Origin of the sequence: Herbiconiux sp. 11R-BC, from assembly GCF_049472555.1 — a bacterium.
Taxonomy (GTDB): domain Bacteria; phylum Actinomycetota; class Actinomycetes; order Actinomycetales; family Microbacteriaceae; genus Herbiconiux.
This window is the reverse complement of the sequence record NZ_JBCEBO010000001.1, coordinates 226,898-283,584: the sequence shown is the minus strand read 5'-3', so window position 1 is coordinate 283,584 and position 56,687 is coordinate 226,898. Positions and strand designations below refer to the sequence as shown.

Below are 56,687 nucleotides of genomic sequence, written 5' to 3'. Positions count from 1 at the left end.
GCAGTCGATGAAGAGCGGTTCGGCGAAGCGGCCCACCGCGTCGATCGTCGAGCGCGGGATGAGCAGGCCGGACTGGATGGGCGCCTCGGCGAGCGCGAAGCCGTGGCTCTGGCCGGTGGCGGGGGAGGGGAGCCCCTCGACCGCAGCGGGGGCGACGAGGCCGACGCGCAGGCCCGCCGCGGCCGCCTCGCGGGCGGTGGTGACGAGGGCGGCGACGAAGTCGGGGGTGATCCGTGAGTCCTGGTCGAAGGTGATGACGGAGGCTGTGGAGCCTGCAGCGAGGACGCCCGTGTTGAGCGCCGCCGCGATGCCGCGGTTCGTCGGGTGGTGCACCACCGCGGCGCCGGCCGCGCCCGCTGCGGCGAGTACCGCATCCGAGGCGTCGTCGGGGCTGCCGCCGGCGCTGCTGCCGTCGTCGACCACGATCACCCGGGCCACCTGAGGGAGGAGGCTCCGCACGAGGTCGAGCATCCGCTCGCCCGGCCGGAACGCCGTCACCACGGCCACCACCTCGGCTGCGCCGGCCATCTCGGCTGCCACGGGCACGCCCCTCTCCGCCCTCGGACCCTCCTCGGGAGCGAACACTATGCTTGCACTCTATGACCTCGCCCACGATCGGCCGGCGCTCGTTCATCGGCGTGGGCGCAGCGTCACTGGTGTCGGCGGGGGTCGGCTTCGCGGTGCTGCTCATCGTTCCGAAGGTGCTCGACAGCGCGGCGGCGACGATCTTCATCGCCTTCTGGTCGTTCTTGTTCGTCTGGTACGGCATCCTCGGCGGGCTCTCGGCCGAGAGCACCCGCGCGGTGCACAACAGCGACCGGGCCCGCGAGGCCCGGGCCCGCGACAGCGGCACGGATGCGGCGGCGCGGGCGCCGCGGATGCTGCCGGTCGGTCTCGGCGTGGGGGTCACCCTCGGGGTGCTGCTGTGGGCGTCGAGTTTCTGGTGGGCGCCGCTCGTGCTGCACAATGCCGAGGGCTACGGCTGGCTCGCGGTGGCGCTGAGCTGCTCGGTGGCGCTCTACTCGGGGCACGCGACGATCGTCGGCATCCTCGGCGGCCGGCTGCAGTGGCCCACCTACGTGCGGTTGGTGATCGGGGACTCGCTGCTGCGCATCACGCTGATCGTCGTGGCGGCGATCGTGGCGGCCACCATCGCGGGCTTCGCCGTCGCGGCGAGCGTGGCCTGTGTCGCGTGGCTGATCGGCCTCCTGTTCTCGCCCACGCTGCGCTCGGCCGCCGTCGCCCGGGCCGACGTCGGGCTCGGGCCGTTCCTGCGGCGCATCGGGCACGCCTGTCTGGCGTCGGGCTCCAGCGCGATCCTCGTGGTGGGCTTCCCCGTCATCCTGTCGCTCACCTCCTCGGAGGCGGCCTACACGGCGGCAGCGCCGCTGCTCGTGGCCGTCACCTTCACCCGGGCACCGCTGCTCATTCCGCTGAACGCCTACCAGGGTGTGGCGATCGCCCACTTCCTCAACAACCGCGGCGCGGGGCTGCGCGCCCTCGTTCCGGTGGCGCGCCTGATCGTGCTGATCGCCGTCGTGGGCGCGGTGCTGGGCGCCCTGCTCGGGCCGTGGCTGCTCGTGCTCTACTACGGGCCCGACTACGTGATCAGCCCGTGGACGGTCGGCGGCCTGGTGATCGCAGCCGGGATGCTGGCGCTCCTCACCATCACCGGCGCGCTGTGCCTCGCTCTCGACCGTCACAACGCCTACTCGGGAGGCTGGATCGCGTCGACGGTGCTCGCCGTCCTCATCCTGCTGCTGCCGGTCGACATCGAGCTGCGGGCCGTGCTCGCCCTGCTGATCGGGCCCGTGGCAGGGCTCGCCATCCACTTCCGGGCGCTGCGGCGTGCCTCGGCCGGCGGCGTGCCCGGCGGTCCCTCCGTACCGCCCGGCGGCGGCGAGGGGGAGGGGGCGACGGCGTGAGCGAGCGCATCCGGGCCAGCGTCTGCATGGCCACCTACCGCGGGGCCGAGTTCGTGGCCGAGCAGATCGAGTCGATCGTGGCGCAGCTGGGCCCCGACGACGAGCTGGTGATCGTCGACGACTGCTCGCCCGACGACACCGTGGCGGTGATCATCCAGACCGTGGCGCGGTTGGGCGAGTCACGGGTGTTCCTCACGCGCACCGACCACAACGTCGGCTACGTGCGGGCCTTCGAGGCCGCCATCCGGCGATCGCGGGGGCGGTTCGTGTTCCTCTCCGATCAAGACGACGTCTGGACCCCGGGGCGGCACGAGGCCATGATCGCGGGGCTCGCTCGCGCGCTCGTGGTGGCGGGGAACCACTCCATCCTCGGACGCGACGGGGCACGGCTCTGGTACCCGCCGCTGCGCTCGTCGACGTCGCAGCGCCCGCTGCTCAACCTCTTCGCGATCCTCATCGGCTACCGGCCCTACTTCGGCTGCGCGATGGGATTCCGGCGTGAGGCGATCGCGGGCGGCATCCTGCCGATCCCGTCGTACGTCACCGAGTCGCATGACGTCTGGATCGCCATCACCGGAAACGTGCGGCGCAGCATCCGGCACCTCGAGCTCGACGTGGTGGAGCGCCGCCTGCACGAGTCGAACCAGACGCCGCTCGGCATCCGCTCGCTCGGCACCATCCTCCGCGCCCGCCGGATGTTCCTGCGCCTGATCGCCGAGGCCGTGCGCCGCGCCTCCCGCGCCCGCGCCGCCCGCCGCTGACTCCCTCCCTCCCACCCACCCACACCCGTCTGCCCGCCCCCACCCCTCACAAAAACAAGGAGTTCTGGGGCGACACCCCGGGTGCCGTTGTGAGTTCGGCGGCGTGTCGGCCCGGAAGTCCTTGTTTTTGGGAGGGCAGAGGGCAGAGGGCAGAGGGCAGAAGCGGAGGGCGGGGCCGAGGGCGGAAGGGCCGGGGTCAGCGGCCGAAGACGTGGGTGAGGAGGGCCCGGCGGCCGGCGGGGTCGCCGGCGCGGAGCGCGGCGGGGAGCTCGCTCAGGGCGTTGAGGCGGGAGGTGAGGTGGTGGCGGGCGGCCCGGGCGGCGCGCGGCCAGCCGAGGGCGCGCATCCGCTGGTCGACCTCGGCGAAGAGGGCACGCTCCTCGGCGAACTTCGCGCCGTCGGGGCCCGTGACGGCCGACACGCTCGTGGCGTGCCGGCGGTAGGCGAAGCACACCGTGTCGTCGAGCGCCATCGAGCCGCCCGCCTCGACGATGTCGATCATCAGCGCGAGGTCCTGCACCACCTCGAAACCCGGGCGGAAGCCGAAGCGCCGCAGCTCGACGGCCCGCCACGCCACCGAGGGGAAATAGGCCCAGTTGCCGCGCAGCAGGCTCGCCGCGAGCTCCTGGCCCGAGAGCACCCGCGTGCCGTGCCCGCGCGGGCGCAGCAGGTCCTTCACCCGGTCGGCCAGCGGCCAGTGCACGGCGCCCTCGGCGTCGATCACCTCGACGCCGGGCTGGATGATCGCCGACTCCGGATGCGCGAGCGCCAGTTCGCCGACCCGCTCCACGTAGCCCGGGAGCATCCGGTCGTCGCAGCCCATGAGCACGGCCCGCTCGTTCTCGACGAGCCGCACGCACTCGCGGAAGTTGCCGCCCACCCCGAGGTTCACCGCGTTCCTGCGGTACAGGATGCGCGGGTCGCCGAGCCCGGCCACCCAGCGCCCGGGCTCGGGGTCGGGGTACACGTCGTCGATCACGATGAGACGCCAGTCGGGGTCGCTCTGCGCGAGGACGCTCTCGACGGCTTCGCGGAAGTGATCGGGCCGCCCGTAGAACGGCATCATGATGTCGAGCGTCACGAGACGGAGGCGCCCACCCGGATCGTCCGCGCCGAGCGCGAGGGCAGCGCGTTCGCCGGGGCGTCGCCGTTGCCGAGATCGAGCGAGACCTCGTTCTGCTGGAGCTTGGTCGAGATGCTCACCAGCACCAGCAGCAGCCAGGAGGCGCCGACGAGCGCCGGGCTCTGTGCGAAGCTCTGCACGAGAACGGCGGCGACGAGCAGTGCGGGCGCGAGGGTGAGCGGCGGCGAGGCGATCGGCAGGCCGAGGGTGTCGAGCGGCTTGTCGACCGCGAACCACCAGCTGCGGTGCCAGGTGCTCACCACCACCGCGACGAGCAGCACGACGCCCACGATGCCGAGGTGCTCTCCCACGGAGACCCAGAGGTCGAAGGCCGCGGGCGATGCGGTGCCGGCGCCGACGGAGGCCACGAAGGCGAGGACGTCGGTGCGGAACGTGGCGAGCAGCACGCCGACGGCCACCGCCACCGCGGCGATCGCCACGAGCAGCGCCATGCGCCGGCCCGGGCCGAGCCGGCGGGCGAGGAGCAGCAATCCCAGCAAGGCCGCCATCGCCACGAGCGCGGCGATCGCCGTCACCGAACGGGTCAGCCCGAGCACCAGCGCGGCGATCACGAGCCAGGCGACGGCGGGGTTGCGGCGGCGGAGTCCCTGCGCGAGCTGCAGAGCGACGGATGCCGCGGCGAGCACGGCCGCGAAGGCCAGCACCGCGGGGTCGCCCGCGATGCCGAGCACCGGGCCGCCCCGGAAGAGGTCGGCGTTCGACCACACGCCCGCCTGCCCCCAGAACGGATGCACGGGCTGGCGCACGAAGACCGCCGCCACGAACTCGAACACCACCGAGAGGCCGAGCACCCAGCAGAGCGCCGTCGAGAGCGCCGCGAGCAGCTGGGGCCAGCCGAGCGCAGTGGTGAGGAAGAGGGCCCCGAGCGAGGCGGCGGCGAGCCCGAGTCCGACGACGGCGGCCGTCGCGGCCTGGCCCGACCAGGCGACCGAGAGCACGCCGACCACGCCGAGGAGCAGGAGCGTGCGGGGCAGTCGCCAGATCACGAGCTTCGACCAGAGCCTGCGCACGGTCATCAGGCCGGCCGTGGCGATGGTGAGGGCGGCGAGCACGCCGAACCGGCCGCCGGGGCCGAGCAGGTTCGGCCAGAAGTCGCCGGAGAACGCCGTGAACAGGATGAGCACGGCGAGCGATCGCGTAGCGGCGTCGGTCGGGAATCGCATAGCCAGAAGCCTACTTACTCGGGGTGCGGCTCGGTGGCGGGGCCGCGCATCCGGGCCCCGCGCATCCGGCCGTCACCTCTCGCGGTCTCAGACGAAGGCGGCGAACCCGGTGATCGAGCGCCCCACGATGAGCGTGTTCATCTCGCGCGTGCCCTCGTAGGAGTAGAGTGCCTCGGCGTCGGCGAAGTGCCGAGCCACGTCGTACTCGAGCACGATGCCGTTGCCGCCGAGGGCCTCGCGGCACCAGGCCACGGTCTCGCGCATGCGGGCCGTCGTGTAGGCCTTCGCGAGGGCGGAGTGGTCGTCTTTCTGGGTGCCCTCGTCGAGCATCTGCGACACCCGCACCACCATGCCGAGGCTCGCGGTGATGTTGCCGATCGATTTGACCAGCAGGTCCTGGATGAGCTGGTGCGAGGCGATGGGCTTGCCGAACTGCACGCGCTCCTTGGTGTAGCGCAGCGCGGCCTCGTAGGCGCCGACGGAGTTGCCCACCGCCGCCCACGCCACCTCGGCGCGGGTGAGGCGCAGCACCTTCGCGGTGTCGCGGAAGGAGTTCGCGTTCGCGAGCCGCAGGCTCTCGGGCACGCGCACGTCCTCGAGCGTGATGTCGGCGTTCTGCACGATGCGCAGCGACTGCTTGCCCTCGATCTTGGTGGCGGTGTAGCCCTCGGTCGAGGTCGGCACGATGAAGCCCTTGACCTGGCCGTCGGCGGTGTCCTTCGCCCAGATGACGGTGATGTCGCTGAAGGTGGCGTTGCCGATCCAGCGCTTGGAGCCGTTCAGCACCCATTCCTCGCCCTCGCGGGTGGCGGTGGTGCGCAGGCCCTGCGCCGAGTCGGAGCCGGAGAGGGGTTCGGTGAGGCCGAACGCGCCCACCACCTCGCCCGCGGCCATCTTGGGCAGCCATTCCGCGCGCTGCTCGGGCGAGCCGCACACGCTGATGGAGCCCATCGCGAGGCCGTTCTGCACGCCCACGAGGGTCGCGACCGAGGCGTCGACGCGGGCGAGCTCGAGCGCCACGAAGCCGCGGAACACGGCCGAGTTCTCGAACGGGCGCGTCTCGTCCCAGGCGAAGCCGAAGACGCCGGTGGCGGCGAGGCCCTTCATGATGCCCTCGGGCAGCGTCGCCTTCTCCCAGTGCTCGTTGACGACCGGCTTCACCTCGTTCTCGAGGTAGGCGCGCAGCTGCGCGAGCGATTCCTTCTCCTGGTCGCTGAGAAGGTTCGCGTAGCTGTAGAAATCGCTGGCGAGGGGCTCGAAGGTCATCGTGGTTGCTCCATTGCGTGGGTGTTCGGTTCTCGGCGTGGCGAGCCTAGCCGCGTGGCTCGGCGCGACCCGCGCCGGTTGGTAGTTTGGTCTAACGAGCCAGAGATGTGCGCTCCGCACATTTGTAGCTCGCTGATAATCGCGGCCGACGACGGTGTCGGTCACCGGATGCATGAGACAGGACCCATGTTCGTTCAGATCGTCAACACGCCCCGTGACTACGCCTGGGGGTCGACCACGGCCATCCCGCAGCTGCTCGGCACCGAGGAGACCGGTGAGCCCCAGGCCGAACTCTGGCTCGGCGCGCATCCGGGCAGCCCCAGCCGCATCGTCGATCCCTCGCAGACCGGCGGCGCCCCCGACCTCGCGGCGTGGATCGCGGCCGATCCGGCCCGCTCCGTGGGTGAGAAGGGCTCGCTGCCGTTCCTGCTGAAGGTGCTGGCGGCCGCGCATCCGCTCTCCCTGCAGGCGCACCCCACGCTCGAGCGCGCCCGCGAGGGCTTCGCCCGGGAGAACGCGGCGGGAGTGCCGCTCGACTCCCCGAGCCGCAACTACAAGGATGCGCTGCACAAGCCCGAGATCATCGTGGCGCTGCGAGACGGCTACGAGGCCCTGTGCGGCTTCCGCCCGCTCGCCGAGGTGCGCGAGATCGTCAACCTGCTCGTCACCATCGACGCCTCGCAGACCGCGCCGCGCTGGGAGCTCTACGGCCCCATCGTGCACCTGCTCGAGGACTCCGAGACCGAGGGCGAGACGGATGCGCAGGTGCTGAGCTCCGTCGTCGCCTGGCTGCTCGAGGGCGGCGAGGAGGTCTCGGCGCTCGTCGCGCACCTCGTGCGCACCACCGAGAAGGCGCTGCACCCGGCGCACGCGCACATGACCGACCCGTACACGCCCTCGCTCGAGACCGTGGTGCTGCTGAACGAGGAATACCCGGGCGACCCCGGGATCGTCATCTCGCTGCTGCTCAACCGGGTCACCCTCGACGCCGGGCAGGCGCTCTTCCTGCCGGCCGGCAACATCCACGCCTACCTGCGCGGTCTCGGGGTCGAGCTCATGTCGGCCTCAGACAACGTGCTGCGCGGCGGCCTCACCCCGAAGCACGTCGACGTGCCCGAGCTGCTCGAGGTGCTCGACTTCGACACCATGCCGGTGCCCTACCTCGTGCCCGCACGGCCGGTGCCGGGGCTCGCGGTCTACAAGCCCGCCGGCGTGCCCGACTTCGAGCTCGCGCGCATCGACGTGGGGGAGGATGCGGTGCTCCCGTCGTCGACGGCCGCCCCCACCGTGGCCTCGCGGGTCTCGTTGGCCCTGCAGGGTGCCGCGATCGTGCTGTGCATCGGCGGCCGGGTCACGGTCGCGGGCGCTGCGGGATCGTTCGAGCTCGCCCGCGGCGAGTCGGTCTTCGTCACCCCCGAGGAGGGCGAGCTCGCCTTCACGGGCGCCGGCACCGTCTTCCTGGCGGCCCCCGGCGCCCCCGCCCACGAACTCCCCTAGCCCCCTTCCCCCCTCCCCCCGCCCATCGCCAAAAGCAAGGAAAATCCCCAAAAGCAAGGAGATTTTCGGCAACACGCTGGCTGAGCCGGTCCGAGTGCGGCGTGTTCCCGAGAATCTCCTTGTTTTTCAGTGGCGGGACGTTGGGGCGGGAGTTATCCACACCCCAGATTGCCGGTTGTTTTTCCACCTGTTCGGGAGCCAGCCGCCGCGATGGTCGGTCATTCGCCAGCCTGGGGGAATGCATCCTCTGCAGCAGGCCTTCCATGAGACCGGCGGCTACCTTCGTCGTCGAGATCTGCTTCGGTTCGGCCTGAGCGACAGCCAGATCCGCGCTCATCGCGCGTCGGGTTCGCTGCGCCGTGTGCGGCAGGGATGGTACGCCGTCGCCGGGATTCATCCGGACGGTGAACGAGCGGTTCGCGTGGGAGGTCGTCTTACCGGGATGTCGGCTCTCGAGACCTATGGTGTGTGGGTTCCGCGGCGACCACCGTATCGACGGCGTGGGCCTCTCGAGGTGGCTGTTCCGGCGAACGCCTGTCATCTGCGCAACCCTCGGGACATGCGACGCACCCTGGGCGCGGCCGACTCGGCTGAAGTGGATGTCACCTGGTGCGACGAGGCTTACGCGGGCGAAGGCTCATGGTGGCGGGTGGGTGTCGCCGAGGCGCTGCGCCACTCGCTGACGCGATCCAGCCGCGAGGAGTCCGTCATTCTGAGCGACTCCTGCCTCCATCACAAGCTGCTCGACCTGCCTGCCGTGACCGAGGTTTTCGAAGGGGCACCACGTCGCTGCCGAGAGTGGATTGGGCTCGTCGACGGCCGTGCGCAGAGTGGAGGAGAATCCGCCGCCAGGATCCGACTCACGGATGCGGGCATCCCGTTCGAGCCGCAGGTCGAGATTCCGGGCGTCGGCTTCGTCGACGGACGGATCGGGCGGCGAACCTTGATCGAGTTCGACGGCCGCGAGCATCACGACGATGAAGCTTCGTTCGAGACCGACCACGAGCGAACCCTCGTCTCCCTGGTGTGGGGGCGGCCGACCGTTCGGCTCACGTCGTTGCAGGTCTTCACGCAATGGGATCTCTGCCTTGCCGCCGTGCGGGCGGCCCTCCTCGACGACTGACCCCGGCCAACTCCTTGTCCGAGACTCCTTCGTTGCCTCGCCAAAAACAAGGAAATTCGGGCCAACACGCCGAGGGACGCGCGGGAATCCCCAGCGTGGCGCGTGGCATTTCCTTGTTTTTGAAAGTCCTTGTTTTTGGGAGGGGTGAGGGGGCGAGGGCGGCGGTCAGGCCAGGGCCCGTACGGAGAAGGTGCGGCGGTAGGCCGCGGGGGTGGTGTTGAGGGACTTGGCGAAGTGGTGGCGCATCACCGAGGCCGTGCCGAAGCCGCTCTCGGCGGCCACGGCGTCGAGCCCCAGCGAGCTCTCCTCGAGCAGCTGCTGGGCGCGCAGGAGGCGCTGGCGGTTGAGCCAGGCGCCGGGCGTCGTGCCGAGGTCGGCCTTGAAGCGCCGGGCGAAGGTGCGCGGCGACATGAGGGCACGGCGGGAGAGCTCGTCGATCGTGAGGTCCTGCTCGAGGTTCTCGAGCATCCATTCGGTGACCTCGGCGAAGGAGTCGCTGCGGTGCACCGGGATGGGGGTGGCGATGTACTGCGACTGCCCGCCCGAGCGCTGCGGCGGCACCACCATGCGGCGCGCCACCACGTTCGCGCTCGCGGCGCCGAGCTCGGTGCGGATGAGGTGCAGGCAGGCGTCGATGCCCGCCGCGGTCCCGGCGCTCGTGATGATGCGGCCGTCTTCGACGAAGAGCACGTCGGGGTCGACCGTCACGTCGGGGAAGTCGCGGGCGAGGCGCTCGGCGTGCATCCAGTGCGTCGTGGCCGAGCGGCCCGAGAGCAGACCCGCCTTGGCGAGGGTGAAGGCCCCGCTGCAGACGCTGAGCACCCACGCCCCGCGCGCCTCCGCGTCCCGCAGCACCTCGACGACAGCCGGATGCACGGCCGCGTCGACATCGTGCGCCGGCACCGCGATCAGGTCGGCATCGGCCGCGACCTCGAGGCCCGTCGTGATGACCATGTCGTAGCCGAGGCTCGTGGGCACCGGGCCGGGCTCGGCGGTGGCTATGGTGAAGTCGAATTTCGGGCCGAGGTGCGCGCTCCGATCGATGCCGAAGGCCTCGCAGACGACGCCGAATTCGAAGGGCGCCACCCCGGGGATGGCGAGGAGCACGACTTTCTTCAGCATGATGGCAGGTTATCGATGAACAGGCCGAAAAGTCCATCCGGAAGCTGAGCGGCGCGCCGTGTCGTAACCCTCCAGGGGCGGTTGAGGGTTTACGATCTGCGACTTGACGTGAGCGAACTACATCGGTGTAATTAGGGAACGGGGTTTTTCGGCAGGTCGCAAACTGGTTCAGAGGGTGGAGCGTGATATGGCAATGTCAGAGTATCGCTCGGGCGTCCCGGACGACTGGTTCATCGATCCCGTCAACCTCGGTGTTCCCGGCGTCCGTCAGCCCGAGGCAGAAGAGAATCCGCTCGCTTGGCAGGCCGATTCGCTCTGCGCGCAGACCGACCCCGAGGCCTTCTTCCCGGAGAAGGGCGGCTCCACTCGCGACGCGAAGCGCATCTGCACCTCCTGCGAGGTGAAGGCCCAGTGCCTCGACTACGCTCTCGCGAACGACGAGCGCTTCGGAATCTGGGGCGGGCTCAGCGAGCGCGAGCGCCGCAAGCTGCGCAAACGCGCGGTCTGAGTTAGCCGCGCCGGCTCCGCCGCCCGTGCGCCATCGACTCTGCGGCGCACCTGCGAGATCGAGCGGCCGGCGCGTTTCATCGCGGATGGGTTGTCTCTTCCGCCCGCTCTCACACCGGATTCATAAGAAACCGGCACGCCGGTGAGGGCTCCCCGCTCCGCGCATCCGCCCGCTTAGAGTCATTGCGATGCACGCCCGAGTCACTGCCGTCCTCGTCTCCTCGAACGGAGCCGCCTACCTTCCGCGCACCCTCGAGGCGATCGCGGCGCAGACTCGGCTGCCCGAACAGCTCGTCGTGGTCGACAGCGCCTCCACCGACGACACGGCTGCGCTGCTCGCCGCCGCGCAGCCCACCCGCTTCATCCAGGCATCCGGTCGCCTGAGTTTCGGCACCGCGATCGCGCACGCGCTCGGCGTGGCGCCCCCGCCGGCTTCTGAGAACGAGTGGATCTGGCTGCTCGCCCACGACACCGCCCCCGAACCGGGAGCGCTGGCCGCATTGCTCGCGGCGGTCGAGGTCAACCCCTCGGTGGCCGCCGCCGGCCCGAAGCAGATGGAGTGGAACGACTCCGGCTACATCAGCGAGTTCGGCGAGACCATCACCCGCCTCGGCGCGAGTGTGCCCCTCGTGGAGACCGAGCTCGACCAGGCCCAGCACGACCGCATGAGCGACGTTCTCGGCATGGGCGCCGCGGGCCTGCTCGTGCGCCACACCGTCTGGAACGAGGTGGGCGGGTTCGACCCGGCTCTGCCGACGGCCGACAACGCGCTCGACTTCTCCATCCGCGTGCGCCTCGCCGGGCACCGCGTGCTGGCCGTGCCGGCGGCCCGCGTGGCGACGGACGGCGACGGCTACTCGGGGCCCGGCCGCTCCCTCCGCGGTTCGGCCCGCCGCAAGCGGCAGACCGCGCGCCGAGCCGCTCAGCTGCACCGCCGCCTGGTCTACGCGCCCGCGTTCGCGGTGCTGTTCCACTGGCTCTCGCTCGTGCCCCTCGCCGTCGCGCGCTCGCTGTTCCAGCTGGTGCGCAAGCAGCCGGGTGCCATCGGCGGAGAGTTCGCGGCCGCCTTCAAGACGGCTTTCGGCTCGAAGACCGCCGAGGCGCGACGGCGCCTGAAGGCCTCGCGCCGGGTGGGCTGGAAGGCCATCGCGCCGCTCCGGATGCCCGGCGACGAGATCCGCCGGCGCCGCTCCCTGCAGCGCGAGATCGCGCTCACCTACCTCCGCGGCTCGCGCGACCGCATCCAGTTCATCTCGAGCGGCGGAGTGGTGACCGTGCTCGTCGTCGCCCTCGTGGGATTCGTCGTCTTCCTGCCGGCGTTCGGCGCGGCGGCGATCACGGGCGGCGGGGCGCTGCCGCTCGAGTCGAGCGTGGGAGCGATGTGGGCGCAGATCGGCACCGGGTTCCGCGACATCGGCCTCGGCTTCGTGGGCGCCGCCGATCCCTTCGCCACGGTGCTGGCCCTGCTCGGCTCGATCACCTTCTGGTCGCCCTCGTTCGCCATCGTGTGCCTCTACCTGGTGGCGCTTCCCCTCGCCGCCCTCGGCGCCTGGTTCCTCGCGGCCCACCTCACCGAGCGTCCTCTGCTCCGGAGCCTCGCCGCGGTGCTCTGGGTTCTCGCGCCGCCCTTCCTGGGTGCGCTCGACGCCGGCGTGATCGCGGCCGTTCTCGGGCACATCCTGCTGCCCTGGCTCGTTCTTGCCGCTCTCTCGGCGCCCAAGTCGTGGTCGGCTTCGGCGATGGCGTCCATCCTCTTCGCTGCGGTCCTCGCCGTGGCCCCGTCGCTCTGGCCGGCCCTGATCGTGCTGTGGATCGTGGCCACGATCGCCTCGCGGCGCAACGTGGCGCGGCTCATCGGCATCCCGATCCCGGCCCTCGTGCTCTTCGGGCCGCTCGCGTGGAACCAGTTCGAGCGCGGAACGCCGCTCGCCATCCTCGCCGACCCCGGCCTGCCGGTGTGGCGTGCGCCGGTGTCGGTCACGCACCTCCTGCTGGGCCTGCCGGAGTCGGGACTGGCGGGCTGGGAGTCGATCGGCGCCTCGGTCGGCATCGCTCCCGGCGTCGTGGCCATCGTGCTCGCGGCGCTCGCCGTGCCACTCGGCCTCCTCGCGCTCGCCTCACTCTTCCTGCCCGGCAGCTACCGGGCGGTCTTCGCGGCCGTCGTGGCCATCCTCGGCTTCGGCACCGCCGTGCTCGCCACGCAGCTCGCGCTCGCCACCTCGGGGTCGCAGGCCGTGGCCATCTGGCCGGGCTCGGGCCTCAGCCTCTACTGGCTCGGGCTCTCCGGCGCCGCCCTCTTCGCGCTCGCCGCCGTGCCGCGCATCGCCGGGCTGCCGGCGGTCGTGGCCTCGGTCGCGATCGCCGTGATCGTGCTGCCGATGGGCCTCGGCGTGCTCTTCGGAACGGCCGAGGCCAAGCCCGGCACGGGTATCCAGCTGCCGGCCTACGTGACCGCGGAGTCGTCGACCACGCCGCGCGTGGGCACCCTGCTGCTCGCCCCGCAGGCCTCGGGCGCGCTCGCCGCACAGGTGGTGCACGGCGCCGGCCCGACGCTCAACGAGCAGTCGACGCTCGCGTCGACCAACACGCTGGTCGACGACAAGCGGGTGGAACTGGCCTCGATCGTGGGCAACGCGGCCGCCGTCAGCGGGCAGGATGCCGCGAGCCGGCTGACCGCCCTCGGCATCCAGTTCGTGGTGCTCGAGCCCACCGCTGCGGATCAGGCCGGGCCGGGCGCCGACGACATCACGGCGCGCACGGCGAACGCCCTCAACAGCAACCCGCAGTTCACCCTCATCGGCAACACCGACACCGGCCGGCTCTGGCAGGTGGCGGGAACGACGACCGCGGCGTCGCTGCCGGCGCCCTCGCCCACCAACACCGGCTGGGCCACCGGGGTGCTCGTGCTCATCGTGCAGGGCTTCGTGTTCGGTGTGGCGCTGCTGCTCGCACTGCCCGCGGGGCGCCTGCAGGTGCAGGGCAACCGCGCCGTGAGCGCCACGGCGCACGTCGCCGCTGCCGCCTCGGTCGAGGAGGCCCTCGCCGAGGACAAGACGAGCGAGTTCGACGACGACGTGGCCGTGGGCGAGGAGCCCGAGGCGCTCGAGGTGGTGGAGGAGCAGGATCTGCCCCCGGATGCTCCCGCTCCGGGCGCGCCCGCTCCCGCCGCTGAGGCATCGGCGGAAGGTGGCGAGGTCGAGGCTGCGGATGCGTCGGCACCGGATGCGCCCACGCCGGTCGCCGGGTCTGCTGCGGCCGGTGCTGTCGGTGCCGCTGCGGTCACGTACGTGGTGGCCGACGTCGTCGACGGCGAGGAGCCTGCGCCGCTGTCCGGCAGCGGGCCGGTCCTCGTCGCCGAGCCGGCCGACGAGCCGCTCTCCGCCGCCGAGCCGGCCGCGAAACCCCATTCCGCCTCCGAGTCGGTGGGTGCACAGGAGGCTGAGCCGCTCCCTGCTGCCGGGCACGTGGCCGCTCTGGCGCCGACGGCCGGGGCCGAGCCGGAGTTCGATGGTGAGCCGGTCCCTGCCGCCGGGCACGTGGCCGCCCCGGTGCCGGCCGCCGCGGCCGAGCGAGAGCCCGAGCCCGAGCCCGCCGTCACGGCCGCCCGAGAGCCGGCGGCTCTCGACTCCCTCGGGTCGCCGGGTGTCGATCCGCTGACCGAGACCGCGATCCCGGCCGCGGAGCCGGAGCCCGAAAGGGAGCCCGTGGCCCCGCTGCCCGCGGCACCGTTCCCTGCGGCTGCGGCTGCGGCGGCGGCGGCGGCGCTCGACGACTACGACCCGAACGACGAGACCGTGGTGAGCGTTCGCGACGCCCTCGAGCGCGAGGAGCGCGACCGCGGCGACGAGCAGCCCGCCGACGAACAGCCCGCCGACGAACAGCCCGCCGACGGGCGGCCCGGCACCGCGCATCCCGAACGCCCGCACCACGACGAGAACCCGGAGGCTCCCCGCGATGGCCGGTAACCGCAGAGTTCTCGCCACCGGCGCCCGTGTCGTCACGGGCCTCGTGGTGGCCGCCGTGGCCGTGGTCGCCGTCGGCGCCGCCGTCGTGCTCCCCTTGCCCGGCGTCACCGCGCAACCGGCCTCCTTCACCATCGACCCGGCTCCCGCCGAGCAGGTGCGTGCGTGCACCGGACCGCTCGTGCGTCTCTCCGACAGCACCGGCCAAGACGCCACCGCCATCTCGAGCGTCGGAACCGCGCAGCTGAAAGCGGCGGCCGCCCAGGCCTCGACCCCGCTCGACGTCAGCGGGCTCTCCTCGCCCGACGACCGCGCCGGTTCCTCCGACACCGCACCGGCCCGCGTCGGGCTCCCGGCGCAGGAGGCGGCCGCCGGCACCCTGTTCGCCGCGGCGCAGTCGCAGACGGTCGCTTCGGGCGACCTGGTGGGCTTCGCCTCCACGGCCTGCGGCGAGGCGGGCACCGACAGCTGGCTCGTGGCCGGCGCGACCACCGTCGGCCGCACGAGTTTCGTGCTGCTCTCGAACCCCGGCGACGTGCCCGCCGTCGTCGACCTGACCGTGTTCGGCGATCAGGGAACCATCACCTCACCCGGCTCGAAGAACATCGACGTGCCGGCCCGCTCGACGCGCATCCTGTCGCTCGCGGGCTTCGCGCCTGACCTCGCCTCGCCGGTCGTGCACGTCGTCACCACGGTCGGCGCGGTCTACGCCGCCGTGCAGCACAGCGTGGTGCGCGGCCTCGAGCCGGGCGGCGTCGAGATGGCGGGCCCCACCACGGCTCCCGCCGGCACGCAGACCATCCCGGGAGTTCAGGTCTCCGGCACCTCCTCGATCGCGCAGCGCCTCGGCACTCCCGACGCCGCCGACCTGCAGAGCATCGTGCGCATGTACGTTCCTGGCCCCGACCCGGCCTCGGTCACCGTGCGCGTCACCGAGGAGAAGACGGGCGGTTTCCAGACCTCCTACCAGGTGGGTCTCACCCCGGGCATCGTCACGGAGTTCCCGCTGCAGGACGTGCCCGACGGCGTCTACACCGTCGACATCCAGTCCGACCAGCCGCTCGTGGCCGGCGCCCGCACCTCCACCATCGCCAACGGCGCGGTCGACCTGGCCTGGTACCAGGCCGTCTCGCCGCTCGCGCCGTCGTTCTTCGTGGCTGCTGCATCCGGGCCGAACCCGCGCCTGCACCTCGTGAACAACACGGGGGCGGATGTGCCCATCACGCTCACCACGCCGGCCGGAGTGCAGACCTCGGTCACCATCGTCCCCGGCACGCGCTACGTACCGCTCGAGGCCGGCACCTCCTACACCGTGGCCGCGTCGGCCTCGCTGTCGGCGGCGGTCACCTACTTCGGCGACGGCTTCTCGTCGTCGTTCGCCGTGGTGCCGCCCGGGCCGGCTGCCGCACCGGTGGTCGTCTACCCCTGATCGCTCAGAGGTGCCGGTAGCGGTCGGGCGCGAGGTCCCACGGGTCTTTGCCGAGCAGCTCGGCCACGGCCCGGAACACGCACGACTCGATCGCGAGGCGCCGGTGCACCTCGTCGTCGCGGTGCAGCCGGGACATCCGCTCGATCGGCAGCCGGAACAGGATGACCCGGTTCTTCGTGACCGACCAACGGTCGACGTGGTCGGGCGAGCCGAAGCTGCCGAACGGCATCGTGGCCACCTCGAAGCTCACGTTGGCGAGCTCGTTGGGCCAGACGCTCCGCAGGTACTCGGCCGTCGACGCCACGGTCATGTCGAAGAGGTCGATGCGTGACCGGAGGAACGGCAGATGGGGCCCGGCCACCGAGGAACGCAGGTCGCGCCCATGGCGGTTGCGCGTGCGCGCCCGGATCGTCGCCGACCGCGGGGTTCTGCGTGAGCGGGCCATGGCTCCAGTCTACGGTCCGGCCCTGCGACACGGGGCGCGAGTGCGGCAGCCGGGCGGGCGCCCGAGGTTAGGCTGACAACGATGACGAACAGGGAATGCTCGCGGCCCTCATGCCGCGGTGAGGCGATCACGACCCTCACCTACGACTACGCGGACTCGCTCGTCGTCGTCGGTCCGCTGAGCCCCGTGGCCGAGCCCCACAGCTACGACCTGTGCGCCCGGCACACCGAGCGCCTCTCGGCGCCGCAGGGCTGGCAGATCATGCGCCACGTCGGCGCCCACTGAACCCGCTACCTCTGGGCCGGCTAACTCTGGGCCGGCCGTCACTGGGCCGGTTGCCGCCGACTCTGCGATGATGGAGTCATGACCACCGCATCCGTCACCGCCGTCTCCGTTCCGTTCAAAGTCGCGAACCTCGCCCTGGCGGAAGCCGGCCGGCACCAGATCCGCCTCGCCGAGAACGAGATGCCGGGGCTCATGGCCCTGCGCGAGGAGTTCGGCCCCACCCAGCCCCTCGCCGGCGCGCGCATCATGGGCTCGCTGCACATGACCGTGCAGACGGCGGTGCTCATCGAGACCCTCGTGACCCTCGGCGCGCAGGTGCGCTGGGTGAGCTGCAACATCTTCTCGACCCAGGACGAGGCGGCCGCCGCCATCGTGGTGGGCCCCACCGGCACCGTCGAGGCTCCGGCCGGCGTGCCCGTGTTCGCCTGGAAGGGGGAGACGCTCGAGGAGTACTGGTGGTGCACCGAGCGCGCCTTCGACTGGAGCGCCGAGGCCGCTGCGGCGGGCGAGACGTTCATCGGGCCGAACATGATCCTCGACGACGGCGGCGACGCCACCCTGCTCGTGCACAAGGGCCTCGAGTTCGAGGCCGCCGGTGCGGTTCCGGATGCCGCGGCGGGCGATTCCGAGGAATACCGGGTCATCCTGCAGCTGCTCCGCGACTCGCTCGCCGCGAGCTCCGACCGCTGGACGCGGATCGCCGCCGAGATCAAGGGCGTCTCCGAGGAGACCACCACCGGCGTGCACCGCCTCTACGAGCTGGCCGCCCAGGGCGAGCTGCTCTTCCCGGCCATCAACGTGAACGACTCCGTCACGAAGTCGAAGTTCGACAACAAGTACGGCATCCGGCACTCGCTGCCCGACGGCCTCAACCGCGCCACCGACGTGCTGATGGGCGGCAAGGTCGCCTTCGTCGTCGGCTACGGCGACGTCGGCAAGGGCGCCGCCGAAGCGCTCAAGGGCCAGGGCGCCCGCGTGATCGTCTCCGAGGTCGACCCGATCTGCGCGCTGCAGGCCGCCATGGACGGCTTCCAGGTCGCGCGTCTCGGCTCGGTCGTCGGCGAGGTCGACATCTTCGTCACCGGCACCGGCAACGTGAACGTCATCGGCGTCGAGGACATCCTGCAGATGAAGCACCTCGCGATCATCGCGAACGTCGGGCACTTCGACAACGAGATCGACATGGCAGGCCTCGCCAAGCTCGAGGGCGCCGAGAAGGTCGAGATCAAGCCGCAGGTGCACGAGTGGCGCCTGCCCACGGGCCGCAGTGTGCTCGTGCTCTCCGAGGGCCGCCTGATGAACCTTGGCAACGCCACCGGTCACCCCTCGTTCGTGATGAGCAACTCCTTCACCAACCAGGTGCTGGCGCAGATCGAGCTCTACCTCACGCCCGAGAAGTACCCCGTCGGCGTCTACGTGCTGCCGAAGCACCTCGACGAGAAGGTGGCGCGCCTGCACCTCGACGCCCTCGGCGTGGAGCTCACCACGCTGCGCCCCGAGCAGGCCGCCTACATCGGCGTCAGCGTCGACGGCCCCTACAAGGTCGACCACTACCGCTACTGATCTCCTCGCGAGTCGCCAGAAAACGCCCCAAGTCCGCGAGGATGGGGCGTTTTCTGGCGACTCGCGAGGAGTGACGCGCGGTCAGCGGTCGGGGAAGCCGTTCGGCAGGCCGTGCAGGATGGGGTCCATCCGGGCCAGCCGCTCGCGTTCGATGACGAGGGCGCGGTACTCGCGGTCGCGTCGCATCGCGGCGACGCCGAGCAGGAAGACGTGCGCGTGCACGTTCGGCAGCGGTGACACGAACGGCGCGGCTTCGCCGGCGAGCTCGAAGGCGAGGCGCTCGCGGGTGGCGGGCAGCATCCGGTCGGACTGCGTGAGGAACTGCACGATGCGGCGCTGGAGCCGGTCGGGCAGCTTCGCCACGTCGGCGGTGCGCGCCCAGATCAGCAGCTCCGGGGGCACGGCCACGGCGAAGGGCAGCGGATGCGGCACCCGCTCGTGCTGGCTGTAGGTGCCCGCCAGCAGGTCGCCGAGCCGCTTCGAGCGGCCGTTGAGCATCGAGGTGACGAGGGCCAGCGCGCCGAAGGTCGCGTAGATCTCGACGAAGCCGGTGAGCCCGCGGATGACGGCGTGCCGCAGCGAGATGGCTCCGCCGTCGTCGCGCACGATGCGCGCGCCGATCGCGAGCCTGCCGAGCGAGCGGCCACGCGACGCCGTCTCCACCACGATGGGGGCGAGCACGAGGCATCCCACGAGGGTGGCCGTGAAGATCGCCTGGGCCAGGGCCTGGTCGACGCCGGAGTCGGCGAGGGCCACCGACAGGCCGATGAAGGCCAGCACGAGTGTGCCGACATGCACCGCGAAGTCGATCGCCCCGCTCAACGCGCGCAGCAGGAATCCGGCGGGCCGCACGTCGAGCGCCACCGCCTCGCCGGTCAGCAGCTCGTCGTCGGCCACCACGGGCTCCGCGGCGGCGCCGGCCACACCGGCCACGCCGGAACCGGCCGATCCTGCCCCGAACGGCTGCGTCATGAATATCATCTAAGCAGATGGATCTCGACGCCTACTCAGAAGTTCATCGCGACGAATGGGATCGTCTCGATGCCCTCGGCCGACGCCGCCGCTTCACCGGCCGCGAGGCCGATGAGCTGATCGAGCGCTACCAGTCGGGCTCGACGCAGCTCTCGGCCATCAAGACCGTGGCGGGCTCCACCGCGCAGGGCGACCGCCTGTCGGTCTCGCTCTCGCGGGCACGCCTGCGGTTCACCGGGGCGGGCGCGAACGTGCTTCGCCAGCTGCCGCTGTACTTCGCGGTGCACCTTCCGGCCGCGCTCTACCGCATCCGCTGGATCACCCTCGGCGTCGCGGTCGCGACCCTTCTGATCGCCGCCCTCTACGCCGTGTGGATCGTGCAGAATCCCGCGGTGGTCGCCGCCCTCGGATCGGATGCGGCACTCAAGCAGTACGCCGAGCACGACTTCATCGACTACTACTCCACCAATCCCGCCGCCTCGTTCGCGGGCCAGGTCTGGACGAACAACGCCTGGATCGCCGCGCAGTGCCTGGCCTTCGGCATCCTCGGCGTCTACGTTCCCTACATCGTGCTGCAGAACGCCCAGAACCTCGGGGTGAGCGCCGGCGTGCTCATCCAGACCGGCAACGGCGACGTCTTCGTGACCTACATCCTCCCGCACGGGATGCTCGAACTCACCGCCATCTTCGTGGCCGCCGCCGCGGGGCTGCGCCTCTTCTGGGCCTGGGTGGCCCCGGGCCCGCTCACCCGCAGCCGCTCTCTCGCCGAGAACGGGCGCTCGCTGTTCACCGTGGCGGTGGGCCTCGTGTTCGTGCTCTTCGTGTCGGGCATCATCGAGGGCTTCGTGACCCCGGCACCCTGGCCCTGGCCGGTGAAGATCACGATCGGAGCCGCGGCCCTGGCCGCCTTCCTGGTCTACATGCTCGTGCTCGGCCGCCGCGCCGCCCGGGCCGGCCACACGGGCGACCTCGAGGAGTTCGAGGCCGGCGCCACCCAGCTCGTGGCCGGCTGACCGTCTAGAGGCGGCCGGCGGCCTTGAGGGCGAGGTAGCGGTCGGCGAGGGCCGGCGGGAGGTCGGCGGGGGATCCCGTCACGACGTCGGCTCCGTAGCGCTTCAGCACGGTGGTGACGCGCGCCACGTCGAGCAGCGCGCGCTCGGCGGCGGCGGCGCGGTAGACCTCGTCGCGGTCGCTGCGGCGCTGCACGCTCGCGAGCACATCCGGGTCGGTCACCGAGGCAACCACCACGAGGTGGTCGCGCGCGAGCTGCGGCACGATCGCGAGCAGCTCCCGGGAGATGCCCGGGGCGTCGATGGCCGTGAGCAGCACCACGAGCGAGCGCTGCGTGGTGACCTGGCGCACGAGGCCCGGCACGGCGGTCCAGTCCATCTCGATCAGGCCGGGCTCGATCGGCGCCATCGCGTCGACCATGCGCGAGAGCAGCTCGGGCCCGGATGCCCCGTGCACCCGCCCGCGCAGCCGCCGGTCGTAGGCCACCAGGTCGACCCGGTCGCCGGCGCGGGTGGCCAGGGCGGCGAGCAGCAGGCTGCTCTCGAAGGCGGTGTCGAGCCGGGGCTCGTCGTCGATGCGGGCGGCCTGGGTGCGGCCGGTGTCGATCACGATCACCACGCGCCGGTCGCGCTCGGGCCGCCAGGTGCGCACCATCACGTCACTGTGCCGGGCGGTGGCCCGCCAGTCGATCGAGCGCACGTCGTCGCCGCGCACGTACTCGCGCAGGCTGTCGAACTCGGTTCCCTGCCCGCGGATCATCACGCTCGTGCGCCCGTCGAGCTCGCGCAGCCGCGCCAGCCGTGACGGCAGGTGCTTGCGGGAGTTGAAGGGAGGCAGTACCCGGATGCGGCCGGGCGCCTGCAGCGTGGCCTGCCGGGCCGCGAGGTGCAGCGGCCCGAAGGAGCGGATCGTCACGGTCTCGGTGCGGCGCTCGCCGCGGCGGAACGGCGTGAGGGCGATGGTGAGCGCCCGGCGCTCGCCGGCCGGCACCACGAGTGCGGAGCGGTTCGAAGCCGGCCCCGCCGAGGGCTGCCAGGCGTCGCGCACGACGGCCCGCAGCATCCGTCGCCCCGTGTTCGTGATCGAGAGCACGCTCGCGGCCGTCTCACCCAGCCGCACCCGCGCCGGCAGCGCGCGCTCGAGTGCCACGCGCCGCGGCGACCCGGCGGCCACGAGATCGATCACGAGCAGCACCACCACGAGCAGCACCCACGCCCCCAGCGCCGCGAAGGCCTGGCCGTACAGCGCGCCGATCACCACCACCGGCACCACCCCGAACGCGAGCAGCCCCACCAGCCGCCCCGACACGCTCACGCCCGCCTCCCCGGGGAGCTCGTCGGCGCGATCACATCGGCACCCGCACCTGGGTGAGTATGGAGCGCAGGATGGCGTCGACGGACACCCCTTCGAGCTCCGCCTCCGGTCGCAGCTGCACGCGGTGGCGGAGCACCGGCAGCACCATCGCCTGCACGTGGTCGGGCGTGACCCCCGGCGATCCGTTGAGCCACGCCCAGGCCTTAGCGGCCGCCAGCAGCGCGGTCGAGCCGCGCGGCGAGACCCCGAGCTTCACCGAGGGGCTCTGCCGGGTGGCGCGGGCCAGGTCGACGATGTAGCCGAGCACGTCGGGGGAGGCCTGCACGGCGGTCACCGCCTGCTGCGCCAGCTTCAGCTGTGCGGCGTCGAGCACGGGCGTCACCCCGGCGGCCGCGAGGTCGCGCGGGTTGAAGCCGTTGGCATGGCGGGTGAGCACCGCGACCTCGGTCTCGCGCTCGGGCAGGTCGAGCACGAGCTTCAGCAGGAAGCGGTCGAGCTGCGCCTCGGGCAGCGTGTAGGTGCCCTCGTACTCGATGGGGTTCTGGGTGGCGGCCACGAGGAACGGGTCGGGCAGCATCCGGGTGACGCCGTCGGCGCTCACCTGCCGTTCCTCCATCGCCTCCAGCAGCGAGGACTGGGTCTTGGGCGGCGTGCGGTTGATCTCGTCGGCCAGCAGGATGTTCGTGAACACCGGCCCCTCCCGGAACGAGAACTCGCCCGCCTTCGCGTCATAGATCAGCGAGCCCGTGACATCGCCCGGCATGAGGTCGGGCGTGAACTGCACGCGCTTGGTGTCGAGGCTGAGCGCCTGGCTGATGGTGCGCACGAGCAGCGTCTTCGCCACGCCGGGCACCCCCTCGAGCAGCACGTGACCGCGGGCGAGCAGCGCGATGATCAGCCCGGTCACGGCGCCGTCCTGCCCCACGACCGCCTTGCCCACCTCGGTGCGCACGCGGGCGAGAGCCTGGCGCAGCTCGTCGGCGGACGGGCTCGCGGGCGCAGCGGGGGCCGTGGGCGCACCGGCGGGCGTGGAGCCGGGGGCCGGCGTGCCGGGGAACTGGGGCTGATCGGTCATCGGTGGTTCCTTACTCTGCGTTCGGGGGAGACGATGGAGTCCGCGGCCGGACTAGGGGCTCTGGCGTGGGTCGGTGGCGCGGTGCACGGCCTGCTCCAGGGTGAGCAGCCGGTCGGAGTACGTGAGGAGCTCGCGCTCGGATGTCGGCATCCCGCCCAGGAGCGTGTCGAGAACTTCGGTCACGGGCAGCCCGGCCACGGCCGCCGCCGCGGCGGCCACCTCGGCCACCGGCGCGTGGCGCGGCAGCGCGAGCGTCTGGGTCAGGCGCTGCACGGCGCCGATGCGCAGCGCGTCGAGCGCCCGGGCGTGCGCACCCTGTCTGGCGTAGAGCCGCGCGCGCCCCTCCATGGTCTCGCTCGCGCGCACCGTGACGGGCAGGTTCTCCACCACCACCGCGCCGAAGCGCCGGCCCCGCCAGACGCCCGCGGCGACCACCACGAGCAGCGCGAGCAGCACCACCGGGGTGACCCAGCCGGGCGTGAGGTCGCCGAGGGTGGGCGGGGCGGTGCCGGCCGCATCCGCTGCGGTGGGCAGGTACCAGACGAGCGTCGGATGCGCCCCGAGCAGCCCCAGCGCGAGCGCCGCGTTGCCGTTCCGGGTCACCGCGTCGTTCGTGATGACGTCTCCGGCCCCGAGTGCGGTGACCGGTCCTCCCTCGGCGGGCTGCACCCGCACGAGCGAGAAGGCGTCGTCGAAGGAACGGAAGCAGCTCACCGCCTCCGACCCGCCGACGGCCCGGAAGGTGGTTCCCGAGCGCGTGATGGTTCCGGCGCGCTCGGCGGCCGGCAGCGTGCATCCGGCGTCGACCGTGGGTGCGTCCTCCACCACACCGGCGGGGGCGATGCCGGGGGCCAGAACGCTCAGCACGGCCGAGGAGGGATCGACGAGCACGAGCTCGGCCCCGGTCTCGGCGAGCTCCCGCTGCCCGGTCGGGTCGAGGTAGCCGAACGGGTCGGTGAAGAGCACCGTGGCGTCGTGACCGGCCACCGCGGCCTGCGCCTCGGCGAGCGTGTCGGCGCGCACCACGTCGACGCCCTGCTGCCGCAGCACCTCGGCCACGGCCTTGCTGCCGCTCGGTCCGGCGCTCTCGAGGGAGTAGCGGCCCGAATCGGGGATTCCGGATGCGGTGGCCAGCACCGCGAACCCGGCGCCGAGCACCGCCAGCACCACCACGACCACCCAGAACACCCAGCGGCGAGCGGTGCTGCGCACGCGCGGCGTCACCGCCACGGCGTCGCGGGGAGCGGAAGGCGCGGGAGGCGGGGTCTGCAGGGCCGACGTCATCCGGCGACCGGGCTCTCGAGGCGTTCGAGGCTCGCCGGCCGCTCCGCCTGCAGCCGGCGGTCGAGAGCGGCCACGCGGTCGAAGCCCTCGCGCGTTCCGGGCCGCTCGAGGTAGCGCACGTCGTCGAACAGCACGGCGCACGCCGCGAGCTCGGCCGCCGCCGGAGGGAAGGACGCCCCCGCGCGCGCCGCGAAATCCCGTGCGGTGGTGCCGGGCGCCGTCTGCACGACCGTGCGCTCGGCGAGCTGGCGGGCGAGGGCGCGGAAGGCCTCCTCGATCGCGGTCGTGAAGTCGCCGACGGCGGCGGCGCGCGCGGCCGAGGCCCGCAGCTCCGCGGCGGTGCGCTGGTCGTCGGAGCCGAAGAGGGCGCCCGCCGGAACGCCGCTGCGGCGGTTGAGCCGAGGCCGCCCGAACACGAGGAACGCCACGACCACGAGCGCCACCACCACGATCACGACGACGAGCGGGAGGAAACCGTCGAGTCCGGGGCCGGTCGGCAGGCGCAGGGAGGCGAACCAGTCGCCGATCGCCTTCGACACGAGGTCGAACCAGGTGGGCCGGGCAGCCTGGTAGTCGGGCTTGCCGAGCTCGTTCACGAGCCACTCGCGCGCCTGCTGCGCGTCGGGGTCGACCGGGATGGCGGCCGGGAGCGCCGCCGACACCGCCGGCGCCCACAGGAGCGGGCTCGTCATCCGGCGTTCCGCGGCAGATAGGGGTCGGCCACCGTCTCGAGGCCGGCCTGGCGGGCCTCCACGAAGCGGGCGAGCTCGATGTCGAGTCCTTCTTTGCGCATCCGGAGGTCGAGGTAGACCACGGCGACGGTGGCCGCCTGGATGACCGCCGAGACGGCTCCGATCACGATGGTGAAGGCGAAGAACACGAGGTAGAGCGCGATGAGGGCGCCCACGCCCGTGCCGCTGTTGTTCGGGTCGAGCAGGCCGACGGCCGCGCCCGCCAGGAACGAGAACGGGGTCTGCAGGATCTGCGAGGCCACGGACAGGATGCCGTACACGAGAGCCAGCACACCGAAGGTCTTCCAGAAGCTCCGCGCGGTGAGGCGCCAGGAGCGCTTCATCGCGGCGCCCACGCCGAGGTGCTCGAGCACGATCGCGCACGGCACGAGCGCGAGCTTGGTGCCGAGCCACACGGCGAGCGCGGTGAGGCCGAAGGCGAAGAGCACGCCGAGAAGGATGGCGATCCCGACGCCGGCGGATCCCGAGGAGCCGACGGCCACGACGAGCAGCACCGCGATCGCGATCACCACGACGACGGCCACCGCGACGAGCGCGAACCACGCGGTGAGCGGCAGGATGCGCCGGAAGGCCGCCTTCCAGAGCGCGCCGAGCTTGCGCTTCTCGCCCAGGGTGGCGCTCGCCACCTCGATCACGAGCACCGCCTGGAGCAGCGCCGAGCCGAAGAGGCTGATGGCGGCGGAGAGCACGCCCGAGAGGATGAGCAGGGCGATGTTGCCGGCGCCGATCGCGTCGGCCCCCGCGGCATCCGGATCGAGCGAGGTGGCCCGCGCGACGGTGAACGCCACGGCCAGCCCCACGAAGAGCACGGTCACCACGAGCACCACGAGCTGCACGATCAGGCCGCTGCCGAAGGTGGGGCGCGGGTTGCGGCGCAGCACCTGGAACGGGGCGCCGAGCAGCGTGCCGAAGCCGAGGGGGCGCAGCGGGATGAGGCCGGGCTTGGGCGGGGGCGCCCAGGCGTTGGCGCCGGGCTGCTGCGCGAAGCCCTGCTGCGCGTAGTAGGGGAGCTGCTGACCGGAGGGCGCCGACGGTGGGGGAGCGTGTTGCCCGTATTGCGGTGGCGGGTACTGCCCGTACTGCGGTGCAGGCGGGGGTGCGTACTGCCCGTCCTGCGGCTGCGGCGGGGCGTACTGCCCGTACTGGGGCGCGGCCGGCGGGGCGTACTGCCCGTACTGGGGCTGGCCCGGTGCCGGCGGGGGTGCGTACTGCCCGTACTGCGGTGCAGCGGCGGGCGCCGGCGCCACCGGCGGGGGCGGGGGCAGCGGCGGCAGCGCGCTCGGCTGCTCATCCGTCGCCGGCCGGCTGTCGTCGGCCTGGGGCGGAGCCCAGCTCTTGTCATCGCTCATCGGTGATCCTCAACCCCTAGCGTCGGTGTGCGAGCGCCCGTCCTCCCCGCACCATGCTTCCATACTCCCCCAGAGTTTTCCCGGCATGTGTCGAGAAGCCGCTCGAACGGCTCGACTACTCTGGTCGCAGTGAAAGCCTGAATCGGATGCGCGCGCGGCAAAGGCGCCCGCGAGCATCCGCCTGTGAAACCGGAAGATATCAGCACATGGACCCTCGCATTCTGGTTGTCGACGACGACACCGCTCTTGCGGAGATGATCGGCATCGTTCTGCGCGCCGACGGCTTCGACCCGGTGTTCTGCGCCGACGGCTCGGAGGCGCTCGCCGCGTTCCGAGCCGAGAAGCCCGACCTGGTGCTGCTCGACGTGATGCTGCCCGGCCTCGACGGCATCGAGGTGTGCGGCCTGATCCGCGCCGAGTCCGGAACGCCCATCATCATGCTCACCGCGCGCACCGACACCGCCGATGTCGTGAGGGGCCTCGAGTCGGGCGCCGACGACTACGTCGTGAAGCCGTTCAATCCCAAAGAGCTCGTGGCGCGCATCCGCACCCGGCTGCGCCCCACCCCGGAGAACACCCCCGACGTGCTGCAGATCGGCGATCTGCGGCTCGACGTGGCCGGACACGAGGTGAAGCGCGGAGTCGAGCGCATCAACCTCACGCCGCTCGAGTTCGACCTGCTGCTCGCGCTCGCCACGAAGCCGCAGCAGGTCTTCACCCGCGAGATGCTGCTCGAGCAGGTGTGGGGCTATCACTACAAGGCCGACACGCGGCTGGTCAACGTGCACGTGCAGCGGCTGCGCGCCAAGGTCGAGGAAGACCCCGACAACCCGAAGATCGTGATGACCGTGCGCGGCGTCGGCTACCGCGCCGGCGCATCCTGATGCACCGGCCGTCCCGCCGATGACCTCGTCGCCGGGCGCAGGCCGAGCCAGTCTCGGGCCCACGATCGCGCGCAACTGGCGCACCTGGCCCCGCGAGGTGGCGCGCGCCTGGCGGCGCTCGCTGCAGTTCCGCACCATCGTGATCACGGTGGTGCTCTCGGCGATCGCGGTGGTGGCCACCGGCACCTACATGTCGATCTCGATCGGGAACGACCTCTTCCAGTCGCGCCTGCAGCAGGTTCTCGTGGAGTCGAAGAACGCGGCCACCTCGGCGCAGACCATCTTCGACTCCTCCGACCCCACCAACGGCGCCTCCACCATCTCGCTGCTGTCCTCGGCGAAGTCGGCCATCATCGCGTCCTCGTCGAGCCGCCTGATCGCGCTGCTCGCGACCCCCGGCAGCACCACCGGCTCCAGCACCGTGCTCGGCTTCGCGAGCCCGGAGCTCGCCCCCTCGGGCGGCGTCATCTCCGACCAGCTGCGGGCGGAGGTCGTGTCGAACCCCGACGGCGTACAGCAGTACTGGCAGTCGGTGTCGCTGCCCGACGACCAGGGCGGCACCGCCCCGGGCATCATCGTGGGCTCGCCGCTCACCATCCCCGGCGCGGGCTCCTTCGAGCTCTACATCGGCTACAACCTGTCCGAGGCGCAGCAGACGCTCGTGTTCGTGCAGCAGACCCTGTGGCTGGGCGGCCTGGCCCTCGTGCTCCTGATCGGCCTGGTCTCGTGGGTGATCGTGCGGCTCGTCGTGCAGCCCATCCGGATGGCGGCCGAGACGAGCGAGAAGCTCGCCGCCGGCCAGCTCGAGGTGCGCATCCCGGAGCGCGGCGAAGACGTCATCTCCACCCTGGCGCGCTCCTTCAACGGCATGGCCGACAGCATGCAGTCGCAGATCACCCAGCTCGCGGAGCTCTCGCTGGTGCAGCAGCGCTTCGTGTCGGATGTCTCGCACGAGCTGCGCACGCCGCTCACCACGATCCGGCTCGCCGGAGACGTGCTCTACGACCAGCGCGAGACCTTCCCTCCCGCCACCGGCCGCACGGCGGAGCTGCTGCACACGCAGACCGAGCGCTTCGAGCTGCTGCTCGGCGACCTGCTGGAGATCAGCCGCTTCGACGCCGGATCCGCCCAGCTCGACACCGAGCCCACGAACCTCGTGCGCCTCGCCGAAGACGCCATCGACCAGATGCAGTCGCTCGCCGAGCAGTCCGGCTCCGACCTGCGCCTGGTCGCGCCCGGCGGCTACTTCGAGGCCGAGGTCGACGGGCGGCGCATCCGCCGGATCGTGCGCAATCTGCTCGGCAACGCGATCGAGCACGGTGAGGGCAAGCCGATCGTGGTGAGCGTCGACAGCGACGAGCGCTCGGTGGCGCTCTCGGTGCGCGACTACGGCATCGGCATGAGCGAGACCGACGCCGAGCGCGTCTTCGACCGCTTCTGGCGCGCCGACCCCTCACGCAAGCGCACCATCGGTGGCACGGGCCTCGGGCTGGCGATCTCGCTCGAGGACGCGGCGCTGCACAGCGGGGCCCTCGAGGTGTGGTCGCGGCCCGGCGCGGGCAGCTGCTTCCGGCTCACGCTGCCACGGGTGCGGGGCCGCATGGTGGGGGCGTCGCCACTGCCGCTGGAGCCGCAGGACGCCTACGGCGAGGCGCCGGCCGTGGCCGAGCTGAGGCCGCCGCATGCCGGGCACCCGGCGCAACGGCCGGAGACGGGCGCCGCTCCGGCGGCGCAGGAAGGGGAGAGTGCCGATGTCTGAGCGCACTGCTTCTGCTCGCCGCCGCGCAGCGGGCGGCCTCGTGATGGCCCTCCTGCTGGCCGCGCTCGCCGCGTGCAGCGGCATCCCGCAGTCCGGCCCCGTGCAGCCGGGGGAGGCCATCGGCTCGGCGAGCGACATCGACGTGATCTTCCTCGCCGCCGACCCCACGAAGGGCGCGACGCAGGAGCAGATCCTGAACGGCTTCATCCAGGCCGCGAAGAGCCCGCAGAACAACTACGAGGTGGCCCGGCGCTACCTCGCGAAGCCGGCCGCCGACACCTGGAAGCCCAACGCGAACACCACGATCGACCAGGGCACGCGCTCGATGGCGGCCCAGGATGCGACCACCATGCAGATGACCATCACCCCGGTCGCCTCGGTCGACGCGAACGGCGTCTACGCCGAGAGCGCCTCGAGCGCCTCGTCGACGCTCACCTTCAGCTTCACGCAGGTCGACGGCGAGTGGCGGATCAGCCAGCTGGCCGACGGCATCGTGATAGAGGACGCCTTCTTCGATCAGGTGTTCTCCTCGCACGCCGTCTACTTCTACGATCCCACCTTCACCTACCTCGTTCCCGACCTCCGTTGGTTCCCCACCACGGCTGCGGTGGGCACGCGCGTCGTGAACGCGCTGCTCGGGGGACCGGTGACGTGGCTCGGCGACGGCGCAGTGGTGACGGCGTTCCCCGACGGCACGACGGCGACCGCGGTGGTGACCACCGGAGGGCAGACCCAGGTGGAGCTCTCCTCGAACGTGCTGCAGGCCGATGCCGCCGACCTGCAGCGGATGCAGTACCAGCTGAGTCAGAGTCTCAGCGACCTGGCCTCGGCCACCAACGTCACCATCTCCGTCGACCAGAACGCCGTCACCATCCCGGCCTCGAGCGCCGCGCCGCCGAACCCGGCCCCCCGGGTCAACGCGCAGCCGCTCGTGCTCCGCGACGGCGCCTTCGGCTACGTGGCGGGGTCGTCGGTGTCGGAGATCCCCGGCGTCAGTGCCGCCGTCGTGGCGCTGCAGCCGGCGTCGGCGGCCTATTCGGCGGTCAGCTCGCTGGCGGCGGTGAAGGCCGCGAACGGCACCGTGCAGGTGGTGCGGGGCGGAGATCAGCCGGTGGTGCTCGACCAGCGGCCCGCGCTCATCGACCCGGCCGTCGATCCCTTCGGCTACGTCTGGTCGGTTCCGCAGAACGCGCCCACCTCGGTGAACGCCTACGGCTCCGACGGCAACGCCCTGAGCATCCCCACCAACTGGGACGGCGCCGCCTCCATCACCTCGCTCGAGATCTCGCGCGACGGCACGCGCGCCCTCGCCTTGCTCTCCGTGGGCGGCATCCCGAAGCTCGTCGTGGCGGCCGTCATCCGCAACGCCGCCGGAGTGCCCCAGAAGTTCGGGCAGCCGGTCGAGCTCTCCACCGCAGCCGGAACCCCGATCGACGCCACCTGGGTCGATCAGCAGAGCGTCGCCTCGGTCACCGCGCTGCCCTCGGGCGAGACCCGGGCCGTGGTGCAGAAGCTCGGCGGCCGCAGCTCCAGCCTCGGCTCGCCGCAGAACGCGGTCGCGATCGCGGGCGGCAACGACATCGACGGCCTCCGCGTGCTCTCCTCCGACGGCAGCCTGCTGCAGCGTCGGGGGAGCACCTGGCAGGCGACGGTGAGCGGCATCACGAAGCTGGCTGTGCAGAACTAGTTCTCCACAGATCGTCCGGCGGGCATCCGGGGCGCGGGGCGCTTGGCGAACCTGGGGTGATGAACGATCCTCTGCATCCCGTGCCCCGTCCGCCCCGAGCCGAGGGGGCGCTCCGGGCGTGGCTGAGCGACGCCGCCGCGGTGCTGCTGCCCGTGGTGTGCGCCGGATGCGGCCGGCCCGACTCCGCCGTCTGCCCGCCGTGCCGGGTCGCGCTGTACCCGGTGCTCGCCGAGGTGCGGTCGGGCCCGCTGCGCGTGCAGGTGGCGCTGCCCTACAGCGGCGTGCCCGCCGCCGTGCTCGGCGCGGTGAAGGAACAGGGGCGAACGGATGCGCTGCGTGCGCTGGCACCGGCCATGCGCGCCGTTCTGGCCGCGGCCCACCACGCCGTGCCCTCGTTGCCGGCACGCGAGCCGCTGCTCGTGGTGACGATGCCCTCGGCGGTGGAGGTCACGCGGCGGCGCGGGTTCCGGCCGGTCGACGCGCTCGTGCGTGCCGCGGGGCACCGCGTGCCGCGGACGCCGGTGCTGCGGTTCGCCCGGGCGGTCGCCGACCAGGCGGGGCTCACGGCCGACGACCGGCGCAGCAATCTCGAGGGCGCGATGCGCGCATCCGGGCCCCTCGACGGCCGGCGCGTGCTGCTCGTCGACGACGTGCTGACCACGGGCTCCACCGTGCTCGAGGGCTACCGGGCCGTGCTCGCCGCCGGGGGCGACGTCGTCGGAGCCGCGTGTCTAGCGCACACAGGAAAACGAAAGGCGACCGGCAGGCAATTAGTCGGTGACAGTTCGGGGCGCCGGTACTAGCGTGAACTGCACAAGGCGCGAACGGTCCCGTCCTCGGTCGGGATCGCGCCACCCAATATGGCTAGGAGGTCTCCATGGAAATCAACATCACTGGACGAAACCTAGGAATCACGGATCGATTTCGCGATTACGCGAGCGAGAAGGCGAGCAAGGTCGAGCATCTGGCCGACAAGGCGCTCGCTCTCGAGATCAAAGTGCTCCGCCACAATTCGGCGAACGGAACGCAGAGCGGCGACGATCGGGTCGAACTGACCCTCATCGGCCCCGGCCCGCTGGTTCGCGCGGAGAGCGCCGCCTCCGACAAGTACGCCGCCTTCGACCTGGCTCTGGCCAAGCTCGTGCAGCGCGTGCGCCGGGCGAAGGACCGCAAGAAGGTGCACCGCGGCCAGCACCGTCCGGTTTCGCTGCACGAGGCGGCCACCGGCGGGTTCAGCGTGGTCGACGTGGAGCCCGCGGCACCGGCGGCGATCATCGGGTCGTCGACGCGGTCAGCCGTCGCCGCCCCCGTCGAGGCCGCTCCGGAGACGCCCGACGACGACCTCGACGACGAGGTGTACTGCCCCGTCATCATCCGCAAGAAGGTCTTCGGGGCCACCCCGATGACCGTCGACGACGCGCTTTATCACATGGAGCTCGTCGGCCATGACTTCTACCTCTTCATCGACTCCGAGTCGGGCCGGCCCAGCGTGGTCTACCGGCGCAAGGGCTGGGATTACGGGGTGATCGGCCTCGACGAGAACGCAGCCGCGTTCACGGAGGCCCTTCCGGACACCGTCGCGGCCGCCGCGCGCTAGGGCGCGAGGCGCCTCCGGGGGCCACGGAGCCCTCCCACTGCGGTCGCAGCGAATGCGCCGCCAGCCCTCAGGCGCGAGCAACTAGTATGGCTTGTGCTTGCGGGGACTCCGCAGCGACGACTGCAGTGGGAGAGACTCCGTGGCCTCAGTTCTTGAAAAGGTCCTTCGTGTCGGCGAGGGCCGAACCCTTCGCAAGCTCCAGAACTACGCGAAGGCGATCAACGCACTCGAAGAGGACTTCCAGGCGCTGTCCGACGAGGAGCTCAAAGACGAGACCGTGCGGCTGCGCGAGCGCTACGAAGCCGGCGAGAGCCTCGACCACCTGCTGCCGGAGGCCTTCGCCGCGGTGCGCGAGGCGTCCACCCGCACACTCGGCCTCCGCCACTTCGACGTGCAGCTCATGGGTGGTGCGGCCCTCCACCTCGGCAACATCGCCGAGATGAAGACCGGTGAGGGCAAGACGCTCGTGGCCACCACGGCCGCGTACCTCAACGCCATCGCCGGCAAGGGCGTTCACGTCATCACGGTCAACGACTACCTCGCGGGCTACCAGAGCGAGCTCATGGGCCGTGTCTTCCGCGCCCTCGGCATGACCACCGGATGCATCCTCTCCGGCCAGACGCCCGCCGAGCGCCGTGTGCAGTACGAGGCCGACATCACCTACGGAACGAACAACGAGTTCGGCTTCGACTACCTGCGCGACAACATGGCCTGGCAGGCCAGCGACATGGTGCAGCGCGGCCACTTCTTCGCGATCGTCGACGAGGTCGACTCCATCCTCATCGACGAGGCCCGCACCCCGCTCATCATCTCCGGCCCCGCCTCGGGCGAGGCGAACCGCTGGTTCAACGAGTTCGCCCAGATCGCCACCAAGCTCGTGGCCGACGAGGACTACGAGGTCGACGAGAAGAAGCGCACCGTCGGCGTGCTGGAGCCCGGCATCGAGAAGGTCGAGGACTACCTCGGCATCGACAACCTCTACGAATCGGCGAACACCCCGCTCATCTCCTTCCTCAACAACGCCATCAAGGCCAAGGCACTGTTCAAGAAGGACAAGGACTACGTGGTGCTGAACGGCGAGGTGCTCATCGTCGACGAGCACACGGGCCGCATCCTGGCCGGCCGCCGGTACAACGAGGGCATCCACCAGGCCATCGAGGCGAAGGAGGGTGTCGCGGTCAAGGCCGAGAACCAGACCCTCGCCACGGTCACCCTGCAGAACTACTTCCGCCTCTACGAGAAGCTCGGCGGCATGACCGGTACGGCCGAGACCGAGGCGGCCGAGTTCATGTCGACCTACAAGCTCGGCGTGGTGGCCATCCCCACCAACCGCCCGATGCAGCGCATCGATCAGGCCGACCTCGTCTACAAGAACGAGCAGTCGAAGTTCGACCAGGTGGTCGAGGACATCGTCGAGCGTCACGAGAAGGGCCAGCCCGTCCTCGTGGGAACCACGAGCGTGGAGAAGAGCGAGTACCTCTCGCGCCTGCTCGCGAAGCGCGGCGTGCGCCACGAGGTGCTGAACGCCAAGAACCACGCACGCGAGGCCGCGATCGTGGCCCAGGCGGGTCGCTTCGGCTCCGTCACGGTGGCCACCAACATGGCCGGTCGTGGAACCGACATCATGCTCGGTGGAAACGCCGAGTTCCTCGCGGTGGCCGAGATGAACTCCCGGGGCCTCAGCCCCGTCGAGACGCCCGAGGAGTACGAGGCCGCGTGGGACGAGGTGTTCCAGTCCGTGAAGGCCGAGGTCGCCAAGGAGGCCGAGAAGGTCGTCGAGGCCGGCGGCCTCTACGTGCTGGGCACCGAGCGCCACGAGTCGCGCCGCATCGACAACCAGCTGCGCGGTCGTTCCGGCCGCCAGGGCGACCCGGGCGAGAGCCGCTTCTACCTCTCGCTCACCGACGACCTGATGCGCCTGTTCAACGCCGGCGCTGCCGAGAGCCTGATGGGGCGCTCCGGCGTTCCCGACGACCTGGCAATCGAGTCGAAGGTGGTCTCGCGAGCCATCCGCAGCGCGCAGTCGCAGGTGGAGGGCCGCAATGCCGAGATCCGCAAGAACGTGCTCAAGTACGACGACGTGCTGAACCGCCAGCGTGAGGCGATCTACAGCGACCGTCGCCACATCCTCGAGGGCGACAACCTGCAGGACCGCTCGCAGAAGTTCCTCGAAGAGGTGATCGACGAGATCATCAGCGACCACGCCGCCGCCGGCAACGGAGACGACTGGGACTTCGATGCGCTGTGGACCGAGCTGAAGACGCTCTACCCGATCTCGATCTCGATCGACGAGGTGATCGCCGAGGCCGGAAGCAAGGGTCGCGTGAACCGCGACTTCGTGTCGCGCGAGATCCTCTCCGATGCGAAGCTCGCCTACAAGCGCCGCGAGGAGACCCTCGGTGAATCCGCGATGCGCGAACTCGAGCGCCGCGTGGTGCTCTCGGTGATCGACCGCCGCTGGCGCGATCACCTCTACGAGATGGACTACCTCAAAGACGGCATCGGCCTGCGGGCCATGGCGCAGCGCGACCCGCTCGTGGAATACCAGCGGGAGGGCTTCGCTCTCTTCCAGTCGATGATGGGCCAGATCCGCGAGGAGACCGTCGGCTTCCTGTTCAACCTCGAGGTCGAGGTCAACTCCTCGCCCACCGAGGTGGGCGCGCCCACCGTCGAGGCCAAGGGTCTCGCCCAGGCTTCGGCGCCGGCCGAGAAGCTCAGCTTCTCGGCGCCGAGCGACTCCGGTGGCGTCGAGGTGCGCAATCAGCGCGGCCAGATCGAGCAGGCGGCCAGCGCCCGTGCCCAGGAGGCCCAGGAGAAGGCGGCTCCGGCGGTGCCGAGCGCGTTCTCCCGGCAGGGCGGCCAGGCTCAGCAGGCCGCTTCGGCGGCCCGCCAGGCCTCGGGCGGTGCCCCCAAGCAGGGCGGATCGAAGCCGGCCGCGGGTCAGAGCAGCGGTGGAGGCCAGAACAGCGGAGGCCAGAACGGCGGAGGCCAGAGCAACGGCGGCGGCAGCAACCGTGCTCAGCGTCGTCAGCAGGGCAAGAAGAAGCGCTGAGCCTCAGCCCGTCGTCAGAGCACGTGGATCGCGCTCGCGCGCCATCGCTCGCCCAGGCTCTCGAGCCGGATGGCCACGGCGCGTGATCGCGCCCGGCCGTGCACGATCACGACCGCCTCGACCACGCCGTCGCTGGGTTCGCACAGCACCGTCGTGCCCATCGTGAAGCTCGGGCGCGCGGGCGACTCCTGACGCACCGTGCGAGCGCGCCGGGAAAGGACCACGCGCTTCATCAGATGAGCGTGCACGTCGGCCGAGAGCCAACGGGCGATCTGATCGAGATCGCGGGTGCCGGCGAGGATCTCGACCACGCAGCGGGCGAGGCTCTCCACCAGTGGCCGGGGATCGGAGACGGAGGCCGGCGGAGTCGGGTCGCGGGTGTCGGGCAGGCCCGCGGAGACGGCATGAGGCCGCGGCACGGCGCCGCGCCGCGCCCGTGGCGACGACGCTCGCGGGGGCAGCAGCGCGATCGAGGCTGAGGTCATCAGGTGAGCTCCTTTCAGGACGCCCGGTAGGTAAGCAATGCTCATCACCGTGTCGGAGGCTGTTACTCAACCAGTGTCGAGAAGGCTTGTCCAGAAGCGTTTGTGCCCTGTGGATTTCGACGCGTGACAGTGCTCTTTAGGTGGCAATTGCTCATAACGCCACCCATTCGGGGGATGGTCAACTGTTCTTGCGCACAAAGCGCAACAGTTTCCGGCCGGGATGCCCGTTCCCCCGACCTACCGCTATCCCGGCCGGAATGCGACAGCTCCCGTGGTCGGTTCGTAGGGAAATACGGCCACGGGAGCCTCTCGTCTCTGGCGGAACTCCCCGGGGCCGCATCGTAGGCTAGAACGCGTGTCAACACTCAGTGATCTCGTCGCCGCCCACGGAAGCTCGACCGAAGCCGACGTGGAGTGGCTGCACCTGTTGGTGAGCGACTGCCAGCTCCTGGCCGACCTGGCGTTCGCCGACATCGTGCTCTGGGTCCCCACGGTCGACGGCACCTTCGTGGCTGTCGCGCACTCCCGCCCGTCGAGCTCGGCCACGCTCTTCTACCGCGACTTCGTTGGCCAGACCATCAAGCCCGAGTGGCGCAAGCAGGTGACGGATGCGTTCGAGAGCGCTCAGATCGTCGACACCGCCGCCCCCGACTGGTATGAGGAGACCCCCACGCGAGTGCGTGCCGTGCCGGTGCTCCGGCGCCTCTCGGCCTCCGACCAGACCACCACCGATCGCCCGATCGCGGTGATCACGCGGCACACCAACCTCAGCGAGGCGCGCACCCCCAGCCGCCAGGAGCTCACCTTCAACGAGTGCGCCAACGACCTCTTCTCGATGATCTCCGCGGGCGACTTCCCGGACCTCGGCGCCCCCACCGGGCCGCGCCGGGGCGCTCCGCGCGCATCCGACGGGCTCATCCGGCTCGACGTCGACGGCATCGTCACCTTCGCGAGCCCGAACGGGCTCTCGGCCTTCAACCGCATGGGCTTCGTGGGGGAGCTCGAAGGCCAGTCGCTCGCCGAGGTCACCACGGGTCTCCTCAGCGGCCGGCTCGTCGTCGACGAGTCGCTGCCGCTCGTGGTCACGGGCCGGGCGCCGTGGCGAACCGACATCGAGGCCAAGGGCGTCACCGTTTCGCTGCGCGCGATCCCGCTGCGCAACCGGGGCCACCGCTTCGGGGCCATCGTGCTGAGCCGTGACGTGACCGAGCTGCGCCACCAGGAGCGCGAGCTCATCACGAAGGACGCCACCATCCGCGAGATCCACCACCGGGTGAAGAACAACCTGCAGACGGTCGCGTCGCTGTTGCGCATCCAGGCCCGGCGCACCCACTCCGACGAGGCCCGGGATGCGCTGACCCAGGCCATGCGTCGCGTCGCGGCCATCGCGGTGGTGCACGACACCCTCTCGGAGGGCCTCAATCAGCGCGTGGACTTCGACACGGTGTTCGACCGCGTGCTGCTGCTGGTGGCGGAGGTGGCCTCGGCGCACAACACGACCGTGCATCCGAAGTCCTCGGGCAGCTTCGGCGTGCTTCCGAGCGAGTACGCCACGCCCCTCGCGCTCGCGCTGACCGAGCTCGTGACCAATGCGGTCGAGCACGGCCTCGCCGGTCAGGAGGGCGAGGTCGAGATCGTGGCCACGCGCTCGGAGGAGACCCTCACGGTCGAGGTGCGCGACAGCGGAACCGGCCTGCCCGAGGGCAAGGTCGGTTCGGGGCTCGGCACGCAGATCGTTCGCACCCTCATCCAGGGAGAGCTCGGCGGCACGATCGACTGGCACACCATGGTGGGCTCGGGAACGGTCGTGACCATCGAGATCCCGTTCCGGTGGCTCAAGAAGCCGTGATGCGGGGAGCGGTGCGGCGTCGGTGCACCGCCGAACATGCGAGAACCCACTGACTCTTAATCAGTGGGTTCTCGGTTCAGTTCAGGATGCGCGGCGGGCGCGAGCAGCGCGGCGCTTCAGAGCGCGGCGCTCGTCCTCGCTGAGGCCACCCCAGACGCCCGAGTCCTGGCCGGTCTCGAGGGCGTACTGCAGGCAGATCTCGGTGACGGAGCAGCGGGCACACACGGCCTTCGCCTTATCGATCTGATCGACGGCCGGTCCGGTGTTTCCCACGGGGAAGAAAAGTTCCGGGTCGGCGGTCAGGCAGGCGGCTTTGTCGCGCCAATCCATAGCGGGAGCTCCTTTGGATGCAGGGTGCTTCGATCGAGAGACCAGAAGACTTTCGGGTGAAGGTCAATGGCACGGTGGACGCTGCACCCAGACTTGGATGCACCCGCTCACGTCACTGTGAGCAACATTGACCTCAAATATGGTCGCATACTGGTATTTGCAAATCAAGGGTTTTCTACGGAGTACGGCCATGAGTGACGACATGAACGACGCGCGAACGTCCGGCGAAGCCTCGACGACGGGCCGCTCCGAGCTGCCGCACCGACCGGCTCTGCTCGTGCTCCTCGCGGTCATCGTGGGCGCCGAAGCGCTCGTCATGGCCGGTGTCGTCGTGTGGCTCGCGATCGAGCTCCTGACGGTGCAGCCGAGCTCCTACCAGACCGCGCTCGCCATCCTCGTGCTGTCCGCCATCGCGGCGGTGTTCCTCGCCGTCGTCGCCGTGCACACGCTGCGCGCGCGGCCGTGGACGCGGGCGGCGACCCTCACCTGGCAGCTGCTCCAAGTGGTCATCGCCATCGGCTGCTTCCAGGGCATGGTGGCCACGCCGACCATCGGCTGGTATCTCCTGCTCCCCGCGGTGCTCGGGATCCTCCTGCTGTTCACGCCCTCGGTCGTCGCCGCCACGAAGCGCGACGTCTGACGCCGTCGCTCAGGCGTCGATCTTGAGCTTCTTGCGCAGCATCGCGACGTGGCCGGTGGCCTTCACGTTGTAGAGCGCGAGAGTGACCACTCCCTCCTCGTCGATGACGAAGGTGGAGCGCAGCACGCCGGTGACGGTCTTGCCGTAGAGGGACTTCTCGCCCCAGGCGCCGTAGAGGTGGTGCACGGCGACATCCGGGTCGGAGAGCAGGGTGAAGTTGAGACCCTGCTCGTCGATCCAGCCGCGGAGCTTCGCGGGGGCGTCGCGCGAGACCCCGAGCACGGTGTAGCCGGCGCTCTTCAGCGAGTTGAGGTTGTCGCGGAAGTCGCACGCCTCGGTGGTGCAGCCCGGCGTTCCGGCTTCGGGGTAGAAGTAGAGGATGACGCGCTCGCCGCGGTAGTCCGAGAGGGAGCGGGCGACGCCGTCTTCGTCGAGGAGAGTGAATTCGGGGGCGGTCTGACCGGCGTCGATGCGCGCGCTGGAGTCTGTCATGGGTCCAGTATTTCGCATCCGCGAGCACCGCATCCGGCCGGTTCGCGAAGGCCTTCTGAGCATGCTAATGTTGACGACTGGCTCGCCAAGAGCCGCGCACCTCTAGCTCAATCGGCAGAGCAACTGACTCTTAATCAGTGGGTTCTGGGTTCAAGTCCCAGGGGGTGCACCACTACCAGACGATCGACCGGCTGTCCGCTGAGAGATATCGAGCGAGAACGTCGTCCACCCAGTTCGAGTTCTCCGTGACCGAGGCATGGCCGAACCAGTCGGCCACGCGGCGGGCACCCGCCTTCACCGCCTCCAGGGTCGCGTTCTTCATGCCGTCCTCCGCTCACACGTTCGTCGAACGCTAGCCATTCCTCCGGGGCCTGGTGTGATTCGTGTCATCTCCCCGTCACACGGAGTCGGAATATGACGGGAGCATCATCGGTGCTCCTCGGCTTCATGCCGGTGCGGCGACGCATTCCGCAACAGTGACGGATCGAGCGCGGCGATCGGGGCAGGATCGGGAGTGCCATGCGCGCTCCAAGCCGACCACGAAACGAGGACATGCACCCGTTCGACGGAATCCCGACCCACGAGCTCGACGTGCCGAGCAGCCGCAAGTGGAGTCTGCATCCGGGCACGATCGGCGCGTGGGTCGCCGAGATGGACTTCGGCACCGCGCCCGCGGTGACCGAGGCGCTGCACCGGGCCGTCGACGCGGGCGTGCTGGGCTATCTCTCGCCCCCGACGGCGCACGAGCTCGCGGAGGCGACGGCGGCGTGGATGCGCGACGAGTACGGCTGGGTGATCGACCCCGGGCACGTGCATCCCGTGTCCGACGTCATGGCCGCGCTGGGCGTGGCCGTGACTGAGTTCTCGCCCCCGGGTTCGGCCGTGATCGTGCCGACGCCGGCCTACATGCCGTTCCTCAGCTACCCGCCGACCCTCGGGCGCGCGGTCGTGCAGGTGCCCGGAATCGAGGAGGGCGGCCGCTGGCGGCACGACCTCGAGGCCATCGACGCCGCCTTCCGCGCCGGTGCGGGCACGCTCGTGCTGTGCAACCCGCAGAACCCCACCGGCACGGTGCTCACCCGGGCCGAGCTCGAGGAGATCGCCGCGGTGGTGGAACGGCGTGGAGGCCGCGTCTTCGCCGACGAGATCCATGCGCCCCTCCGCTTCGGCTCCAGCCCGCACATCCCGTACGCATCGTTGTCGCCGGCCACGGCTGCTCACACCATCACCGGCACGAGCGCCTCGAAGGCCTGGAACATCGCGGGCCTCAAGGCGGCGCAGCTGATCACCTCCAATGAGAGCGACGAGCAGGTGTACCGCGGCTTCGGGTTCGCGGTGCAGCACGGCGCCGCGACCCCGGGCGTGATCGCCTCGACCGCCGCCTACCGCGACGGGCGGGTGTGGCTCGGCGAGGTCCTCCACTACCTCGACGGCAACAGGATGCTGATCCGGGACCTGCTCGACGAGCACCTGCCCGGGGTCGGATACGCCGTGCCCGAGGCGACCTATCTGGCCTGGCTCGACCTGCGCGCCTTCGACATCGAGGGCTCGCCGGCGGCGTTCCTGCGGGAGCACGCCGGTGTCACCGTGACCGACGGCGCACTCTGCGGCGCGGGCTACGAGGGCTTCGTGCGCCTCGTGTTCGCGATGCCGCGCCCCATCCTGCAGAAAGCGGTGATCGCGATCGCCGCGGCGCTCGCGACGACCCCCGAGAGGCCCCGATGACCGACATCCCCGACGATTCCCTCCTCCAGCCGGAGTACGACTGGACCGGCTACGGCTTCGACACCCGGCAGATCCACGCCGGCGAATATGCCGACACGGTCGCGGGGGCGCGCATCCCGCCCATCGCGCTGACGGCCGGCTACCGCTTCGAGTCGTGGGACGACGGCCGGGAGCGCTTCGCCGGCGAGAGCGACGGCCTCATCTACTCGCGCCAGCGCAACCCCTCCGGCTCGGTCGCCGAGCGCCGCATCGCCTCCCTCGAGGGCGGCGCGGAGGCCATCGTGGTGGCGTCGGGGCAGGCCGCCATCACCGCGGCCCTGTTCGCGCTCACCCGCTCGGGGGAGCGGTTCGTTTCGACCGCGTCGATCTACAGCGGCACGCGCATCCTGTTCGGGCGCAGCTTCGCCCGGATGGGCATCGGCGTCGACTACGTCTGGAACCCGCTCGACGACGAGGAGTGGGAGCGGCAGATCGGGCCGGACACGAAGGCGATCTTCACGGAGACCATCCCGAACCCCAAGAACGACATCGTCGACATCGACCACGTGGCGGCCGTGGCGGCGCGGCACCGGCTCCCGCTCGTGGTCGACAACACGATCGCCACGCCCTATCTCGTGCGCCCCGCCGAGCACGGCGCAGCCGTCGTGGTGCACTCGTCGACCAAGTTCCTCTCCGGTCACGGGGCGGCGATCTCGGGCACCATCGTCGACGCCGGCACCTTCGACTGGGCCGGGGCGCCGCGGCCGTACCCGCTCATCACCGAGCCGCCGGTGCCGGGCGGCCGGTCCCTGCTCGAGCGCTTCGGCCGTACCGCCTACGCGCGGGCCGCCCGCGAGGCCGTGGTCAACGATTTGGGGCCCGCGCTGTCGCCCTTCACCTCCTTCCTGCTGCACCAGGGCATCGAGACGCTGTCGTTGCGGATGGAGCGGCACCTCGACAACGCGGCGACGATCGCCGCCTGGCTCGAGCAGCATCCGAACGTGGAGTCGGTCGACTACGCGGGGCTGCCCTCGAGCGTGCAGCGGCCGCTCGCGGAGCGGCTCTACGGCGGCCGCACCGGCTCGGTGTTCGCCGTCACCGTGCGCGGCGGCGAGGCCGGCGCCCGGCGCTTCACCGATCGGCTCCGCGTTTTCAGCCGGATGACCAACATCGGCGACGTGCGCTCGATGGCCCTGCATCCGGCCACCACCACCCACGCCTCGTTCGACGGTGAGCTGCAGGAGAGGCTGGGCATCACGCCGGGCCTCATCCGGCTCTCCATCGGCACCGAGAGTGTCGGCGACCTGCTCGCCGATCTCGACCGCGCACTCGCCTGAACACCCCTTCACCGAACCGAAAGGCAACTCCGTGTCCGACTACTTCGACCGCACCGAAGACCGCAAGTACACCTCCGTCTACAAGAAGGAGACGCCCGACATCCTCGCCGCGTTCTCTGCTTTCGACTCTGCGGTCTTCCAGGCCGAGGGCCGGGAGATCCCGCTGAAGTACCGCGAGCTCATCGCGCTCGCGGTGGGCATCACCACGCAGTGCGTCTACTGCATCGACGCGCACAGCCAGAACGCGGTGAAGGCCGGCGCCAGTGAGGGCGAGCTCGCCGAGGCGGCCTGGGTGGCCACGGCCATCCGCGCCGGCGGCGGCTACGCGCACGGGCGCCTCGCGTTCAAGCTCTCGGGCGCCCACGAGCACTGAAGCCGGGGAGCGGCGGCGGTGATCGTGCGCGACACGGCGTCGCGCGGCACCCCTTCGGTTCGGCCGGCGGCGGTGACGGCCGCGCTGGCAGTCTCGGTGGTGGGCGACCTCGCCGCCGGCTTCGCGCGGGGTGAGAGCGAGGCCACGGATGCGCTGCGTGCGCTGCATGGGCAGGGCGCGGTGAGCTTCGTGGTCTTCGGCGCCGAGCGCTTCGCGCCCGACGGCGACCAACTCGGCGTGGGCGATGCCTCGCGCCGGACGCTCGTGGAGCCGGGGGCCGTGGCCGCAGCACGCCATCGGGTGCTGCCCGAATGGGGCTTCGTGCTCGCGGCGACCCCGGAGGTCGACCATCCCTACAACCTGGCCCGTCGCGTGGCGACCGTGGACCACTTCACCGAGGGGCGCGGCGGTGTGGCGGTCGGCGTCGGTTCTCCGCCGCGCGAGCGCGCCGTCGAGCGGGTGGCGGATGCCGCCCTGGTGCTGCGCGAGTTGTGGAACAGCTGGCCGCTCGCGTCGCTCGTCGCCGATCGCGACCGGGGAGTGTTCGCGCGCACCGACGCGGTGCGCCGCATCGAGCACCGTGGACTGTTCTCGGTGGACGGCCCGCTCAACACGCCGTCGAGCGTGCAGGGTGAGCCCGTTCTCGCGTGGTGGCTGACGTCGAACGCCGGCTTCGATCAGGAGCTCGTGTCGGCCGGCGCGGTGGCCGAGATGCTGATCGTGCCGCCCGATCGGGCAGAGCCCGTGCGACGGTGGCTGGGCGGCGCCACTGCACCACTGATCTTCGTGCGCCGTGGGGTCGGGGCCGTCGCCGATACGGTGGCGGCGCCGCTCTCCGGCGCCGAGGGAGCGTCGGGCGTGCTCGTCGAGCTCGGCAGCCCGGAGGCCGCACGACGGCTCCACGGCGAGATCGGGCGCTTCGCACCCGCGCTCGTCGGCGCAGGAGACCACCGCGGCCCGGGCGCGCGGGCCCGCACGCTCCGGGAGCGGCTCGGCCTGGCACCCCGGACCATCGACCTCGGCGACCGGCCGCACGCCCTCCCGCCGGAACGGCGGCGCTCATGACCCGCACCCGACGCCACCTCCTGCTCGCCGTGAACCTGCAGGGCTTCGGGCAACGGCCCGCCGCCTGGCAGGTGCAGGACGTGGCCGCCACCGAACTCCTGGACGACCGCTTCTACGGCCGGCTCGGCGCCGTCGCCGAGCGCGGGCACCTCGACGCGGTGTTCTTCGCCGATCACCCCTCCTTCAGCGACCCGAATCCGCGCCCGCTCGGGCTCGCGGAGCCCTTCGTGGCGGCGGCCGCGATCGCGGGCGCCACCGATCGCCTCGGGGTGGTGGTGAGCGCCTCCACCACCTACAACGATCCTGTCGAGCTCGCCGATCGCGTGCTCGGTCTCGACCTCGTGTCGGGCGGCCGCGCGGGGTGGAACGTCGTCACCACCTACGACCCCGCCGTGTCGGGCAATTTCGGGCTCAGCGAGAACCCCGACCGCTCCGCGCGCTACCGCCGGGCAGGCGAGTTCGTCGATCTCGTCGACGCGCACTGGCGCAGCGCGCTCACCGGAGAGCCATATCGCCACGCGGGCGAGTTCTTCGCCGCCGAGGGGGCGTCGGATGCTCCCGCCTCCCCGCAGGGACGCCCGTTCGTGTTCCAGGCCGGGGGCTCGCCGCAGGGGCGCGATCTCGCCGCCCGGGTGGCTGACGGCGTGTTCTCGGTGGAGCTCACCGCATCCGGCGCTCTCCGGCACGCCGAGGAGGTGCGGCAGGCGGCCGGGAGGTTCGGGCGCGCGGCGCACGACGTCGCCATCCTGCCCGGGCTCTCCCTCGTGCTGGGCAGCACCGAGCACGAAGCACGGCGACTCTACGACGACCTCGAGGCGCGGGTGCCCGAGCCCTCGGGGCTCGGCGCCCTCTCCGGCGTGCTCGGCGCCGATGCGCGGCTCCTCGATCTCGACGCGCCGATTCCGGCTGAGCTGCTGCAGCCGCTCAGCGCCACCACGTCGCACACCTCCTCGCTCGGCTACCGAGAGACCTTCCTCGACTGGGTGGCCGGCCGCAACACCACGGTTCGCGAGGTTCTGCGCGACTTCGGCGGCTACGGCTCACGCATCGTCATCGGCACGCCGCAGCAGGTCGCCGACGACATCGAGCAGTGGTTCGACGGCGGCCTCGCCGACGGCTTCAACCTCATGCTCGACCGATTCCCCGCGGGCCTCGAGCTCTTCGTCGACGAGGTGGTGCCGCTCCTCCAGGCCAAGGGCATCGCGCGCACGCACCCCGGAGAGCGCACCCTACGAGGCCGGGTGAGCGGGCCGGCCACCCGCCCGTTCAGCTGACGAGCAGAGCCGCGCCGGGCGCCGTCGCAGCAGACCGGGCCGACTCCACCGCCGCCGAGGCATCGGGCGAGGTCGCACCGAACGCCGAGGGACGGCCCGCGAACGGGTCGTGCGGTCCCCAGAGAGTCGACGGCAGCGCGTCGCGCAGCGCCGGAACCACCTCGGTCGCGAAGCGCTCGAGGATCTCCAGCTGCTGCTCGAACGGCACGGTCGTCGGCAGGCTGACCGACTGCAGGTCATGACCGAAGGCCCCGTGGAAACGCGCGATCTTGTCGATGATCTGCTGCGGGCTCCCCACGAGGGCCGGTCCCTCCGCGATGGCATGGTCGATGTCGCGGAAGGGCGTGTTGTTGCCTGGCACGTTCGTCGCCGCCACGATGGCGTCGTAGACGGGGCCGTAGAGTCGCTTGGCCTCGGCGGTGGTGTCGGCGATGAACAGCGACCCGGAGCCGGCCCCCACGTAGGCGAAGCGCGGATCGTGGCCGTGCCGGGCGTACTCGTCGCGGTAGTGACCGATGAGCACGGCGTAGTTGCGGAGCGGCTGGATGGCGTTGGCTGAGAAGAGCGGGTCGCCCCACCGGCCCGCGAGCGCGGCCGAGGCGAGGGTCGTGGCCGAGCCGTGCCACACGCGCGGCGCTCCGGCGAAGGGCCGCGGCACGGTGGTGACGCCCTCCAGGGCCCGGGTGAACGCGCCCGCCTCGGCGGTGACCGCCTCCTCGCGCCAGAGCCGGCGCAGCAGGGCGTACTTCTCGGCCAGCAGATCCCACTGGTCGTCGATCTGCAGCCCGAACAGCGGATACTGCTGCAACTCGTTGCCCTTGCCGATCGTGAGTTCCAGCCGTCCGCGGGCCAGTTGGTCGACCGTGGCGTAGTCCTCGGCCACGCGCACCGGGTCGAGGATCGAGAGCACCGTGACCCCGCTCTGCAAACGGATGCGCGAGGTGCGCGCTGCGATCGCCCCGAGCACCACGGAGGGTGCGGAGGAGACGAACCGCCCGGCATGCCGCTCGCCCACGGCGAAGGAGTCGAAGCCGAACTGCTCCGCGCGCTCGGCGCTGAGCACCGTCTGCGCGAGCCGCTCGGCGGTGCTCACGCGTCGTCCCGTGACCGGATCGGCGAAGTGCGGGATGATGTCGAGAACCTGAAAGCGCATGGCCGCCTCAGCCTCGCTCGAGCGGGGTCTTCTCGCCCGCCTCGATGCCGATCGGGAGCCGGTTGCCCGCCGGCGGCAGCGGGCAGGTCGCGTAGTCGGTGTAGGCGCACGGCAGGTTCACCGCGCGGTTGAAGTCGAGCAGCACGCGCGAGTCGGCGTCGGGGGCGTCGACGGCGAGCGAACGGTTGGCGGCGTACGTCGTCAGGCCGCTCGTCGCATCCGTGAACAGCAGCAGGAGGCTGCCGGGCGTGAAGCCGTTGAAGACCGTCACGCGGAACTCCTCGCCCCGAAGCGCGAAGACGATCTCGCCCGGCGCCTCGTAGACGTGCTCGATGCCCTCGGCGACCGATCCGACGGTCACCTCGCGCGGCGTCGAGAACGGCACGAAGGTTCCGTCGGCCAGCCAGCGCGGGTTCGGGGGATACACCGGCGTGCCCGTGTAGGCGGTTCGCAGTGGGTGATCGGGATGGCGCGGCCGCAGGATGTCGTGGCCGCCTCGTCGTGCCAGCTCGATGACCGCGTCGTCGTGGCCCAGGCTGAGACCCGTGCGCTCCGCGAGCGGCCCGAACTCGACGCGCCCGGTGAGGGTCTCGCCGTCGCGTTCGAGGCTCTCGCCCTCGGCGAGCTCCACGACAGGACCGGCGTCGTCGCTCGACCAGGAACCGGGCGCGTCGTCGAAGCGCCGGGGGATGGTGCCGAGCCAGTTGAGGCTCGTCACGGCGAGGAAGCCGTGCTCGGAGGCGCGGGCCTCCTCGTGCCTGCGGTGCCACTCCTCCCAGTCACGGGCGAAGGCGGCCCGGTCGATGTCGTGACGCGCGGTGGCGCTGGCGGTGGGCGAGACGGTGCTCATGGTGTTCCTTTCAGGGATGAGGCGATGACGGGGGCCGGCGTCGCCGGGTGGGCGGCCGGATCGGTGGCCGGTGTCTGGACACCGCCGAGGCGGCGACCCGGAATGGCGGCCACCAGCTCACGGGTGTACTCCTGCACCGGCGCGTCGAGGAGCGCCGAGGCCGCCCCGATCTCCACCAGACGGCCTCGCTGCATCACCCCGACGCGATGGGAGATCTGCCGCACCACGGCGAGGTCGTGCGAGATGAAGAGGTAGCTGACCCCGCTCTCGCGCTGTACCTCGGTGAGCAGATCGAGGATCTGCGCCTGCACCGACACGTCGAGTGCCGACACCGCCTCGTCGAGCACGACGAGCTCGGGGCTGAGCGCGAGCGCGCGGGCGATCGCCACGCGCTGACGCTGGCCGCCGCTCAATTCGTGCGGGCGCCGATCGGAGTACGACGCCGGGAGTGCCACCTGATCGAGTAGCTCGCGCACGCGGGCCGACCGGGTGCTGCGGGTTCCCACGCCGTAGGCGCGCAGCGGCTCGTCGATGACCTCGCCGATGCTGAACCGAGGGTCGAGCGAGGAGAACGGGCTCTGGTAGACCACCTGGAAGCGCCGCCGGGCCCGCCGAAGTGCTTCACCGCGCAGCCGCGTGATGTCGTCGCCGTCGAAGCGGATCACGCCCGAGCTCGGCGTCTCCAACCGCAGCACCAGGCGAGCCGTCGTGCTCTTGCCGGAGCCTGACTCGCCCACCAGGGCGAAGGTCTCGCCGCGTGCGATCTCGAACGACACGTCGTCGACGGCCGTCAGGCTTCGCGCACCCCGCCCGCTCCGGGGCAGGGCGAACTCCTTGCGCAGAGCGGTGGCGGCCACGAGCGGTGCCGCGGATGCGTGCAGCGCGGGCGGCTCCGGCCGTTCCCGCACGGCCGTCTGCAGCGACAGCCCGGGAGCCGCCGCAAGCAGTTTCCGAGTGTAGGGATGCCGGGGTGCGGTGAGGATCTGCTCGGCCGTCCCCTGCTCCACGATCTCGCCGTGGTGCATCACCAGGATGCGGTCGGCCCGGTCTCCCGCCACTCCGAGGTCGTGGGTGATCAGCAGCACCGCGGTGCCGCTGTCGCGGGTGAGCGTCTCGATGTTGTCGAGGATCTGCCGCTGCACGGTGACGTCGAGTGCGCTCGTCGGCTCGTCGGCGATCACCAGCTGCGGCGTGGCCGCGAGCGCGGCGGCGATGAGCGCGCGCTGCTTCATGCCGCCCGAGAACTGATGGGGGAACTGCCGGGCCCGCGTCGCGGCATCCGGGATGCCCGCCTGCTCGAGCAGCGCGACCGCCCGCGCCTCGGCCTGACGGCGGTTCGCCAGCCCGTGGACGCGCAGGACCTCACCGACCTGCGGCCCCACCCGGTGAACCGGATTGAGTGACACCGACGGGTCCTGCGGGATGAGCCCGATGCGCCGGCCGCGCACCTCGCGCCATTCCCGGGGCGCGAGCGCCGCGAGGTCGGTGGAGCCGAGCTGGATGCGCGTCGCCTCCACGACGGCGTTCGGCGCGAGCAAGTGGATGACGGCGTGCGCGGTCGTGCTCTTGCCCGAGCCGCTCTCTCCCACGATGGCCACCACCTCGCCGGCGGCGACATCGAAGTCGATGCCGCGTACCGCATCCACGAGCCGTCCGCCGGTGCGATACGACACCCGGAGCCCGCGCACGGAGAGCACGGTCTGCTGCTCGCTCATCGCCGGCCTCCCGTGCGTTCGAAGGCGCGGGCCACCCGGTTCGCCGAGAGCACCACCGCCACGACCACGAGACCGGGGAAGGTCGTGAGCCACCAGGCCACGGCGAGGTAGTCCCGGCCGCCCGCCACCAGTGAGCCCCACTCGGGAGCAGGCGGGGGAGCGCCGAAGCCGAGGAAGCTCAGCGAGGAGATGGCGAGCACCGCCGCGCCGAACTCGAGCGCCGAGAGCGCGAGGACGGCGCCCGAGGCGTTCGGGAGCACGTGGCGGCGCAGCACCGTGAACCAGCGCACCCCGGAGGCGCGGGCTGCTTCCACGTAGACCGCCGAGGTCACCGTGAGCACCTCCGCCCGCATCACGCGGGAGAAGCTCGCCACGCTCGCGAGCCCGACGGCCACCGCGACGTTGAGCGTGCCGAAACCGAGCGCCGTGATGAGGGCGAGCGACAGCAGCAGGCTCGGGATGGCCAGCAGCACGTCCATGAAACGCATCACGGCGTCGTCGACGACGCCGCGCAGGAACCCGGCGAGGAGCCCGAACAGCGAGCCGACGACCAGGCCGACGACCACCGCCGCGGCCGTCGCGGCGAGCGAGGTGGCGGAGCCGTAGACGACGCGGGCGAAGAGGTCGCGCCCGAGGTTGTCGGTGCCGAAGAGATGCGTGCCGCTCGGCGGCTGCAGCTTGTCGCGCGGAACGCCGTCGATCGGGCTGTAGGAGGTGAAGAGAGCGGGGAAGAGCGCCCAGAGCGCCACGACCAGGAGAACGAGCACCGCGGCCACGAGGCCCGGTTGACGCAGCACGGCGAGCAGTCCGGCACGCAGGGCGATGAGCCGGCGCCCTGCTGCGCCGCGACCGGCGGATGCACCGTCGCCCGCGTCGCCGTCGCGCGTGTCGGCATCGGCGGGAGCGCTCACGACCGGCACGGAGATGAGCAGATCACTCGACATGGGAGAACCTCCGATTCAGATGGATCAGGTGCGGCATCAGGCGGCCACGAGCGAGGGGCCGGCGAGCGAGATGCGGCGGTCGAGCAGGGGGTAGAGCAGATCGACCAGGAGGCTCGTGAGCACGAACACCACAGCGGCGAACACGACGACCGTCTGCACGACGGGGATGTCCCGGCTGTTCACGGCCGAGACCACGAGCCGGCCGACGCCGACCCGCGAGAACACGGTCTCGGTCACGACCGTGCCGGCGAGCAGCTGACCGACGAGCACCCCGGTGAGGGTGAGGGTGGGCAGAGCCGCGTTGCGCAGCGCATGGCCGAACTGCACGCGGGTCTCGCTGGCCCCCTTGGCGCGCACTTGCTCGATGTAGGGGAGCTCGAGGGTCTGCCGGAGGCTCCGGGCGAGGATCTGCGAGATGAAGGCCCCGGTGGGGATGGCGAGGGCGACGGCCGGCAGAACGAGGCTCGCGACGCCCTCGTTCCCCATCGAGGGGAACAGCCGCAGGCGGAAGGAGAAGAACTGCAGCAGGAGCAGGCCGACCCAGAACACCGGCACGGCGATGCCGAGGGGCGGGAGCGCCGAGAGCGCCTGGCGGAGCCAGTTCCAGCGGGTGAAGGTGCTCGCGAGGGCGATGCCGACGCCGAACACGACGGCGAGCGGCAGCGCCGCGGCTGCGAGCGCGAAGGTCTCGGGAAGCACCGCCAGCACCGTGGAGAGGGCGCTCTGCCCGCTCTGGGTCGAGTTGCCGAAGTCGAGCAGCAGCGCCTTGCCGAGCGCGACGGCGTACTGTTCCCAGAGCGGGCGGTCGAGGCCGTACTCGGCGCGCAGCTTCTCGACGAGGGCCGGGTCGACCCCGGCGTCCTGCGCCCCCGCCTGCACCGCCGCGGCGTCGCCCGGCAGGAGATACAGGATGAGGAACGACAGCGTGTACGCGGCCCAGAGCACGAAGACGCCCTGCAGCAGCCTCTTGACGATGTAGCGGTTCACGGGAGGTTCCTCATCCTGTTCCTGTCGGAGGCCGGCCCGGAGGCGGGCCGGCCGGGTCGTGGCGGCTGGTCGGTGCGCTCAGACGCCCCGGGACGTCACTGCGAGATCCAGGTGTCGTAGAAGTCGAGCCGACTGGAGGCCTCGAACTTCAGATCGTGCACGGTGTCGGCCGCGACGATCGTGGTGGAGAGCTGGTAGATCGGAATGGAGTGGCCCTCCGCGATCAGGAGCTGCTGCGCCTGGTCGACGAGCTTCTGGCGCGCCACCGTGTCGGTGGTGGCGGCCTGGGCGTCGAGCACGTCGTCGACCTCGCTCGGCTCCCGGTGGTTGTTGTTCTGCGTGCCGCGGGCCGAGAAGACGGTGCGCAGCACGTCGGGGTCGGCGCGGGTGAGGTTGCCGTAGCCGAAGTCCTGGGTGCCGGTCGCGGCCGCGGCCTGCACGTCGGCGATGCTGGCGAACTTCAGCTGCAGGTCGATGCCCACCGCGCGCAGCTGCTGCTGCACGAGCTCGAGCACCTCCTTGGGGGACTGCCAGTAGGTCACGAGGAAGCTGAGCTTCTCGCCGCCCTTCTCACGGATTCCGTCGGAACCCACGGTCCATCCCGACTTCTCGAGCAGGCTCTTGGCCGCATCCGGGTCGAACACGAGGTTCGACTGCGGGGCGAAGAGCGGAGTGGTCGACGAGAGCACGGCCTGCGCGTCGACGTCGTCGGCGGTGAGCAGCGTCTGGGTGATCTCATCCCGGTCGATCGCCTTCGAGATCGCCACACGCACGTTCTCGTCGGCGAGCTTCGGGGTCGACTCGTTCGGGTAGAGGTTGTAGACCACGCCCGGGTTCGCGCGGTTCACGGTCGTGTACCCGCCGCTCTGGAAGAGCGTGAGATCGGTGGGCGCGATGGCGGCCGTCGCATCGATCTGGCCCGACTGCAGACTGCCCGTGCGGTTGCCCGACTCGGGCACGACCTTGTAGGTGATGGTGTCGAGGTGCGCGGCGCCCTGATGCGCGGCGTCGGCGGGCGCCCAGTCGTAGTCGGCGCGCTTCTCCAGCACGGCCTCCTGGTCGGGCGTGTAGCTCTTCACCGAGAACGGACCGGAGCCGATGTACTTGCCTGCGCACCGGTCCTCCTGGCTCACGGCCGCGGTCGCGGGCGACAGGAGGCCGAGGCTGAAGGTGGATGTCGCCTGCAGGAACTGCGCACTCGGGGCTGAGAAGTTCACGGTGACGTGCTGCGCGTCGACGACGTCGATGCTCGAGACTCCGGAGAGGTAGGTGGAGCCGAGCACCGCCTTGGCGCCGAGTGCCCGGATGGCCTCGAAGTTGGTCTTGACCGACTCGGCGTCGATCGGGCTTCCGTCGGCGTAGGTGGGGCCGTCCTTGAGGGTGAAGGCGAAGCTCGTGGCGTCGTCGTTCACGGTGAAGGACTCGGCGAGCCAGGGCTTGATCTCGCCGGTCTGGGGATCCTGGATGGTGAGGGAGGCGACCGTCTGGCGGGCGATCGCGATGGCGTCGTTGTTTCCGACCTGCTGCGGGTCGATGCAGTGGCTGTCGACCGAGATGGCGAAGGTGAGGTTGCCGCCGTCGACGGCGGCCTCGGCCGAAGCCGTGGAACCGGCCGTGGCGTCGGAGCCGGCGCAGGCGGCGAGGGCGAGGAGCGCGGCGCTGCCGAGGGCCAGAGCCCCCGTGAGGCGTCGGAGGTGCGAGGTCATGGTTCTCCTAGGTGCAGGGAAGGGATGCCGCCACCGTACGAAGTCGTCCACGCCCGTCGACGCGCGGGCGCAACAATTCGTGCTGCGGCGTAACGATGTGACGGGCGGGGTGCCCTTCCCGCGCGGATGTGCGTTGCTGTGGTGTATGACGACGCGCACCGCTTCCCTCGCCGGGCAGACCACGGAACTCCTCCAGACACTCATCCGCAACCGGTGCGTGAACGACGGCACGCCCGGCTCCGGGCACGAGCTGCGCACCGTGCGCACCCTGCAGAGCTTCTTCGAGGGCTCGGGGCTCGACGGCGTGGTCGTGGAACCGCATACGGAGCGCGCCTCGCTCGTGCTGCGCATCGAGGGCACCGACCGCTCGGCCCCCTCGCTCGCCCTGGTGGGCCACACCGACGTGGTACCGGTCGAGTCGGCCGCGTGGCAGCGTGACCCGTTCGGCGCCGAGATCGTCGACGGAGTGCTCTGGGGCCGCGGCGCCATCGACATGCTGAACCTCACGGCCGCCTACGCGGTCGTCACCAGGGCCATCGCCCAGGGCACGGCGGCGGGCGCGCCGTTCCGGCCGCGCGGCGATCTCGTGTTCGCGGCGGTGGCCGACGAGGAGAGCGGCAGCCGGTTCGGCGTAGAGTGGCTCACCGAGAACCGGCTCGACCTCATCGACGCCGACTTCGTGCTCACCGAGTCCGGCGGCGCAGCGGTGGGGCAGAAGCCCGGGATCGGCGTGATGGTGGGAGAGAAGGGCGGGGCGGCTCGTGTGCTGCGGGTCACCGGCACCCCGGGTCACGGCTCGGCGCCGTGGGGCGCGCAGAACGCCGCCGTGCTCGCCGCGGAGGCCGTGCGGCGGGTGGCCGCTTTCCCGACGCCCACCGTCATCACGCCGCACTGGCGCGCCTACGTGGAGGCGCTGGCGGTGGAGGAGGCGGCGCGCGAGCGGCTGCTCGATCCGCAGCGGCTGGTGGGCGAGCTGCCGTCTCTCGGAGCTCTGGCCGGATTCGCGCACGCCTCGACGCACACCACGATCTCACCGAACATCGTGCGTGCGGGAGAGAAGGCCAACGTCATTCCGGGCGAGGCGGAGATCGTGCTCGACATCCGCATCCTGCCCGGTGTCTCGGCCGACGACGTCGAGGGCTACCTCCGGGAGGCGCTCGGCGAGTTGCTCGAACACGTGACCATCGAGGGCGACCACTTCGGCGCGTCGTCGGCGTCGCCGACCGGCACCCCACTCTACGAGGTGCTGCAGGATGCGGTGCAGCGCGCTCAGCCGGGAGCCGAGCTCGTGCCGATGCTGGGCGTCGGTGGAACCGACGGCCGCTTCTACCGGCGGCGCGGCGTGCCGGCCTACGGCTTCGGGGTGCTCAGCCGGCGCTGGGACTACGGCACCTTCCGCCGGCTCTTCCACGGCAAAGACGAGCGCATCGATCTCGAGTCGCTCGAGCTCACCGTCACCGCACTCGACCATGTGGTGCGTACTTTCCTCGGCGAGCGACGCTGACCGGCGGGCGGGCGGGCGCGGCGCGCTGAACGGCAGCCCGGCCCGGCCGTGCATGCCGGCGGCGGCCGCCCCCCATCGCTTCGGCCGCCGCCGGTCGCCACCGGTTGCCCGGGCTCAGGCGTACTCGCGCACGCCGAGTGTGTGGCGCAGCGAGTCTCCTGCGCCGTAGGAGTCACGGTAGACACCGCGTTCCTGCAGTTCGGGCACCACGGTGTCGACGAACTCGTCGAGGCCGTACGGGTTGGTGTGCCCCACGATCACGAAGCCGTCGGAGGCCCGCTCCTGCACGAAACGGGTGATCTCCTCGGCCACCTGCCCCGGTGTGCCGACGAGGGCGTGGCGTGCGGTGAGCGCGATGACGAGTTCGCGGATGCTCAGCCTCTCCGCCTCGGCCCGGGCGCGCCAGGCATCGGCGGTGGCCTTCGGATCGGCCGAGTTGTTGGCGCGGCCCTGGGTGATGCCGGCGCCCGTGGGATCCGGGTCGATCTCCGGGAGCGGCCCGTCGGGATCGTACTCCGTGAGGTCGCGCCCCCAGATGCGCTCGAGGAAGGCGATCGCGGTCGCGCCGGAGGTTTGCGCCAGCGCGATCTCGCGGGCGTTCTCCTCGGCCTCTGCCCGGGTGCTGCCGAGCGCGAAGCCGATGGCCGGGAGCACCTTGAGCGAGTCCTCGTCGCGCCCGAGGGCCGGCAGACGCCCCTTCACATCGGCGTAGAACTCCTGGGCGTCGGCGAACTCGCTGTGCAACGAGAAGATCACGTCGGCGTGCTCCGCCGCGAAGTCGCGCCCGTCGGCGGAGTCGCCGGCCTGCACGATGAGCGGGCGCACCTGCGGGCTCCGCGGCACGGTGAACCGGCCCGCCACGTCGAACTGCGGGCCGTGGTGCTCGACGCTCCGGATGCCGTCGGGGGAGAGGAAGGCGCCGGCCTCCTTGTCGGCGAGCACCGCATCCGGAGCCCAGCTCTGCCAGAACCCGGTCGCCACCTCGAGGAACTCGGCGGCTCGACGGTAGCGGTCGTCGCGGTCGAGGTAGGCGCCGCGCCGGAAGTTCGCACCGTGGAACGCGTCGGAGGTGGTGACGATGTTCCAGCCGATGCGCCCGCCGCTCAGGTGATCGGCGGTGGCGAGCTGACGCGCGAGCTCGTAGGGCTCGTTGAACGTCGCGCTGAGGGTGCCCACGAGACCGATGTCGTGGGTGACGGCCGCGACCGCGGCGAGGATGGCGAGGGTGTTCGGCCGGCCCGCGACGTCGGCCTCGTAGATGCGGCCCTTGTGCTCGCGCACGCGCAGGCCCTCGGCCAGGAACAGGTAGTCGAAGAAGCCTCGCTCCGCGTTCTGCGCGAAGTGGCGGAAGGAGGAGAAGGCCACCTGGCTCTCCGAGCGCGGATCGCTCCACACCGTGGTGTTGTTGACCCCGGGGAAGTGGGCGGCGAGGTGCACCTGGCGGAGCCCCTGGGTGGATGACGCGGTCATGCGGGCACCTCCGAGCCGCGCGAGGGGGCGGCTTGTGTCGTGAAGAGATTGTCGGGTCGAACGAGGCCGAGGGCGTCGCGGAGCGTGGCGCCGGCGCCGGCGCTCGCCGCGGACGCGGGACGCACCCCGGCGGCCTCCAGCGCCGGAACGAGGGCGTCGGCGATCGCGTCGAGGTCGGCGGGCAGCCGCGCCGGCCGGAGCCGGAATCCGTCGAGACCGTGGCGCTGCCCGTCGAGCAGTCGCTCGGCGAGTGCCGCCGGAGTCCCGGCCACGACGAGCGCATCGGAGCTCAGCGGCTCCCCGGCCCGCTCGTCGAGCGCGGCCAGCTCCGCCTCGGCGCCGCTGGCGGTGTCGTCGAGCAGCACCACGAGGTCGGCGTACACGAGCAGCGGAGGCCGGCCGGCCGGGCGCAGTCGCGCCTCGGCGTCGCGCACCTCCGCCAGGATGGCGTCGAGGTGCTCGGGGGACTGCGGCGTCACGTACACCACGTCGGCGTGCGCGGCCGCGAGCTCGTAGGGGATCGTCGCATGGGCGAGCGCCGTCACCGGCGGCTGGCCCTGAGGGGAGCGCGGCACGATCGAGGCGCCCTTGATGCTGAAGAACCGGCCTTCGAAGTCGGTGTAGTGCACCTTGTCGCCGTCGAGGAACCGACCCGACGAGACGTCGCGCACGATCGCATCGTCCTCCCAGCTGTCCCAGAGGCGGCGCACGGCTTCGACCACCTCGCCGGCCTCGTCGAAGAGCGCGCGCACCGCATCCTGGCCCTCGCCGCGGCGGTGCGCCTCGAGATCGAGCGGCTCCAAGGTGCGGCGCCCCACCAGCGCGGCGTCGACGGGCGACGACGACACCTGCACGCGCCAGCCCGCTCGCCCCTCGCTCGCGTAGTCGAGCGTCTGCAGGGCGGTGGCCACGTGGAACGGCTCGGTGTGGGTCGCCGTGACCGTGGGCACCAGCCCGATGCGGTGCGTGAGCGGGGCGAGGTACGACGCCACGAGCAGCGCGTCGAGCCGGCCGCGCACCTGGTCGCTGCGGTCGTCGGCGGCCCCGAATGCCGACGACTGCAGCGAGAAGGAGTCCTCGATGGTCACGAAGTCGATGCCGGCCCGCTCGGCGGTGCGCACGAGGTCGAGCCAGTATCCCGCGGTGAAGAGCTCCCTCGGCCGAGCGGCGGGCTCGCGCCAGGATGCGGGGTGCCAGCCGGTGCCGTCGAGTGCGACGGCGAGATGCAGTTTCCGTGTCATGGAACGAGCCGACCACGGCTCCGGATGCGCACGGCAGCCCCGCGGTAACGAATCGGAACATGACGCCACAGTCTGAAACATTCGCGCCGGCAGCCCGATGATCTGCGCATGCTCGATGTCCGGGGTGTGCGTTTTGCCCCGCGCACGTCGAGTCCAGAAGGCCGGTTCAGCATGAGCGTCGATGAATCCCTTCCACCGCGCGAGGGCCGGCTCGTGCTCGGCGCAGCCGTGCGCACCCTCGGCGCCTTCCCCTCGGGGTGGCGCATGGACGGCGCCCACCGCGACCCGGCGAGAGATCCCCAGGCCTTGAAGCGGTTGGCCAAGGAGGCCGAGCGCGCCCACCTGGACTACCTGTTCTTCGGCGACTGGCTCTCCGGCAGCCTCGATCTCGCATTCACCGATCCCTACCTCCTCGGGCGGGTCGACCCTCTCTCCTCGGCCGGATTCCTCGCCGCAACGACGAGCCGTATCGGGCTGGTCGCCACCGTCAACACCAGCCACAGCGACCCCGTCGCCACGGCACGCACGGCGGCGTCGCTGGACCGCCTGAGCGCCGGCCGCTTCGGATTGAACCTGACGGTCGGCACCGAGCACGGCGAGGCCGCCGACCAGGCGCCGACGGGCCCGGGGCACAACCGTC

At 71.4% G+C, this 56,687-nt stretch carries 49 protein-coding genes, 1 tRNA gene and 1 pseudogene (2 of these 51 running past the window's edge); 27 read left to right on the top strand and 24 right to left on the bottom strand.

Annotated features, from left to right (window positions below):
• Positions 1-546 carry the 5' portion of a glycosyltransferase gene (locus tag VD659_RS01280; RefSeq protein ID WP_423259314.1) on the bottom strand. 408 nt of this gene lie to the left of the window's left edge, so the window shows 546 of its 954 coding nt (coding positions 1-546); its start codon is at positions 544-546; its stop codon lies beyond the left edge, outside the window.
• A 53-nt stretch (positions 547-599) separates the two neighbouring features.
• Between VD659_RS01280 and VD659_RS01275 the strand changes: the two genes are divergently transcribed.
• Together VD659_RS01275 and VD659_RS01270 are read left to right on the top strand one after the other, a co-directional pair.
• Positions 600-1,925 (top strand): hypothetical protein, encoded by a 1,326-nt coding sequence (locus tag VD659_RS01275; RefSeq protein ID WP_423259312.1) that lies wholly within the window; start codon positions 600-602, stop codon positions 1,923-1,925.
• Positions 1,922-2,686 carry a glycosyltransferase gene (locus VD659_RS01270; RefSeq protein WP_423259310.1) on the top strand — a complete coding sequence of 255 codons (765 nt, stop codon included), beginning with the start codon at positions 1,922-1,924 and terminating at the stop codon, positions 2,684-2,686. The genes VD659_RS01275 and VD659_RS01270 overlap by 4 nt, the downstream gene beginning before the upstream one ends.
• Before the next feature lie 196 nt (positions 2,687-2,882).
• Here VD659_RS01270 and VD659_RS01265 read toward each other — a convergent pair whose 3' ends face one another.
• The 3 genes from VD659_RS01265 to VD659_RS01255 all read right to left on the bottom strand — a co-directional run bounded on the left by VD659_RS01265 (position 2,883) and on the right by VD659_RS01255 (position 6,259).
• Positions 2,883-3,767, bottom strand: a complete 885-nt coding sequence (locus VD659_RS01265; RefSeq protein ID WP_423259308.1) for a glycosyltransferase family 2 protein — start codon at positions 3,765-3,767, stop codon at positions 2,883-2,885.
• Complete coding sequence (locus VD659_RS01260; RefSeq protein WP_423259306.1) at positions 3,764-4,993, bottom strand: hypothetical protein; 1,230 nt, start codon at positions 4,991-4,993, stop codon at positions 3,764-3,766. Before VD659_RS01260 ends, VD659_RS01265 begins: the two co-directional genes overlap by 4 nt.
• Before the next feature lie 87 nt (positions 4,994-5,080).
• On the bottom strand, positions 5,081-6,259 hold the full coding sequence (locus VD659_RS01255; protein ID WP_423259305.1) for an acyl-CoA dehydrogenase family protein: 1,179 nt from the start codon (positions 6,257-6,259) through the stop codon (positions 5,081-5,083).
• A gap of 186 nt (positions 6,260-6,445) precedes the next feature.
• On the opposite strand from VD659_RS01255, the gene manA reads away from it, so the two are divergent.
• The 3 genes and pseudogenes from manA (at position 6,446) to VD659_RS01240 (ending at position 8,879) form a co-directional block, all read left to right on the top strand.
• A complete protein-coding gene (manA, locus tag VD659_RS01250; protein ID WP_423259303.1) occupies positions 6,446-7,756 on the top strand; it encodes a mannose-6-phosphate isomerase, class I in 1,311 nt (436 codons plus the stop codon).
• Positions 7,757-7,994: 238 nt separating this feature from the next.
• Positions 7,995-8,132: pseudogene (locus VD659_RS01245) on the top strand (type IV toxin-antitoxin system AbiEi family antitoxin domain-containing protein); the annotation flags it as partial.
• 183 nt (positions 8,133-8,315) lie between these two features.
• Positions 8,316-8,879, top strand: a complete 564-nt coding sequence (locus VD659_RS01240) for a hypothetical protein (RefSeq protein WP_423260050.1) — start codon at positions 8,316-8,318, stop codon at positions 8,877-8,879.
• 165 nt (positions 8,880-9,044) lie between these two features.
• Here the strand turns inward: VD659_RS01240 and VD659_RS01235 are convergent, their stop codons facing one another.
• Entirely contained in the window at positions 9,045-10,001 is a 957-nt protein-coding gene (locus VD659_RS01235; protein ID WP_423259301.1) for a GlxA family transcriptional regulator, read from the bottom strand.
• Between the two features lie 187 nt (positions 10,002-10,188).
• On the opposite strand from VD659_RS01235, the gene VD659_RS01230 reads away from it, so the two are divergent.
• From VD659_RS01230 to VD659_RS01220, 3 genes are all read left to right on the top strand, one after another.
• Positions 10,189-10,509 (top strand): WhiB family transcriptional regulator, encoded by a 321-nt coding sequence (locus VD659_RS01230; protein WP_423259299.1) that lies wholly within the window; start codon positions 10,189-10,191, stop codon positions 10,507-10,509.
• 187 nt (positions 10,510-10,696) lie between these two features.
• Positions 10,697-14,473, top strand: a complete 3,777-nt coding sequence (locus VD659_RS01225; RefSeq protein ID WP_423259297.1) for a glycosyltransferase — start codon at positions 10,697-10,699, stop codon at positions 14,471-14,473.
• Positions 14,463-15,899, top strand: coding sequence for a DUF5719 family protein (locus VD659_RS01220; RefSeq protein WP_423259295.1), 1,437 nt, complete (start codon positions 14,463-14,465; stop codon positions 15,897-15,899). The genes VD659_RS01225 and VD659_RS01220 overlap by 11 nt, the downstream gene beginning before the upstream one ends.
• A gap of 4 nt (positions 15,900-15,903) precedes the next feature.
• Here VD659_RS01220 and VD659_RS01215 read toward each other — a convergent pair whose 3' ends face one another.
• Complete coding sequence (locus tag VD659_RS01215; protein ID WP_423259293.1) at positions 15,904-16,344, bottom strand: metallopeptidase family protein; 441 nt, start codon at positions 16,342-16,344, stop codon at positions 15,904-15,906.
• A gap of 81 nt (positions 16,345-16,425) precedes the next feature.
• Here VD659_RS01215 and VD659_RS01210 point away from each other — a divergent pair, with 81 nt between their 5' ends.
• The gene (locus tag VD659_RS01210) at positions 16,426-16,629 is read left to right on the top strand and encodes a DUF3499 family protein (RefSeq protein WP_423259291.1); all 204 of its coding nucleotides are present in this window, start codon (positions 16,426-16,428) and stop codon (positions 16,627-16,629) included.
• A 78-nt stretch (positions 16,630-16,707) separates the two neighbouring features.
• Entirely contained in the window at positions 16,708-18,192 is a 1,485-nt protein-coding gene (ahcY, locus tag VD659_RS01205; protein ID WP_423259289.1) for an adenosylhomocysteinase, read from the top strand.
• 81 nt (positions 18,193-18,273) lie between these two features.
• Here the strand turns inward: ahcY and VD659_RS01200 are convergent, their stop codons facing one another.
• Positions 18,274-19,164, bottom strand: coding sequence for an RDD family protein (locus VD659_RS01200; RefSeq protein WP_423259287.1), 891 nt, complete (start codon positions 19,162-19,164; stop codon positions 18,274-18,276).
• A 17-nt stretch (positions 19,165-19,181) separates the two neighbouring features.
• On the opposite strand from VD659_RS01200, the gene VD659_RS01195 reads away from it, so the two are divergent.
• Positions 19,182-20,177, top strand: a complete 996-nt coding sequence (locus VD659_RS01195) for a stage II sporulation protein M (RefSeq protein WP_423259285.1) — start codon at positions 19,182-19,184, stop codon at positions 20,175-20,177.
• Positions 20,178-20,181: 4 nt separating this feature from the next.
• On the opposite strand, the gene VD659_RS01190 is transcribed toward VD659_RS01195, so the two are convergent.
• From VD659_RS01190 to VD659_RS01170, 5 genes are read right to left on the bottom strand one after another with little or no spacing between them, the layout of a single operon-like run.
• Positions 20,182-21,489, bottom strand: coding sequence for a DUF58 domain-containing protein (locus VD659_RS01190; RefSeq protein ID WP_423259283.1), 1,308 nt, complete (start codon positions 21,487-21,489; stop codon positions 20,182-20,184).
• Between the two features lie 31 nt (positions 21,490-21,520).
• A complete protein-coding gene (locus VD659_RS01185) occupies positions 21,521-22,564 on the bottom strand; it encodes an AAA family ATPase (protein WP_423259281.1) in 1,044 nt (347 codons plus the stop codon).
• 51 nt (positions 22,565-22,615) lie between these two features.
• Positions 22,616-23,848, bottom strand: a complete 1,233-nt coding sequence (locus VD659_RS01180; RefSeq protein WP_423259279.1) for a DUF4350 domain-containing protein — start codon at positions 23,846-23,848, stop codon at positions 22,616-22,618.
• Positions 23,845-24,540 (bottom strand): DUF4129 domain-containing protein, encoded by a 696-nt coding sequence (locus tag VD659_RS01175; protein ID WP_423259278.1) that lies wholly within the window; start codon positions 24,538-24,540, stop codon positions 23,845-23,847. The genes VD659_RS01180 and VD659_RS01175 overlap by 4 nt, the downstream gene beginning before the upstream one ends.
• Positions 24,537-25,949, bottom strand: coding sequence for a glycerophosphoryl diester phosphodiesterase membrane domain-containing protein (locus VD659_RS01170; protein WP_423259276.1), 1,413 nt, complete (start codon positions 25,947-25,949; stop codon positions 24,537-24,539). The genes VD659_RS01175 and VD659_RS01170 overlap by 4 nt, the downstream gene beginning before the upstream one ends.
• A 206-nt stretch (positions 25,950-26,155) precedes the next feature.
• Between VD659_RS01170 and mtrA the strand changes: the two genes are divergently transcribed.
• The 6 genes from mtrA to secA all read left to right on the top strand — a co-directional run bounded on the left by mtrA (position 26,156) and on the right by secA (position 34,928).
• Positions 26,156-26,833 carry an MtrAB system response regulator MtrA gene (gene mtrA / locus VD659_RS01165; protein ID WP_423259274.1) on the top strand — a complete coding sequence of 226 codons (678 nt, stop codon included), beginning with the start codon at positions 26,156-26,158 and terminating at the stop codon, positions 26,831-26,833.
• Positions 26,834-26,852: 19 nt separating this feature from the next.
• Entirely contained in the window at positions 26,853-28,592 is a 1,740-nt protein-coding gene (mtrB, locus tag VD659_RS01160; RefSeq protein WP_423259272.1) for an MtrAB system histidine kinase MtrB, read from the top strand.
• On the top strand, positions 28,585-30,279 hold the full coding sequence (locus tag VD659_RS01155) for an LpqB family beta-propeller domain-containing protein (protein ID WP_423259270.1): 1,695 nt from the start codon (positions 28,585-28,587) through the stop codon (positions 30,277-30,279). The genes mtrB and VD659_RS01155 overlap by 8 nt, the downstream gene beginning before the upstream one ends.
• A gap of 59 nt (positions 30,280-30,338) precedes the next feature.
• Positions 30,339-31,082 carry a ComF family protein gene (locus tag VD659_RS01150; RefSeq protein ID WP_423259268.1) on the top strand — a complete coding sequence of 248 codons (744 nt, stop codon included), beginning with the start codon at positions 30,339-30,341 and terminating at the stop codon, positions 31,080-31,082.
• Positions 31,083-31,156: 74 nt separating this feature from the next.
• Positions 31,157-31,876: a ribosome hibernation-promoting factor, HPF/YfiA family gene (gene hpf / locus VD659_RS01145; protein ID WP_423259267.1), complete on the top strand. Its 720-nt coding sequence runs from the start codon at positions 31,157-31,159 to the stop codon at positions 31,874-31,876.
• Between the two features lie 139 nt (positions 31,877-32,015).
• Positions 32,016-34,928: a preprotein translocase subunit SecA gene (gene secA, locus VD659_RS01140; protein WP_423259265.1), complete on the top strand. Its 2,913-nt coding sequence runs from the start codon at positions 32,016-32,018 to the stop codon at positions 34,926-34,928.
• A 14-nt stretch (positions 34,929-34,942) separates the two neighbouring features.
• Here the strand turns inward: secA and VD659_RS01135 are convergent, their stop codons facing one another.
• Complete coding sequence (locus VD659_RS01135; protein WP_423259264.1) at positions 34,943-35,413, bottom strand: Rv3235 family protein; 471 nt, start codon at positions 35,411-35,413, stop codon at positions 34,943-34,945.
• 355 nt (positions 35,414-35,768) lie between these two features.
• On the opposite strand from VD659_RS01135, the gene VD659_RS01130 reads away from it, so the two are divergent.
• Positions 35,769-37,262: a sensor histidine kinase gene (locus VD659_RS01130; RefSeq protein WP_423259262.1), complete on the top strand. Its 1,494-nt coding sequence runs from the start codon at positions 35,769-35,771 to the stop codon at positions 37,260-37,262.
• A gap of 81 nt (positions 37,263-37,343) precedes the next feature.
• Here VD659_RS01130 and VD659_RS01125 read toward each other — a convergent pair whose 3' ends face one another.
• Positions 37,344-37,592: a WhiB family transcriptional regulator gene (locus VD659_RS01125; RefSeq protein ID WP_137835978.1), complete on the bottom strand. Its 249-nt coding sequence runs from the start codon at positions 37,590-37,592 to the stop codon at positions 37,344-37,346.
• Positions 37,593-37,782: 190 nt separating this feature from the next.
• Between VD659_RS01125 and VD659_RS01120 the strand changes: the two genes are divergently transcribed.
• Complete coding sequence (locus VD659_RS01120) at positions 37,783-38,232, top strand: hypothetical protein (protein ID WP_423259261.1); 450 nt, start codon at positions 37,783-37,785, stop codon at positions 38,230-38,232.
• Positions 38,233-38,241: 9 nt separating this feature from the next.
• Here the strand turns inward: VD659_RS01120 and bcp are convergent, their stop codons facing one another.
• Complete coding sequence (bcp, locus tag VD659_RS01115) at positions 38,242-38,724, bottom strand: thioredoxin-dependent thiol peroxidase (RefSeq protein WP_423259260.1); 483 nt, start codon at positions 38,722-38,724, stop codon at positions 38,242-38,244.
• Between the two features lie 96 nt (positions 38,725-38,820).
• Here bcp and VD659_RS01110 point away from each other — a divergent pair.
• Positions 38,821-38,896: transfer RNA gene (locus tag VD659_RS01110), tRNA-Lys, on the top strand.
• Here VD659_RS01110 and VD659_RS01105 read toward each other — a convergent pair.
• On the bottom strand, positions 38,897-39,046 hold the full coding sequence (locus VD659_RS01105; protein ID WP_423259259.1) for a hypothetical protein: 150 nt from the start codon (positions 39,044-39,046) through the stop codon (positions 38,897-38,899).
• A 230-nt stretch (positions 39,047-39,276) separates the two neighbouring features.
• Here VD659_RS01105 and VD659_RS01100 point away from each other — a divergent pair, with 230 nt between their 5' ends.
• Genes VD659_RS01100 through VD659_RS01080 form a run of 5 tightly spaced genes read left to right on the top strand, consistent with a single transcriptional unit; the run spans position 39,277 to position 44,477 of the window.
• Positions 39,277-40,449, top strand: coding sequence for a MalY/PatB family protein (locus VD659_RS01100; RefSeq protein ID WP_423259258.1), 1,173 nt, complete (start codon positions 39,277-39,279; stop codon positions 40,447-40,449).
• Entirely contained in the window at positions 40,446-41,765 is a 1,320-nt protein-coding gene (locus VD659_RS01095) for an O-acetylhomoserine aminocarboxypropyltransferase/cysteine synthase family protein (protein WP_423259257.1), read from the top strand. The genes VD659_RS01100 and VD659_RS01095 overlap by 4 nt, the downstream gene beginning before the upstream one ends.
• A gap of 31 nt (positions 41,766-41,796) precedes the next feature.
• Complete coding sequence (locus VD659_RS01090; RefSeq protein WP_137836789.1) at positions 41,797-42,138, top strand: carboxymuconolactone decarboxylase family protein; 342 nt, start codon at positions 41,797-41,799, stop codon at positions 42,136-42,138.
• 18 nt (positions 42,139-42,156) lie between these two features.
• Positions 42,157-43,203 (top strand): hypothetical protein, encoded by a 1,047-nt coding sequence (locus VD659_RS01085; protein ID WP_423259255.1) that lies wholly within the window; start codon positions 42,157-42,159, stop codon positions 43,201-43,203.
• Positions 43,200-44,477 carry an NtaA/DmoA family FMN-dependent monooxygenase gene (locus VD659_RS01080; RefSeq protein ID WP_423259254.1) on the top strand — a complete coding sequence of 426 codons (1,278 nt, stop codon included), beginning with the start codon at positions 43,200-43,202 and terminating at the stop codon, positions 44,475-44,477. The genes VD659_RS01085 and VD659_RS01080 overlap by 4 nt, the downstream gene beginning before the upstream one ends.
• Here VD659_RS01080 and VD659_RS01075 read toward each other — a convergent pair.
• From VD659_RS01075 to VD659_RS01050, 6 genes are all read right to left on the bottom strand, one after another.
• Entirely contained in the window at positions 44,470-45,630 is a 1,161-nt protein-coding gene (locus tag VD659_RS01075) for an LLM class flavin-dependent oxidoreductase (protein WP_423259253.1), read from the bottom strand. The two genes, VD659_RS01080 and VD659_RS01075, sit on opposite strands and share 8 nt — an antisense overlap.
• Before the next feature lie 7 nt (positions 45,631-45,637).
• The gene (locus VD659_RS01070; protein ID WP_423259252.1) at positions 45,638-46,480 is read right to left on the bottom strand and encodes a DUF1684 domain-containing protein; all 843 of its coding nucleotides are present in this window, start codon (positions 46,478-46,480) and stop codon (positions 45,638-45,640) included.
• Positions 46,477-48,195, bottom strand: coding sequence for a dipeptide ABC transporter ATP-binding protein (locus VD659_RS01065; RefSeq protein ID WP_423259251.1), 1,719 nt, complete (start codon positions 48,193-48,195; stop codon positions 46,477-46,479). Before VD659_RS01065 ends, VD659_RS01070 begins: the two co-directional genes overlap by 4 nt.
• A complete protein-coding gene (locus VD659_RS01060; RefSeq protein ID WP_423259250.1) occupies positions 48,192-49,139 on the bottom strand; it encodes an ABC transporter permease in 948 nt (315 codons plus the stop codon). Before VD659_RS01060 ends, VD659_RS01065 begins: the two co-directional genes overlap by 4 nt.
• A 36-nt stretch (positions 49,140-49,175) precedes the next feature.
• Positions 49,176-50,126 carry an ABC transporter permease gene (locus VD659_RS01055; RefSeq protein WP_423259249.1) on the bottom strand — a complete coding sequence of 317 codons (951 nt, stop codon included), beginning with the start codon at positions 50,124-50,126 and terminating at the stop codon, positions 49,176-49,178.
• 95 nt (positions 50,127-50,221) lie between these two features.
• The gene (locus tag VD659_RS01050) at positions 50,222-51,832 is read right to left on the bottom strand and encodes an ABC transporter substrate-binding protein (RefSeq protein WP_423259248.1); all 1,611 of its coding nucleotides are present in this window, start codon (positions 51,830-51,832) and stop codon (positions 50,222-50,224) included.
• Between the two features lie 145 nt (positions 51,833-51,977).
• On the opposite strand from VD659_RS01050, the gene VD659_RS01045 reads away from it, so the two are divergent.
• Positions 51,978-53,336 carry a M20/M25/M40 family metallo-hydrolase gene (locus tag VD659_RS01045; RefSeq protein WP_423259247.1) on the top strand — a complete coding sequence of 453 codons (1,359 nt, stop codon included), beginning with the start codon at positions 51,978-51,980 and terminating at the stop codon, positions 53,334-53,336.
• A gap of 114 nt (positions 53,337-53,450) precedes the next feature.
• On the opposite strand, the gene VD659_RS01040 is transcribed toward VD659_RS01045, so the two are convergent.
• Both VD659_RS01040 and VD659_RS01035 read right to left on the bottom strand, forming a co-directional pair.
• Positions 53,451-54,806: an NtaA/DmoA family FMN-dependent monooxygenase gene (locus VD659_RS01040; RefSeq protein WP_423259246.1), complete on the bottom strand. Its 1,356-nt coding sequence runs from the start codon at positions 54,804-54,806 to the stop codon at positions 53,451-53,453.
• Complete coding sequence (locus VD659_RS01035) at positions 54,803-56,047, bottom strand: LLM class flavin-dependent oxidoreductase (protein ID WP_423259245.1); 1,245 nt, start codon at positions 56,045-56,047, stop codon at positions 54,803-54,805. The genes VD659_RS01040 and VD659_RS01035 overlap by 4 nt, the downstream gene beginning before the upstream one ends.
• A gap of 171 nt (positions 56,048-56,218) precedes the next feature.
• On the opposite strand from VD659_RS01035, the gene VD659_RS01030 reads away from it, so the two are divergent.
• Positions 56,219-56,687, top strand: the 5' end (the start) of a protein-coding gene (locus VD659_RS01030) for an NtaA/DmoA family FMN-dependent monooxygenase (RefSeq protein WP_423259244.1). Its footprint extends 1,004 nt past the window's final position; 469 of the gene's 1,473 nt are visible here — the first part of the coding sequence; it begins with the start codon at positions 56,219-56,221; its stop codon lies beyond the right edge, outside the window.

Coding starts and splice junctions, on each gene's coding strand:
- VD659_RS01275 (WP_423259312.1), top strand. CDS start 600: ATGACCTCGCCCACGATCGGCCGGCGCTCGTTCATCGGCGTGGGCGCA.
- VD659_RS01260 (WP_423259306.1), bottom strand. CDS start 4,993: ATGCGATTCCCGACCGACGCCGCTACGCGATCGCTCGCCGTGCTCATC.
- VD659_RS01255 (WP_423259305.1), bottom strand. CDS start 6,259: ATGACCTTCGAGCCCCTCGCCAGCGATTTCTACAGCTACGCGAACCTT.
- manA (WP_423259303.1), top strand. CDS start 6,446: ATGTTCGTTCAGATCGTCAACACGCCCCGTGACTACGCCTGGGGGTCG.
- VD659_RS01240 (WP_423260050.1), top strand. CDS start 8,316: ATGCGACGCACCCTGGGCGCGGCCGACTCGGCTGAAGTGGATGTCACC.
- VD659_RS01235 (WP_423259301.1), bottom strand. CDS start 10,001: ATGCTGAAGAAAGTCGTGCTCCTCGCCATCCCCGGGGTGGCGCCCTTC.
- VD659_RS01230 (WP_423259299.1), top strand. CDS start 10,189: ATGGCAATGTCAGAGTATCGCTCGGGCGTCCCGGACGACTGGTTCATC.
- VD659_RS01225 (WP_423259297.1), top strand. CDS start 10,697: ATGCACGCCCGAGTCACTGCCGTCCTCGTCTCCTCGAACGGAGCCGCC.
- VD659_RS01220 (WP_423259295.1), top strand. CDS start 14,463: ATGGCCGGTAACCGCAGAGTTCTCGCCACCGGCGCCCGTGTCGTCACG.
- VD659_RS01215 (WP_423259293.1), bottom strand. CDS start 16,344: ATGGCCCGCTCACGCAGAACCCCGCGGTCGGCGACGATCCGGGCGCGC.
- VD659_RS01210 (WP_423259291.1), top strand. CDS start 16,426: ATGACGAACAGGGAATGCTCGCGGCCCTCATGCCGCGGTGAGGCGATC.
- ahcY (WP_423259289.1), top strand. CDS start 16,708: ATGACCACCGCATCCGTCACCGCCGTCTCCGTTCCGTTCAAAGTCGCG.
- VD659_RS01200 (WP_423259287.1), bottom strand. CDS start 19,164: ATGACGCAGCCGTTCGGGGCAGGATCGGCCGGTTCCGGCGTGGCCGGT.
- VD659_RS01195 (WP_423259285.1), top strand. CDS start 19,182: ATGGATCTCGACGCCTACTCAGAAGTTCATCGCGACGAATGGGATCGT.
- VD659_RS01185 (WP_423259281.1), bottom strand. CDS start 22,564: ATGACCGATCAGCCCCAGTTCCCCGGCACGCCGGCCCCCGGCTCCACG.
- VD659_RS01180 (WP_423259279.1), bottom strand. CDS start 23,848: ATGACGTCGGCCCTGCAGACCCCGCCTCCCGCGCCTTCCGCTCCCCGC.
- VD659_RS01175 (WP_423259278.1), bottom strand. CDS start 24,540: ATGACGAGCCCGCTCCTGTGGGCGCCGGCGGTGTCGGCGGCGCTCCCG.
- VD659_RS01170 (WP_423259276.1), bottom strand. CDS start 25,949: ATGAGCGATGACAAGAGCTGGGCTCCGCCCCAGGCCGACGACAGCCGG.
- mtrA (WP_423259274.1), top strand. CDS start 26,156: ATGGACCCTCGCATTCTGGTTGTCGACGACGACACCGCTCTTGCGGAG.
- mtrB (WP_423259272.1), top strand. CDS start 26,853: ATGACCTCGTCGCCGGGCGCAGGCCGAGCCAGTCTCGGGCCCACGATC.
- VD659_RS01155 (WP_423259270.1), top strand. CDS start 28,585: ATGTCTGAGCGCACTGCTTCTGCTCGCCGCCGCGCAGCGGGCGGCCTC.
- VD659_RS01150 (WP_423259268.1), top strand. CDS start 30,339: ATGAACGATCCTCTGCATCCCGTGCCCCGTCCGCCCCGAGCCGAGGGG.
- hpf (WP_423259267.1), top strand. CDS start 31,157: ATGGAAATCAACATCACTGGACGAAACCTAGGAATCACGGATCGATTT.
- VD659_RS01135 (WP_423259264.1), bottom strand. CDS start 35,413: ATGACCTCAGCCTCGATCGCGCTGCTGCCCCCGCGAGCGTCGTCGCCA.
- VD659_RS01125 (WP_137835978.1), bottom strand. CDS start 37,592: ATGGATTGGCGCGACAAAGCCGCCTGCCTGACCGCCGACCCGGAACTT.
- VD659_RS01120 (WP_423259261.1), top strand. CDS start 37,783: ATGAGTGACGACATGAACGACGCGCGAACGTCCGGCGAAGCCTCGACG.
- bcp (WP_423259260.1), bottom strand. CDS start 38,724: ATGACAGACTCCAGCGCGCGCATCGACGCCGGTCAGACCGCCCCCGAA.
- VD659_RS01105 (WP_423259259.1), bottom strand. CDS start 39,046: ATGAAGAACGCGACCCTGGAGGCGGTGAAGGCGGGTGCCCGCCGCGTG.
- VD659_RS01100 (WP_423259258.1), top strand. CDS start 39,277: ATGCACCCGTTCGACGGAATCCCGACCCACGAGCTCGACGTGCCGAGC.
- VD659_RS01095 (WP_423259257.1), top strand. CDS start 40,446: ATGACCGACATCCCCGACGATTCCCTCCTCCAGCCGGAGTACGACTGG.
- VD659_RS01080 (WP_423259254.1), top strand. CDS start 43,200: ATGACCCGCACCCGACGCCACCTCCTGCTCGCCGTGAACCTGCAGGGC.
- VD659_RS01075 (WP_423259253.1), bottom strand. CDS start 45,630: ATGCGCTTTCAGGTTCTCGACATCATCCCGCACTTCGCCGATCCGGTC.
- VD659_RS01070 (WP_423259252.1), bottom strand. CDS start 46,480: ATGAGCACCGTCTCGCCCACCGCCAGCGCCACCGCGCGTCACGACATC.
- VD659_RS01065 (WP_423259251.1), bottom strand. CDS start 48,195: ATGAGCGAGCAGCAGACCGTGCTCTCCGTGCGCGGGCTCCGGGTGTCG.
- VD659_RS01060 (WP_423259250.1), bottom strand. CDS start 49,139: ATGTCGAGTGATCTGCTCATCTCCGTGCCGGTCGTGAGCGCTCCCGCC.
- VD659_RS01050 (WP_423259248.1), bottom strand. CDS start 51,832: ATGACCTCGCACCTCCGACGCCTCACGGGGGCTCTGGCCCTCGGCAGC.
- VD659_RS01045 (WP_423259247.1), top strand. CDS start 51,978: ATGACGACGCGCACCGCTTCCCTCGCCGGGCAGACCACGGAACTCCTC.
- VD659_RS01040 (WP_423259246.1), bottom strand. CDS start 54,806: ATGACCGCGTCATCCACCCAGGGGCTCCGCCAGGTGCACCTCGCCGCC.
- VD659_RS01035 (WP_423259245.1), bottom strand. CDS start 56,047: ATGACACGGAAACTGCATCTCGCCGTCGCACTCGACGGCACCGGCTGG.